This window comes from Roseivirga spongicola, assembly GCF_034376045.1.
GTDB lineage: Bacteria > Bacteroidota > Bacteroidia > Cytophagales > Cyclobacteriaceae > Roseivirga > Roseivirga spongicola.
This window is the reverse complement of record NZ_CP139724.1, coordinates 807,399-865,069: the sequence shown is the minus strand read 5'-3', so window position 1 is coordinate 865,069 and position 57,671 is coordinate 807,399. Positions and strand designations below refer to the sequence as shown.

Below are 57,671 nucleotides of genomic sequence, written 5' to 3'. Positions count from 1 at the left end.
CACCTTTGATATAGACCCAATCGCCCTTCTTAAGGTTCTGGGCTATGGCAAAAGCATCTTTAAGATTGCTTGAGACGATGATGTTGAAATAGTTGGCCATGTTCTGGACCTGGCCTTGTGAATCCAGAAATTCCTTGTTTGTGGCAATTCTGAATTTGGCAAATTTTCCATCACCGATCAGCTCGGCATCCTTCACAAGATGGCCTGATTTCATGCTGATATTGGTATCAGCAAAAAGGTTTTCAGTTGGTTGTGTTTCGTTGGTTTCAGTGTTTGACATATTTTATCTCCTTTATGTCGTTGGTAAAAAAATCCCTTTGGAAAAGGGTTATGGGGTCGCCATAACCCCTGCCATGTGGCGAACAGGGGGTGAGCAAGGGACAAGGCCTGGACAAACCGAGGGGGATCACCCGCTTTGCACAAACCCAAAGGGTGCGGAAAAGCGGGGATACGGTTTGAACAGCTCGTATTAGCCTTGCCCGCGCGAGGGGGAACGCCCTAAAGCATTCAATGGATAGTCTTCTTCAAGGAAATTTGACTTTGGGTCTTCTTTGGCTGCTCTACTTTCCTGAATGGATGAGGAGGCTAGAGCTATGAGATCGGCCATGCTGGGTGCTGTGCCGTTTAATAGAATGTCCCGCAATTTGTCGGAATAGATATCGAGTGCTTTGTGCCAGTCGATATAGTGCTCACCAGAGAGATCCTCGATTTTATCAAACACCTGGGCTGCATCGGCACAGATCGTCCAGAGGGTGTTTTTATCAGGCATTTCACCGCTCATTCTCAGCTTGTTTTCGAGCCTTGAGAGTGTGATCGGGTCATGGTGTATAAAACCTGAAATCCGGGCTACCATTTCTCCATAGTACAGTGTATTGTTCATCCTTTGTTCCTTTCTTGAATGTTATGGGATTAAATTCCTATTGCTAGGTCAGGAACAAGTCATTAGTAGACTGCCAAGAGGGAGTCAAGGAGAAAAAGGAATAAATTCCTACTATGGTGTGGGGAGGGCTAGAGCTTGTACAGGAAATTCATGCGACCATGAAGGACACGCACAACATATATGGTGTCTTCTTCTACGCGGTAAACCATCACATGCTCCCCGACATTCCAGGAAAGATAGGGTTCAGGTACGTCTCTGCGCTTATGGCCAGAGTAGGGGTTCTGAATAAGATGCTCGAAAGCACCGTTCAATAACCCCTCATATTTCTTCCATTGGGCTTCACCGAATTCCGAATAGGTATAGGCCTGAATGTCGATCAAATCGTCATAGGCCTCATAGGAGAGTTCCAGATTGAATTTAGCCTTTGACTTCACGCTTCACGGACTTTCCGGATAGGGCAGCTTCCTTGCCCTTTTTTGAGATTTCAGAAATAAGGCCGGGTGAATAGGAAAAAGTGCGGCCATTGGCAATGTCTTCCTCGCCTTTTGCCAAAGCGGCCTGAATGCCCGATAAACGAAGTTTTTCTTCTTCCTTCATCTGGTTCAGGATAGCATGTTCTACAGCGGCTGTGATAGACCTGAATAGCCCGGCATCAACCTGACTTTTTAGATAGCGCTCATAAGGATCGCTCAAATCAATACGTGCCATAAGTAACTCCTTTCTTCTTTCATTATACACAAATAGTGTACTAATAGTACAGTATTACTGTAGTAAAACTACAGATATTCTGTATAGGTTCAAATATTCTGTGCTTGATGCACACAGATTATGTGCCCTTAAAGAAGTCTTCGAGTGTGATTTTATGGACATCCAGGACACGAAGAAGTGTTTTGATTGTAAAGTTGGCTGTGCCTGCCTCCAACTTCCAATATTGTTTGGGTTGCATGTTTACATGATGGATTGCGAAACCGACATAACCGCCCTCAAAGCCGCCTGCTTCTCGCAATTGCTTCAGCCGGTCTCCTATGGCTTTTAATGTGGTTTCTATCGTTTCCTCTTCCTTCATACAATGGGTCAAAAGAGGTTAAAAGCGTCTTTAAAATCAGCGTCTTATAAAACGTAGTTCAGAATTTATATTTATATTGCGTCATATAAGTCGCAATCCATTGTTAAACATAAACGCAAAGCCGTGAAAAAAGTGAAATGTGTCATGTGTTCTGGTACGGGAAGCGTCATCAGCACAAACAGCCCAGGAATGAGGACTTGCACCGACTGCGGTGGCAAGGGCTATAACTACGTTTGAGCCAAGCCTGAAAAATTAGGGGGGCTGTAAAAACAGCCCTCCCGGCTCTCAATTGCACACACGCGAATTCTTAAAATCTTAAATAGTTAGCAGGAACTGATTGTAGTGAGGGTGCAAAAGGTGATATAAATGAAGTGTATTAATAGGATAAAAACCATGAATCCAACCAAAAAGATAGCAGCAGGGATCGCCACATTAGGCCTCATATTCAGCTTGAGCGCCAAGGCGCAGAGCAATGATAACGGCAATGTGATTGCCTTTAACAATGCTGTAAAAACGGAAAAACCTGCAGCTACTCCTGTGATCAAAGCAGGTGGTGCTGGAGATGCCAGTGGATATTCAGGTAAGAATTCTGCCCTTGTGATTTACATTTCAGGTGGGCAAAAAGATGATCGTTACACAGCCGAGCAATACGCCCGTATGCTTCAGGTGATGTTCAAGGACTCAAAGCGCACCGACTATCCAACAGACATTTCTGTTTTCTTTGATGAAGAAGGTGGAGACCGTAGTACTTTTGGTAAAATATATATTAATGGCCGCACCTACGATAAGAATGGCGGAAAATATGAGGATGGGGATGGTATCTTCCACCCGACTCAGATGGTGAAGCTGATCCCTGTCGTCACAAAGCTCTATGCTGAGAAAAACGGTCTTGTGGTGGTAAACCACATTCCAGATTCAGACAAATCCAATCAGGTTGTTGCTTCAAACAATCTAGAAAATAATCTTTAAAGCTTCATCCCTTTTGTCATGGACTGGCCGCTATATGTGGCGTCTTCCGACTGCTTTAATTCACCTGTGAGATCTACATCAGAAGTCATAGTGGTCATACCACCGGCCTGATTGAAAGATTGTGTAATGCTACCGGCAGAGGCGGCAAACTGATTTCCATCATCCAGCGTATCGGCAAAAGAAGATGAAGAGAATTCATCAAAAGCCGAAAAGTCTTCGAATTCAGCTTCAAACTCCTCACCTTCCGAGAGTGCCATTGAATCTGTTGCTTTACTAAGCACACTTGAATCCCAGCCCGTAACCTCTCTAGCATCAGCTTTGGCATTTTCTACATCCAGATGCCCCGCCTTAGCATCTATCCTTACAATCTCAGCCTGACTTGCGGTTTCATATTCCCTTTTCAGGCGCTCCTGATCCTCTTTTGAGAGCATTTGGAATGTGTCACTGTTCAACTTGTCCTGCAAGGCCTGATCAACCTTGATATATTCATTTTTCAACTGATCATATGTAAGCTTGTCTTCCTCAATGTGATTTTCGAGGGCTTCAGTCTTTTGATCGTCACTCATCCCATCAATCTTTTCCTGAGAGTAGTTGTGCTCACTCATCAGTTGGAAGGTAATGGCATCCATGCTGCCGCTCTCAAGGGCTGCTTTGCCCTTGTTAATACGGTTTCCGACCTTGTCCATTTCTTCGCGTATCTCTTTTAAACGATCGAGCATGTCGCCCACATCATTTTTGAAATCCTGAATGAGCTGAAGCAATTCCCAACTCATATCTTTCTTCTTCTCTTTTGAGTCCTGCTGATTATCCAAGTTGCCATCTGCGGCATTTACTTTGCGAACACCAGCGTTTTCAGCCTGACCGTTGACGGTGAGGTCAAACTGCTGCCGGCTCAAATGTTCGGCCTGTTTATGGACTTTATTTATCTCTACATCTGACACGGAATTTCCCCTTCATTTGCCCCATGACACGATAATTGTGACAGAAAAAGATGAATTCAGCGTAAATTATGTCAACCAGTTTTAGCTAAATTTTAAGGGTATTTATCTAAAATTTTATCTATCTGGCAAAATGGAAGTGTTAGCGAAGGAGTAGGGCTATCCATTGCTCAATTCATTTTGAACATTAGATAATAAATATTGCTTTCTTGCCCATTTTCGAATGTTTTCTGTTGAGAACATAATCTTCTTCGTAATGGGGTTTTGATATTTCGTACCAGCAAACCATGCAAAATCATTGTCGGTAAACCCCAAAAGTTGGGCAATTCGTTTGTGGCTGTCGTAATCGTCTAAAGGCGGATAATTCTCAACACCGACTTCATAATATCGTGCGAATAACTCCTTTCCTTCAGCTGTCTTGCTGCTCTGAGCATAGACCTGAACCAAGTCATGAGTTTGGAAATCACTAGCACCTAATTGACCACGCTTCACCGCTTGTTCCAACTCATCTTTCATGGGCATGCCTTCATCTATCCTTAAAGGCTCTAGCGATGGAATAGTGCCTTCAAGAACAGCTATCATGTTGGGACTTTTATATCGTTCATATAGTGCTGTTTTCATGACTGACATTCGGCTGTGTAATATTTGAGCCCAGTCCTTGGCAGTCTCATCAAGTTCTGAAAGCTTGTAGAATTTGACCAGCTTGTTTACATCCTCTGCGCCAGGCTCAATTTTTGAATTCATATAATCTTCAAGTATTCTTGAGATTTTTACGGCTTCCTCCTTTACAAGGGGTGTGTGATAAATTCTGTAAGTTTTCGTGAATTTCTCCTCACCGACTTTGACAATCATCCCTGAATCTATTTTTGTCTGTAATGTTGAATCAATGTCGTGAGGTGACATAATTGCTACTGGTTTTGCGCCTGCACACAGTAATTCGGCTTCATAAGGCGTATGCGGATTACCCAATCCGTGTTTTGATATGGCCTTAAAAATGGGTTTCAGGTATTTCCTTGCAAGCCGGTTCATTGTGATATTTTACCGTAATGATGATGTCGGGGTCTAGCTTAAAACTATATCCATATTTGCTAATTTTGGACATAGTTGATATATTGAAGTATAGACAAAGGAGTCGTTATGAATGTTAGCCTTACAGAGAAACAACAGGAATATATAGCCGCTCAGATCGGATCAGGAGATTATCAAAATGCCAGCGAATTGGTGCGTGATGCCCTTCGCTTGCATCAACTCTACCGCGATAAGGTCATCAGGGATTTGCGACTGGAGATTGAAAAGGGCTGGAACAGTCCTGACAGCAAAAGGGGCGTTCAGGATATTATTGCGGCAAAGAAATCGGAAGGGCAGTACTGATGGGGCAATTAAGGCACTATGTGCTTTCTCAACCGGCTGACCATGACCTTGAAGATATATTCGACTACACGGCACAAGAATTTGGAATGGATCAGGCTGTATCTTACCTGAACGGTCTTGATGAGCTTTTTCACATGCTTTTGGATAATCCGGAGTTAGGCCGGTTGCGGCCTGAACTTAAAGCGGATTTAAGAAGCATAGCCAAAGAAGCGCATGTCGTTTTCTACTCTGTCAACAATGATCATATACGTATTATCCGTGTTCTGCATGGCAGTCGAGATATGATCAACTTTCTGGGAGAGCATGAGTGAGGATCAAAAGAGGCTATGTCCTGATTACTTCTGATATTCGAGAGCAGATAAATGCTGAAAATGAGCGCACTGGAACAGGCCCACAAAGGGCTTTGAAGGGAAACAAAGAAGCTCGTCAAATTGGTTTAACATCGGGAATTATCTATCGGCTAACGGGTCAAAATGGCAAGTCAATTACAGCAAAGACTGAGCATGTAGAACTGGCTTTGAAACTGTGGAATGACCTTCCCGACAAAGACATCGAGCCTTCAAAACCAAAGCCCCATAACCCTGGGCCTATTATGATTTACAAGAATCCTCATTACGGCTATGAGCCGATTACACCCGAATTTTTAGAAAAGCTAGAGAGTGAAGAATTACGCACTGGAGTCAAAGCAGAAGACTTGGTCAAAGAAGCAGGAATTGATGTTAAACCGCATGTAATCAGGGCTTGGAAGAGCGGAAAAACCAAGAGTGGTGATCCTGACGTCATCGACTCGGTTTTGCAGGCTTTTAAGGGCCTTTTTAACATGAAAATCAGCATCTAGGATTGATAAAGACTACTCAACTCAAATAATTCACATCTCCCACTTTCTTTCCTTAGGCAGTCAATTGCTAAGCCCACGAAATAAGCTATGAGGAAACGGAATAAACATGCATAGCCTTTTTTGGCCCCTGATTTTATAAAGGAGTCTTGCTGTTAACTGACGGAGACTGCTTAATAATATGATTAAGCAAGGTTCGAACATTTTTTTGCAGGACAACCAAACATTTTCCGATAAAGGGATTGATTATCTATTGTCTATAGATCCCTTAAATACTTAATCGGATTGTTACCTGCTTGTCTGACCAACAAGGCTCCTACAATAACCAAAAACAAGACTGACACAATAATTACAGGAGCCACATAGACCCAAACATCAATTTCCGGTCGATAAGGGAAGTTCCGCAACCAAAACTCTATGGCCACAAAGCCTAACGAAGAAACCAACATGGCTCCAAAGAGCAAATATTTCCAGACAACTCCAGCGGTACTTCTTAAAACAAGAAGTGGGCTGGCTCCAAGGACCTTGCGTATACTGAATTCCCGTGCCTTGCTTTTTCTTAAAAGTGTTGCATGACCAATCAGTCCGATAACAGCAATAAACACGGCAACGCAGACCAAAATATTAATAGAATGTAAAACGCCCTTTTCATAGCTATAGAGCTTTAAATTGTCATCTTCCAGAAGACTGTATTCCATCGGATATTTTTCATACCTCTTTGACCAAACCTCGGCCAGGTTGTCGATTTTCTCCCTATTAAATCCGGTAGCGGAGCGTACCGACACATAACGGAGCGTAGGTAGAAAATTGTAGATGATGACCGGTTCAACCAAATTGTGCAAAGAATTAACCTGAAAATCTTCTACCACCCCCACAACTTCACCTGTTATTTTGCCACTCACCTGTTTGCCTATTGGTTCATCAAGCTCCAGAAAGTCGACTGCTGATTGGTTCAAAAGTATTCCCACATGTCCATCGCTTGATGAAAGGGAGTTTAAGCGTCCCCTGATCAGCTTAATATCATAGAGCTTACAAAAAGATTCATCTGCTATTACAGTTGTGAGGGCCACATCAGCCTTATTCGCACCAGAAATGGTGTAGGTATAGGTCAATGCATTACTGCTTCCCGGTGTGGAGGATGAGAATGAGGCACCGTCTATTCCTGAAACGGACTCAATCTCACTCAATATTGTCTTGTAGTCTGCATTATGAGTACGGTCTTTAATTGGTATCACCAAAATGGAAGCCCCGTTAAAGCCAAGAGAGGTCTCCTGTAGAAAGTTTAGCTGTTGGGTAACCGCCAGCATGGCCATAATGAGCAGAGAGGATATGCCCAATTGTGTGAAAATTAGCCAATGGGCACTTTTCGCCTTTGGTTTCAGTCCTTTATCAACCGCAAGGTTATTGTTTCGCAATAGCCTGAACGCTGGTGGAATACCCGAAAGCACCCCGGTACCCAGTGCTATTAAAATGGCAAGCAGCCAGAACCACGGCTCATAGAATTGAGTTAGGTTTTTACCCGTTAACTGGCCTATTTCTTCGATGGAAAGGCTAACTGTGGTCATCCCAATAACCAAAGCCAACATGCTCACCAAAACAGATTCGGCAACAAGGCTGATCAATAGTGCTGTCTTTTTAGACCCTAGAATCTGTCTAATTGCTATCTCCTTGATACGCGACATATATATGGCGTATGACAGGTTGATATAATTGAAAGAGGCGACAACCAAAATCAAAAGAGCGGCTGAAATAAAAACCAAATAATAGGTACTGTTGCTATTTGGTCTCAACTCACTTTGGCGGTTAGAGCCTAAATGGATGGATTCAATAGGTTGAAGTTTAAGTGTTATTTTCTCTGAGACCCATTCAGGTGCTTGTGAGCTTAAAAAGCCCGTCATTTTTGCTTCAACATCCATTTTTATGGAGCCATCAGCAATCTTGAGGTAGGTGTAATGATCGAATTGCCCCCAATGGTTTAGTCGTGAATCTGCAAAAATATCATCCAATAAATTGAACGAAACAAGCACATTGAATTGGATGTGAGATTGAGAAGGAGGGTTTTTCGCTATGCCAGTCACTTTAAGATCAAACCGATCATCGAAACGCACGATCTTTCCGATAGGATTTTCGTCACCAAAATACCTGCGGGAGATCTCTTGTGTTAAAACAATTCCGTTCTTTTCTGCCAATACATCATCAACATTACCCGCTATCAATTGAAATCCAAAGAGGTTAAAAAATTCTGGTTCAACCATCAGTAAATCTGGTTCATAGAAAGGAACCTTACCGATTGTAATCAGATCAGTACCGGGGTTCTTCCTTATTCTCACCCTTTCAGTAATTTCAGGAATTGCGCCATCTGCAACTCGGCCAACGGGAAAACTGGACCTCGCCCAGTTTCTTTGAACCCCATCGCCATCCCAGTCTACAACCAATCGGTATATTCTGTCGTGTGATGGATGGAACTTATCATAGGAAACTTCATCTATACTATATAGGGAGGCCACTAAAAAACTGGCAAGCCCCACGCTTAACCCTAAAATATGGATTGCGCTATACCCGAGTCTCTTACCAAAAATTTGCCTAATGGATGTGCGGATAAAATATCTTGCATTTGAAAGCATGATTTATTCTTAGAAGATATAAAAAATACTCCTTAAAACTTGAGATGATAATTTTTAGGCAGGTCAATTTAAGCAACTCTTTATTAACTGAAGCATCTACGTGTGACTTTTCAATTTCCCATTGATGTAATGAGTAATTTCACTCCCAGACGGAAAAACAGCTTAATCTGAAATGCAATATGATTCCAAAAGAAGATAGATCTAGAAAAAGTTTAGGTTAGAAATCAATGTCGAATCTAGACTTTGCAATGCCATTGCATTGTTTAGCCGCGTATATTTGCGTGAAATGAAAATAGGGTGCTTCATATTAAGTTTTTACTTTATGGCTCTCGCAGGGCTAGCATGTGCGGACACGCAACCCTTAGACACTAAAGAAGACACAGTTTCAATTTTTGAGGGCAATGATGGTGACCATAATAACCAGCAGAGTAGTTGGGATGGATGTTCTCCGATATGTGTATGTCACTGCTGCCACGCTCATTTTCTATCAATATCAGCATACAACTTCACGCTGCCTGTTAAATTACCTGTGACTTTCTCATCTTATTTTCAAGATTTCAGAAGTGTTGAAATCTCTGAATTCCTCAAGCCTCCAAGGTCATAATTTTCAGTGTTTAGGAGGAGAAGTATGTCTCATCGAAAAAGTCTTTAAACAAGATTTCAAGTCAGCAGTCATTCTGATAGCCTGTTAGCACTCCTTCAGATGTCTTTTCTCAAAGGCATCCTTTCATTCAATGTTCAATACTATTTGTACAGCTTGAAAAAACTGAATAGGAAAAAAAGAAAAAAGAGAAGGAATAAAATCACTGCCAAATGGGCAATCAAATGGTTTTTCATTGTGCTGTTCTGCCTCATCCTGCTCGCAGCGATGGTGGCTCGTGTCCATCACTTCTTTTCTGTCCATGTCAAATAATTAATAACTCGTATGATCAATAAAATCATTTCTTTTTCAATAAAGAATAAATTCATTGTGGGCTTGCTTACGCTGGCCCTCATCGGGGTAGGTATCTACTCCATGTCCACGGTCAACCTGGGCTCTGTTCCCGATATCACCAACAATCAAGTGCAAGTAATCACTGTCTCTCCTAACCTGGCCACCGAGGATATAGAGCAGTTTGTTACCTATCCTGTAGAGCTTGCAATGGGCAACCTACCGGGGGTAGATGAAATCCGGTCTATTTCCAGGTTTGGCCTATCGGTAGTGACCATTGTGTTTGAAGACGATATGGGTACCTATCTGCCTCGGCAACTGGTGCAGGAAAAACTGAACGAATTAAAAGAAACCATTCCAGAGAAATTCGGAAGCCCATCAATGGGTCCTATTTCTACTGGTTTAGGCCAAATCTACGAATACACCATTCAACCGCAAGAGGGTTTTGACTCACTGTATTCTCCTATGGAGTTACGGACCATTCAGGATTGGATTGTCAAGCGCCAATTGACATTGCTGGATGGAGTAGTTGAAGTCAATTCATTCGGGGGCTATATCAAGCAATATGAAGTGGCCATCAACCCGGAAAAACTCAATGCACAGAATGTGAGCATCTCTCAAGTGTATGAGGCACTGGCCAGAAACAATGTAAATACAGGTGGGGCTTACATTGAGAAGAACAGAATGTCCAATTTTATACGTGGAGAAGGCTTGGTGCGATCTCTGGATGATATCAGAAAAATCGTTATTAAAAATGAAAACGGTATTCCTGTAACCATAGGGGGCGTGGCTGAAAAAGTTCATTTTGGGAGTCAGGTACGTTACGGAGCTTTCACACAGGATGGAAAAGAAGCTGTCGGGGGCATTATTATGATGCTGAAAGGCTCTAATCCCAATGCGGTGATCCAAAATGTAAAAGAGCGAATGGTTGAGGTAGAAAAGTCACTTCCCGAAGGGCTAGCGATTAACTCAATCATAGACCGAAGTGACCTTATTTCCAGAACTACAGATACCGTAAAAACCAACCTATTGGAAGGCGCATTAATTGTGATTTTTGCTCTGGTAATACTTTTGGGTAGCGTCCGTGGTGGCATTATCACCGCCACCACTATTCCGCTTTCCTTGCTTTTTGCTTTTATCCTGATGAAACAGTTTAATGTCTGGGCCAACCTCATGAGCCTGGGGGCTATTGACTTTGGGATTATCATAGATGGGGCGGTGATCATTATTGAAGGTACGGTATACGAAATCCAGAAGCGCATCCGCTCCGGTAAAATCAAATTCAATCAGGGTGTGATGGATGAAGTGGCTTATGATGCAGGAAGTACCATGATGAGTTCGGCTTTCTTCGGCCAGATTATCATTCTTATTGTATTTGCCCCTATTTTATTCCTCACCGGTGTGGAGGGTAAAATGTTCCAGCCCATGGCCTACACCTTTGGGTTTGCCATGATTGGTGCCATTATCCTGTGCCTGACTTATGTGCCTATGATGTCGGCTTTATTCATGAAGCCCATTCAAAATAAAAAGAACTGGTTTGGCCGGTTTGAACGCTGGCTGGAAAGGGTAAGTGATAAAATCATTGGTGGTATTCAAAAAGCCTACCTGCCCCTGCTAAAAAGTGCCCTGCGTTTTAAAGCAATAGTGATTATCGTAGCTATAGTTCTGCTGGGAGTAGCCGGATTCATTTTTTCACGGATGGGAGGTGAGTTTGTTCCTCAGCTTGATGAGGGAGATATCGCCATGCAGGCACTCATCAGGCCCGGAAGTTCCCTTAGCGAATCAAAAGAAGTATCCATCAAGATTGAGAACCTGTTGCTGGAGAGTTTTCCCGAAATAAAAACAGTAACTGCCAGAATCGGAGTGGCGGATATTCCTACTGATCCCATGCCCATGGATATCGCGGATATGTACCTCATATTAGAAAAAGATAAAGACAAATGGGTTTCAGCAGAAAGCAAAGATGAACTGATTGAGGCCATCAAGAATAAGCTGGATGAGCAACTGACTGGTGTAAACCTGGTATTCACCCAGCCCGTAGAGCTGCGTTTTAACGAGTTGTTGGAAGGAGTACGGGAAGACATAGCTGTAAAACTCTATGGCGAAGACCTGGAAGTGCTTTCTGCAAAAGTGCAGGAAATGGCTGATATCATTTCTACCGTGCCCGGGGCTGGTGATGTGAACCCTGAACGGACATCAGGACTCCCCCAAATGACCGTTCGTTATAACCGAGATAAAATTGCACAATACGGCCTGGATATTCAAAAGCTCAATGAGTATGTAAGTTCTGCTTTTGCCGGTGGTGTTGCCGGAGTAATCTTTGAGGGAGAAAAAAGGTTTGATCTGGTCATCCGCTTTGATGAAAAACACCGGAAGAGCATTGACGACTTGCGTACACTTTATATTGATTTGCCGGATGGTACACAAGTTCCTATTAAAGAAGTTGCAGATATCAGCTATGTGCCGGGCCCCATGCAGATCTCCCGTGATAACACGTATAGACGAACCTATGTTGGAGTCAATACCAGAGGCCGTGATGTGGAATCAGTGGTCAATGATATACAGGACAAACTGGATGCACAACTAGACTTGCCTCCTGGCTATTACATCACTTATGGCGGTGAATTTGAAAACCTGGAGCGGGCGAAAAGCCGGTTGCAGATCGTAGTGCCTATTGCGCTCTTCCTGATTTTTGTGCTGCTGTACTTCGCCTTACAATCCTTTTCACAATCTATCATGATTTACATCGCCATTCCACTGGCAGCCATCGGTGGTGTATTTGCCTTATGGATTAGAGATATGCCATTTAGCATTTCAGCGGGTGTGGGCTTTATCGTTCTTTTCGGAGTAGCGGTGTTGAATGGTTTGGTCTTGATTAACCGATTCAATTCCCTGAAAGAAGAAGGGGTCACTAGCATCAGAGACCGCATTCTTACCGGTACCAAAGAAAGGATCAGGCCGATCATGCTTACAGCTACTACAGATATATTCGGCTTCTTACCGATGGCATTTTCAGGTTCTGCCGGAGCTGAGGTACAAAGGCCGTTAGCCACAGTGGTAATTGGCGGAATGCTTACAGCTACACTGCTCACATTGGTGGTGCTTCCGGTGCTTTACACTTTTGTGGAAAGCAGAAGTGACAAAAGAAAAAGCCTGAAAGGGCCAAATGCCAACGTGATTATTGTACTGCTGGTTTGTGGAGGTCTATTCGGGCTGCCTGCCTTGGCCAATGCCCAAAACCAACAACAACCACAAGACAGTTTGCCAACGATCACGCTGGATCAGGCCAGAAAACGAGCGGTAGAAAGCTATCCGAAAATCCAATCGGCAAGACTAGAGATAGAAAACCAGGAAGTGCTTAAGAAAACAGCCTGGGACTTTGGGAATACGCAGGTATTTACCGGAAAGGAAGAAGTGGGCAATGGCTCTGATGGAGTTTACACACAATTTGGAATTCAACAACAACAGATAGATGTGTTTGGAATAGCCCCAAAGCTGAAATTGCAAAAAGAACGGGTAGCACTTGCCGAGAAGGCACTTGACCTATCCGTCATTGAACTGGAGCGGGAAGTAAGCCAAGCCTGGGCTAGGGTTTATGCTACCAAAAACAACTACCAGGTTTATGAACAGTTGGATTCGGTATTTTCAGATATTGAAAGAGCGGCCAGGATTCGCTTGGAAACGGAAGCCACATCTAAACTGGAATATCTGGCTACTTCCAACCAGGCCAATCAGGTACAGATACAAAAAGAGCAGGCATATCGGGATTATCTGAGTGCCTTACAGCGCCTGAACCTTTGGTTTGCCAATGACACGCTGTATACCGTACCGGATGTCCCAACCAGTCAATTGGACGAACCGCTCAATTATGTAGCTGATTCATTGATGAACCATCCTTTGCTGAATGTATCAAAGCAACAGGTAGATGTAGCGGATGCCACCATAAAAGAGAGGCGTTCGCAGTTCTTGCCTCAATTACAGGGGCAGTATGGGCGACAGCAGATTGCCGGGCAATCTGGATTTTATCAGTACCAGGTAGGTGTCAGAATCCCTTTGTTTTTCGGACCTGAGCTGGGCAGGACACAGTCGGCCAAAATCCAACGGGATATTGCCGGTCAAAACCTGCGCCAAAACCAGTTGGAACTGAATGCCGCCTATCAGAACATGAGAGAACAATACCTGAAGTGGCTGAATTCATGGAACTACTACCGGGATGAAGCACTCCCGCTGGCTCAGGAGCAACGGGACGGAGCTATTTTGGCTTACCGGGAAGGGGCTATTGATTATGTGACCTTCCTGCAAAATATCCGGGATGCCATTCGCATAGAAGTTGATTCCTGGAATGCCTTTGGTAGTTACCTAGATAGCCGCTACCAATTGGAATACTACTTAAGAACATCAAACTAAAAGTAAACTGATCATCAGATATAAAAATAGAAGCACAATGAAAAAGCAAATCATATATATAGTGGCACTGGCACTTATGGTATCGGTATTTACGGGCTGCGGCAGCAAGTCGGCTGACACTGAGGATAAACAAGAAAGCCATACCGAAGAGGAAGGAGGTCATGGTGAAGAAGAAATGGGAGTGGTTCATTTGTCGGCTCTCAAGTTTAACAGCCTCAGGATGAAAGTGGACAGCTTGCCTACCCGGGCGCTGACCGGCACAGTAGAAGCCAACGGGCAACTGGAAGTCCCCCCTCAGTATGAGGCCACGGTAACGGCCATACTTGGTGCAAACGTGACTTCAATTAAAGTAATCGAAGGAGATAAGGTTAAAAGAGGGCAGGTATTGGCCTACATTTCTCATCCTAATATTACCCAGTTGCAAACCAATTATGTTAAAGCTTATAGTCGACTGCAATACCTTGAGAAGGAAATGCAGCGGCAAAAAAGGCTATATGAAGAAGAAGTAGGTTCGGGAAAAGCCTATCAGGAAACCCTGGCCGATTATCAGTCTATACAGGGTGAGGTAAAAGGACTAGAGGCTCAGTTAAAACAATTGAGTATCAATGTTAAAACAGTGAGAGAAGGTGACATTTACCAAAATGTGCCGGTAGTCAGCCCCATTGATGGCAACATTGAAAAAGTGCTGATACAGATAGGGCAGTTTGTAGAACCCCAAACCAAAATGTTCATGATTGTTAATACAGATCATGTGCATGCCGACCTTATGGTATTTGAGAAAGATGTATATAAAGTGAAAGAAGGACAGAAAATTTCCTTTACCATAGAATCTGTGCCGGACTCTCAGCTTTCGGCAGAAATTTATTCGGTAGGTAAAAAATTTGAGCAAAATCCCAAGGCGGTGCATGTGCATGCCGAAATAAAAAGCAAAGAAGATTTTCTAATACCGGGTATGTACATCAATGGAAAAATCCATACTGAAAGTAAAACAGTTAAGGCGCTACCGGAAGAAGCCATTATTGAAGAGGAAGGTAAGCCCTACATCTTTCTGGCTGAAGCACGAAAAGAAGAAGAAACAGAATGGGAATTTAGGGCGATAGAAATAAGAACTGGTGTTAGCAACGATGGTTGGGTAGAGATCAACCTGTTGGAACCTTTGCCGCAGGGAGCGAGGGTAGCCTGGAACAATGCTTATTATCTAATTGCAGAAATGAAAAAAGGCTCAACTGAGCATGGCCATTAATATAGAAAAATCATGATCAGAGCATTAGAAGAAAATTTAAAATCACACAGTATCAAGCCAACAGCCATGCGCCTGCTGGTTTTGGAATACTTGCTTGAAAGAGAAGCTGCCGTGAGCCTTACAGATATCTATGAGGCATTTGAGAAATCTGACCGGACAACCCTCTATAGAACATTGAAGGTGTTTGAAGAAAATGGGATGGTACATAGTATTGATGATGGTACCGGTGTGCCCAAGTATGCTTTGTGCGAAGATGGTTGTAAATGTGAAATAGAAAGGGATTTGCATTTGCATTTTCACTGTAGAATATGCGGACAAACCAAATGCCTGACCAGCTACAAAATACCCAATATAGAATTGCCTGAACGATATCAACCGGAGGAAGCCAACCTGGTAGTGAAAGGAGTTTGTGATGTCTGTTCAACCATTCCAAAAAACAACTAACATGAAAAAACTACAGATAAAAATACCACTCATCCTGCCCGAAGTGCCTGATGAAAAAGACCAATGCGTAGATAAACTGATCCGCCAGCTTCAGGACAAAGATGGGCTTGAAAAAGTACATGTGGCTGATGAAACCGACAATGGTGTGCCACAACTCTGCTTCCATTATGATCCTCAGGTAATATCCATTGACCGGATCCAAAAACTGGCGGAGCAAACCGGGGCTGAGATCACCGGGAAGTTTGGTCATAAACTCATAGAAGTAGAGGGAATAAGGCATACACGCCATGCCCGTAACATAGAGCGAAACCTTAGAAACAAAGCGGGCATTCTGGAAGCTTCCGTCTCGGGTTCCGGCATGGTGCGTTTGGAATTTGATACCACCGTAATAGTTGAAGCGGAGATACTTAAATCGTTAAGGAAAGAAGGTCTTGACATACCCGATACGCAGGTAAGTGCTGAGCGATTTCTTCAGCAAGCCAAGAAACCTGAACAAAAGGAAACCCAAGAAAAAGAGGATGAGCATTCACATGAGGAAGGTGAAGATCACGACCACTCACACGGTGGTATTTTTGGCAAAAATACCGAGCTGATCTTTTCCATCATCTGCGGGGCATTGCTCGGCATTGGTTTTGGGCTGTCCTTTGTTGAAGCTATACCTTCATGGGTAAGCTTGGCGCTCTACATCGCAGCGTATTTCTTTGGAGGCTTTTTTACGGCTAAAGAAGCCATTCAAACAGTTGCCAAAGGCGGTTTTGAGATAGATTTCCTAATGCTGGTAGCAGCCATCGGTGCGGCTATTCTGGGTGAATGGGCAGAAGGTGCCCTGTTACTGTTCCTCTTTAGCATGGGTCATGCTCTGGAGCATCATGCCATGAACAAGGCCCGTAAATCTATTGCTGCTTTGGCAGAACTGGCCCCTAAAACCGCCTTGCTCAAGAGAAATGGAAAAACAGAAGAAGTAGGTATAGAAGAACTGAGCATTGGAGACATCATCGTAGTGAAGCCTAATAGCAAAATTTCAGCCGATGGTGTGGTAGTAGATGGTCGGAGTAGCGTAAATCAAGCACCTATTACCGGGGAAAGTGTGCCCGTAGATAAAGAACCTGTGGATGATCCCAATAAAGACTGGTCACAGGAAAAAGACATCAAAGACGAGAACCGTGCCTTTTCCGGTACGATCAATGGCAATAATACACTGGAAATTAAAGTGATGAAAGTAGCGAAGGACTCTACGCTCTCCCGCCTTGTGAAACTGGTGAATGAAGCCCAGACCCAGAAATCGCCTACCCAACAGCTTACCGATAAGTTTGAGAAATATTTTGTGCCTGCTGTATTGGTTCTGGTGGTGTTGCTCAATTTCGCATTTCTAGTCCTTGACGAAACTTTTAGTGAAAGTTTCTACCGCGCCATGGCCGTGCTGGTAGCAGCCAGCCCATGTGCATTAGCCATTGCAACTCCAAGTGCTGTGCTCAGTGGAGTAGCCCGGGCAGCCAAAAGTGGGGTGCTTATCAAAGGTGGCCGTCCATTGGAAGATTTAGGCGTACTTACTGCCCTGGCTTTTGATAAGACCGGCACACTAACAGAAGGGAAGCCTAAGTTAACCGAAGTGGTAGTCCTGGGTGATGTGAAAGAAGAAGAATTACTGAAAATAGCAGTGGCAGTAGAGGGTCTTAGTGATCACCCACTGGCAAAGGCCGTAGTGCGTGACGGAAAAGAGCGACTGAAGGGTGCTGACATACCTGAGGCGAAAGACCTGGAGGCAGTGCTTGGGAAAGGGATCAAAGCCACATTGGGAAGTGACAAAGTCTACATTGGCAACCTGGATCTGTTTGAGTCACTGGACGACAAAAAGCCATCCAATGAAATAGAAGAAAAAGTAAAGTCACTTGAGTCAGATGGCAATACTACCATGCTGATCCGTCAAAATGACGATTACATAGGCATCATCGCCTTGATGGATACGCCAAGAGAAGAAGCGAAAAATACCTTAGCGCAACTGAAAAAGATTGGTATCAAACGCATGATCATGCTCACCGGTGATAACCAGAAAGTGGCCGATGCAGTGGCCAAAGAAATTGGCCTTACAGATGCCTGGGGCAGTTTGCTGCCGGAAGAAAAAGTAGAGGCCATTAAGGAGCTTAGAGAAAAGGAAGACAAAGTGGCGATGGTGGGTGATGGCGTAAATGATGCCCCGGCAATGGCCAACAGTACCGTAGGAATTGCTATGGGAGCGGCAGGAAGCGATGTAGCCCTGGAAACAGCCGACATTGCCCTGATGGCCGATAAGCTGGAAACCTTACCTTTTGCAATCGGTTTAAGTAGAAAGGCCAAAGGCATTATCAAGCAAAATCTCTGGGTGAGTTTGGGAATAGTGGCTTTGCTCATTCCTTCAACCATTTTTGGTTTGGCCAATATCGGTATTGCAGTGCTTATTCATGAAGGTTCAACCTTGGTTGTAGTCTTTAATGCGCTGAGATTGTTAGCTTATAAAGAATAAGAAAATTGAATAAAAGTACTTTCATAATAACCAAAATGGACTGCCCCTCTGAGGAGCAAATGATCCGCATGAAGCTGGAACCTCTCAGCCAGGTAAAACACCTGGAGTTTGACATTCCCGCACGTAAGCTGGAAGTCTTCCATCAGGATGAAGTACTGCCTATACAAAATGCCATCAGTGAATTAAACCTCAGTGATCAACTCCAAGGTACTTCTGAGGCAGAAATGCCCATTGCCGAAGACGAGACCAAACACAAGAAAATACTCTGGTGGGTGCTGGGCATCAATTTTGGATTTTTTGTAGCCGAAATGACCACCGGCTGGATATCCAGCTCCATGGGCCTGATAGCCGACTCGTTGGATATGCTGGCTGATTCTATTGTTTATGCTCTGAGTCTATTTGCGGTGGGGGCAGCTATTTCCCGTAAGAAAAAAGTAGCAAAGATCAGTGGTTATTTTCAGATGGGGCTGGCACTGCTTGGCTTTTCGGAAGTATTACGCAGATTTTTCACCCAAAGCGAAACGCCTCTATTCCAGTGGATGATCATTGTATCGCTGCTCGCTTTAGCAGGTAACCTTGTCTCGCTATGGCTGATCAACAAGGCAAAAAGTAAAGAGGCCCACATGCAGGCCAGTGCAATTTTCACTTCTAATGACATCATCGTCAACGGAGGGGTGATACTGGCCGGGGTACTAGTTTACTGGCTGGAAAGCAAATGGCCTGACTTGTTCGTAGGCGGGGTCGTTTTTGGTTTCGTGATGCGCGGAGCTATCAGAATATTAAAGTTAGCAAAGTGATGCTTATACTCTAAATAAGTGAATGGATGGTTATGGGTGGGAGGCTGCTCACTTTGAGATGGAAATTTAAAAATGGACTTATCCCATGCTGACGACTATGAAAAGATAGCCGCCTCGGCATCATTGCCCTGATGGCCGACAAACTTGAAACTTTGCTCTTTGCTATTGGGCTGGGCAAAAATCAAAAAGTAGAATCAGGCAAAATCTATGGACGAGTTTTGGTATTGTGGCCTTATCAATTCCTGCTACAGTTTTCAGGTTTGCCAACATCGGCACCGCGGTCTTAATCCATGAAGGCTCTACACTGGTGCTAGTCTTTAATGCTTTGAGCTTGCTGTAATAGACATAATCATAGAGTAAAACATGAGCATGGCAGAAGATATACCTCATGGCGATGGAATTCTACCAATGAGAAAAATTCTTCAGAAACTATATCTAAACTGTCGAAATTGTAAGATTGTAGGCATCCTTCTTTTAAAAGCCAGTTTTGCTCAATATATTTAACTGGATGATTAACCTGAATAGCAAATCGAAGACTGGAATATCCGCATTTCTGACCTTAACGGTGTCAGCAGTTTTTCTTTTGAATATTCTATGTGGTTTTGAGGTTGGCCTAACCCATCAGCACGAAGGTTCTCATCCTGCAAATAATCAAGAGGCACATAGCCATGAACATTCCGATCACTCAGATGGCCACAACCATGGTTCTGAGGATGATGACGACTGCTGTGAAGATGTAACCAAACAGTTCTTTGCTCAACTGTTCAAAGAGCAGGGCAAAACCTACACCTTTCTTCATATAGCAAAGGTGTTTTATACTGGGTTCCCTCCTTCAACTAAGGTAGTGGCCCCGGTAGAGCAAGGTAGGAACTTAGAACATTACTTTAATTTACCTCCACCATTTCAGGATCGAAGCAAACAAGTCCTGTTTCAAACTTTCATAATATAGAATCCCCTCCAAGAGTTTTTGGGTGAATAATATTATATCCACCATTTAAAAACCATTTTTTCCTGCATTTGCTCAATGCAATTAAATCTGCAGGACACAATCATCTATTCATCATTTGCTACAAGGATTTTGCATAGCGGCAATTCCTTGAAGCAGTTAGTCTGGGCGAGTGCTTTAACAAAGCGGTTATTCGACCTGGCCTATGAACCGTTAATTACAAAAACATGAAAACGAAAATATTGATACTAATAGCCTTATTTACATTAGGGGCCAGCATGCTCAATGCTCAAATTAGCAATGAAGTCAAAGCTGTAGAACAAGTATTGAAAGACTACAAAAAGGGGCTGGAAAGCCTAAAAATTACTGGCCTTTCTGACCTTTTTACCACCGACTCACAAATATTTGAATCGGGAGGTGTGGAAGGTACATTTGTCCACTACCTGGAGCATCATTTGGGGCCGGAACTTGGTCAATTCAAATCTTTCAAGTTCTCGGATTATAAAGTAGAGACAAAGCTGGATCTACCTTATGCTTTTACTACCGAAACCTACATCTACACCATAGTATTACCCGAAGGCGATAGAACAATAAAGAAATCAGGTGTGGCCACTTCTATTCTAAAGAAGGAAAATGGGGAATGGAAAATAATGATGACCCATACCTCTTCAAGAAATGCCAAATAATTAACCCAGATCGACATGGATTTTATACCAGATTGGGCTCCGAACTTGCATCCAATGATCATCCACTTTCCAATAGCATTATGGATGTTGGCGGTCCTGTTCGATTTTTCTTTGGTTTTCAGAACTAAAGAATGGCTTAGAAGGGCTGCTATATGGATGTATGTTATAGGAGCCATTTCAGCTTTGGCAGCTTTTCTAAGTGGTAGCCAGGCCATTGACTTGGTTTCTGTACCCATGCAAGGGGAGGTAACAGCCAGCAAGCATTCTGACTGGGCACATTATACGCTGTATTACCTGGGTGGCTATGCCCTGCTGCGATTATTTATCTTTTGGCAGCGACTCGATAAGAAAAAATGGGTGCTGATCCTTCTGTTCATACTTGGTGCAACGGGCATGGTGCTGGTTGCCAAAACAGCCGATCTGGGAGGAAAGCTGGTCTATAAGTATGGAGTGGGTACAGCAAAATAATTTTAACGAAAATCTAATTACATCAACGATGAAAAAAGGAACAACAATAGTTTATACAGTACTGTTTTTAGCGGGCATTTTGAGTTTGAGCTCCTGTAACGGTAAAAAGAAGACCGATAGCTCATCTATGCCTGAACATGAGGAAGCTTCGGCTCACCATCAACCCGAGAATGAGACTGCCGAGCATGCACATGGTGAAGAAATGGGTGGACATGCACATGGCGAGGAAGCACCGGACAATGGAGGTTCCAGTATTTGGACTCCTAGCGGTGATGCTGTTGCCTTGCTGGCCTCAGACTTTCACTACATAACAGGAGCAACGCAGAACATTGCACCTAAAATGGTGCAAACCGAAGGTGTTAGTACACTGGAACTTACGGCAGATGGAACTCCAACAGCCTTTGTATTCCACAAAACCTACGGCAACATTGGTATGATTGCCGCTGTTGATCCCAGCAATTTTAATGGAACATTGAAACTGATACACCATGCCAAAAGCACTGAGAATTATGAGTTTGTATCAATAAATGGTAACCACCTGAAGTTGGGGAGAATTGTAAATGGAAAGGAAACCATTTTTGATGAGGGTGATTTTGAAAGCACATCCGGCTGGATAAACCTTCGTGCATCTGCCGCTGGGACACACTTTAAAGGTTACCTCAACGATAAGATGGTTACGCATGGTCATGGCGACAAAATGCCAAACGGATTTGTTGGGATCATGCTAGAGGGTACCGGAAAACTAATGTTGCGTTCAATTGAAATTGCGCAGTTAGAAGACGAATAACCCTTGAGTAAAGGTGAGGTTGCAAAGTGCAGCCTTGCCTCTCATAATCAATATCCATAGTTGAACAGTTACCAATTAAAGACATTGAAGAATGAAAACATTACAAATATACGCCAGCCATTTGAAAGCCATTCGCTATATCTGCTTCCTATATATCCTATCGCTTGGCTACGTTTCCATCGCCCACGCCCAAACAGATACTGTCACATATCATTTGACCATTCGGAAAGAAATGGTGGACAAAGCCGGTAAGCAGGTTATGGGGATGACTTTGAATGGTGGAATCCCTGGTCCAACGCTTACTTTTAAAGAAGGGGGCTACGCTGTGATCTATGTGAAGAATGAAATGGATGTGGAGACTTCAATACACTGGCACGGGCTCTTACTTCCTAATTTTTATGATGGTGTTCCTTATCTTACCACACCTCCCATAGAGCCCGGGCATACCCAAAAGTATGAGTTTCCCCTGAGGCAGTCTGGTACATATTGGTACCACTCCCATACCATGCTCCAGGAACAGAGCGGGGTATATGGTTCTATCGTTATTCAGCCTAAGGAAAAAAGCCTTCAATATGAAAAAGAACTTGTGGTCGTTCTGTCTGACTGGACAAATGAAAAACCTCATAACATTCTACGCTTTTTAAGGGGCGGGACCGAGTGGTACAACATAAAAAAAGGCACGGCAACCCCGCTCAATCAAGTAATAGCAAGAGGGGGGCTGAAAGCCCAATTGAATTTTTGGAAACAACGGATGGAAGGAGCTGACATTGCAGACATTTACTACCCTGCTTTTTTAACCAACGGAGCCACAACCCAAGAATACCCGGATTTTAAGCCGGGAGAAAAAGTCAGGCTCAGGGTGATTAATGGTGCTGCCTCAACGTCATTCTGGATGACATTTGGAGGAGAATCCCCAACCTTGGTCTCTGCGGATGGTCTTGATGTTGTGCCGGTAAAACATGATAAAACCTTTATAGGAGTAGCCGAAACCTACGATTTTATCGTCACCATACCTGAGCAAGGAAAAATTGAGTTCCGGGCTACCGCTCAAGACGGTTCCGGCCAAACCTCTGCATTCCTTGGACAGGGAAATGTAATTCTTGCGCCAGACGTACCCAGGCCTGATAAAATAGGAATGATGATGAAAATGGCCGAAATGGACATGAAAATGGGTGCGCCTGCACTCAAGTTTAATCCCAAAAAAGACGAACCCTACAAAATGATGGAAAAGTGGGGAATGCAAATGAAAGACGAAATGGGGGCCATGCAGGAAATGGATCATGGCATGCATGGTGCTCATTCAAAAAACCAGATGGGCAGCATGAATATGGCTAAAGATACAACCATGGCACATCATAACATGGATGAGATGGATATGGCAGATGAAGAAGGAAAAATGCAGAACATGGAAGGTATGTCTATGTTTTCAGAATATAATTACGATTATCTAAAAGCGCCTGAAAAGACCACTTACTCTCCCGATTTACCAGTAAAAGAGATTCTACTCAATCTAACAGGAAACATGCAAAGGTACATTTGGAGTTTGAACGGCATTCCTCTGTCCGAAACCGACAAAATAAAAATCAATGGTGGGGAAGTGACCAGAATTACCTTTAACAACCTCACCATGATGCATCACCCTATGCACTTGCATGGCCATTTCTTTAGGGTAATCAATGAAAATGGCGAATACTCACCGTTAAAACACACAGTAAATGTGCCCCCAATGCAAAAAATAACCATTGAGTTTTATGGTAGTGAAGAAACAGGGGACTGGTTCTTTCACTGTCATATCCTTTACCATATGATGTCGGGAATGGCGCGCATTGTCAGTTACGATACTCCAAGAGATCCAAGGATGGATGAGTATCCGGTGTCTAAGTTGATTGATGAAACCGATCAATACTATTCTTTCAATATGCTCGATATGGCCTCTCATATGACGGCAATCAATTTAAGCACTGCTAATATTCGAAATCAATTTAACCTCTCTGCAGAATATGGTTGGAACAACAATTTTGAAGCAGAGTTCACCTATGAGCGGTATTTATATGACTACCTTACTGTATTTGCTGGTATTAATGTTGAAAACACTGTTCCTGAAAGCTTGGACGACACCAATACCACGGCTGTAGCTGGTATACGCTACTTAACCCCCTACCTGTTCAGCCTGGACGCACGTCTGGACAATGAGCTCAGGCCTAGAATAAGTTTGGCCAGATCAGTCATGGTTTTTCCAAAGGTCTCCCTATTTGGCTATTATGAATATCAGGCCGATTTTGGTTTAGTGAACGACTTCGAGAATGGTGCCAACTATTCCGATGAAGTGGTTTGGAGCGCAGGGGCTGAGTATATGCTTTCCAAGAATGTTTCGCTTGTAGGTAGCTATGATAATCGCTTCGGTATGGGGGCTGGTCTATCAATAAGATTTTAAATCAGAGTAGAATGGATCAATACAACAAAAATAGCCTCTCGCTTACTGGGGCAGTTGCTTTGGGAACTGGCGTTATGATTGGGGCCGGTATATTCGCTTTGTTAGGTCAGGTGGCAGAACTATCGGGAACATTCTTCCCTGTCGCTTTTATATTTGGCTCGATCATTTCTGGTTTCAGTGCCTACTCCTACATCAAAGTATCCAATAAATATCCTTCGGCTGGAGGAATAGCAATGATCCTGAAAAAATCATATGGTAAAACCACCATAACAGCCGCTGCTTCTTTGCTCATGGCATTTTCAATGATCATCAACGAAAGCCTTGTCGCCAGAACTTTCGGTACATATGTACTACAATTGTTTGATGTGGACAATTCGGAACTCCTTGTACCGATTCTCGCAGTTGCTTTAATCGTAATTGCCTTTTTGGTCAATATTTCAGGCAATAACTTTATCGGGAAAAGTTCACTCGTAATGGCCATTCTAAAGATTGGCGGTATAGTAATTTTTGCTTTAGGAGGCCTTTGGGCAACCGGGTTTTCATTGGATGATGTGGTAGAGGCCCAAAAGTCAGAAAATTATTCCGCTGTTAGTTATCTTGGTGCTTTGGCACTTTCTATTCTTGCCTTCAAAGGATTTACGACAATTACCAATAGTGGGGGAGAAATAACCAAGCCGAACAAAAATGTTGGGCGGGCCATTATCATTTCATTGGCCATCTGCTTGGTCACCTACATGCTTGTTGCACTTGCAGTTTCAGCCAATTTAACTATCCCTGAAATAATAGAAGCAAAAGATTATGCGTTGGCCGAGGCAGCACGCCCGGCATTTGGTAAATACGGGGTATGGTTTACAGTCGGCATTGCAATTATTGCTACAGTTTCAGGCATTATAGCCAGTATTTTTGCAGTTTCAAGAATGACGGCAATGCTTACAGATATGGGTTTGATTCCTCATAGCCACTTTGGAATGCCTGGAGGAATTCAAAAACACATGTTGGTTTATATTGCTGTAATCGCGATTGTTCTTGCCATATTTTTTGACCTTAGCAGAATAGCCAGCCTTGGAGCTATTTTTTACCTAACCATGGACATTATTATTCATTGGGGAGTGTTGAGATACCTTCGCAAGGAAGTAAATGCTAAAGCTCCAATTGTCGTAACCGCAATAATACTGGATAGTGTAGTCCTTGGAGCATTTTTGTGGTTAAAGGCAACATCCGACCAACTTATCATTTATGTGGGGCTTATTTCAATGATCCTTATCTTCATAGGAGAAAAATGGTTTCTGAAAACCAAGAATATTTCCTTCTAATTATGAAAGCAAAAACATGAAACATACCTACCAAATTACCGGAATGACCTGCAGCGGTTGCAGAAATCATGTAGAGCAAACCCTCAAAGAAGTGCAGGGTATTTCTGATGTTTCTGTGGATTTGGAACAACAAGAAGCCACAGTTTACATGAAAGAGCATGTTTCGATTGAAACATTAAAAGAAGCACTCAAAAATGACGGTGGCCGCTATGGCATCCACCTTCCCGGAACTTACAAAAAAGAATCTAAACCTATGCCCGAAATCAAAAAACGGGATAGGGGTGAGAAGGGAAAGTATTATTGTCCTATGCTCTGTGAAGGAGATAAAAAATATGACAAGCCGGGTGACTGCCCTAAGTGCGGTATGGATTTGGAAAAGGAAAAATCAGTATCGGAAACGGTAGAATACACATGCCCTATGCACCCAGAGGTTGTTCAAAGTGGCCCGGGGAGCTGTCCTAAATGCGGTATGGATCTTGAGCCGAGAAAAACAACCGGCAATGATGAACAGGAAGAGTTTAGAGCCTATAAAGTCATGCTTAACAAGTTCTGGGTTTCCGTCATATTTACATTACCTGTACTATTTATTGCCATGAGTGAAATGGTTGGTATTTCACTATCAGGTATTGCCAGCCATAAAACCTGGGGCTGGGTTCAGTTTGTACTCAGTACTCCTGTCATTTTTTATGCCTGCCGAAGCTTCTTTATTAGAGGTTTTAAATCAATCATCCACCGTTCTCCAAACATGTGGACACTCATAACGCTGGGAGCTGGTTCGGCTTACATTTTCAGTATTGTCGCCTTACTCTTTCCTGAGATATTCCCCGACCAGTTTAAATCAGAAGGTGGTGCCGTTCATCTCTATTTTGAGGCAGCAGTGGTCATTCTTACCTTGATTTTATTGGGTCAACTAATGGAAGCAAAAGCGAGGAGCCAAACGAACTCGGCCATTAAAGAGTTACTCAATCTGGTACCACCTGAGGCTACAGTCATTCGCAATGGCGAAGAAGTTACCATCCCCCTCGAACACGTCAAGCTGAATGACATTATTAAAATCAAACCGGGGGAAAAGATCCCTGTTGATGGGGAAATTACACAGGGCAATAGCGCCATTGATGAGTCCATGCTCACGGGGGAGCCCGTTCCCGTAGAGAAGAAAGTTGGAGATGGTGTGATTGGAGGCACAATAAATGGCACTAGCGCTTTTCAAATGAAAGCCCTGAAAGTGGGAAGTGATACGCTGCTTTCGCAAATCATTGAGATGGTAAATAAGGCCAGCCGGACCAAAGCACCAATTCAAAATTTGGCCGATAGAGTGTCAGGCTACTTTGTGCCTATTGTGGTGGTAATTGCCCTCGTTTGCTTTACTGTTTGGGCCATTTGGGGACCAGATCCAAGATTTGTGTACGCCTTTACCAGTGCCGTCACAGTTTTAATAATTGCTTGCCCCTGTGCTCTAGGCCTTGCCACACCAATGTCTATTATGGTTGGAACAGGGAAGGGGGCCAAACAGGGCATATTGGTCAAAGATGCCAAAGCAATTGAGGAAATGCACAAGGTCACTACCTTGGTGGTTGACAAAACGGGCACCATTACACAGGGCAAGCCATCCTTGCAAAATGTGCAATCCATTTCGGAGAATTATGGCGAAGACGATATACTGAGAATAGCAGCTTCTTTAGAATCTAGCAGTGAGCATCCTTTGGCACATGCCATTGTTGTTGCCGCAGAGAAAAAAGGATTTAAACCTCAAAAAATAGACAATTTCAACTCCATTACCGGTAAGGGAATAATGGCAATTACAGAAGGAAAAGAGGTGGCCATAGGGAATAAAAAATTGCTGGAAGAATTTGACATTAAGCTGGAAACTGAACAAGACAAAGATGTAGAGAAAAGACAGCTAGAGGGCGAAACCGTGATGTTTGTGGTAATTGATAAGAAAATTACCGGGTTTATTGGTGTATCGGACCCAATCAAAGAAACATCTGCATCTGCCATTAAACATTTACAAGATCAGGGGCTTGAGGTGATCATGTTGACCGGTGACAATAAAAATACAGCCAAAGCAGTAGCCGATAAACTAGGGTTGGATGGATATGAAGCAGATTTGTTGCCAGAAAATAAATACGAAAAAGTCAAGGCATTGCAAGAAGCTGGAAAAATAGTGGCGATGGCTGGCGATGGGATCAATGATGCTCCAGCATTGGCACAAGCTAATGTGGGAATTGCCATGGGCACCGGAACAGATGTTGCCATTGAAAGTTCCAGCCTGACTTTAGTAAAAGGGGAACTCGATGGCATAGCAAGGGCTAGAAAGCTGAGCACAGACGTTATGCGAAACATCAAGCAGAATTTATTCTTCGCCTTTGTTTATAACGTGCTGGGAGTACCCATTGCCGCAGGTATTCTATTCCCTGTATTTGGCCTTCTGTTAAGCCCGATGCTTGCTGCTTTAGCAATGAGTCTAAGTTCTGTAAGTGTCATAGGTAATAGTTTGAGGCTTAGAGGAAAATAAATTAGATAAACTCTACTGATAGATTAAGCCAAGCTTTTTATCAAAAATAAAAGTTTATCGCAAAACTGTACTGGATCACTGACGCCCTAAGTATTTCACACCTCCCCATTTTCTTTCCTTAGGCCGTCAATTGCTAAGCCCAAGAAATAAGCCAAGAGGAAACGGAATAAACAGGCATGGCCTTTTTTGAGCGTTGGCTTTATGCCGTAGTCTCTTGGTGTTTACTTGGGTGGGGCTAACTTAGCCTATTCGGAAAGAAGGATGCTGGTTTGAAGAGATAGATTGAGTAGTGCCGTATGGAAAGGATTGAGCTTGTATAAATTGGACAATTAGTCCTTAAACTGCTATTTATAACTAATCTAAATTATCTTGTTAGATACCGGTGTCAACCTTTAAAACAGTATTGATGAGCTTAAAATTGAACCAAATTAGCCCAAAGTGGTCTTTTCGAAATAAGATTCAAGATAATTGTTGTTAAAAAGCTCTTATAGAAGAGGCTAAGGTCTTGTATATCTGTAGATTACTGCTTAATATCAGGCATTGGAGTTTAAAACACCCTATTATGTGGGTAACTTTGTGGATAAGTATGCCTTAAATGTGGATAATTTCAGGAAGAAGAATATCAGATTATGAATCCATTTCCTTACTTTTTCCGTATATTTCAATACATTCTCTATAGAAATACTGGGAATTGTAGGTTATATATAGAAAAATGTTAGGCGTTTCGGCTCAAATTTGTAATTTCGGCACAAATTTGAATTGAGGCACCTGACAATGGGGAATAAGAAAGAAAAAAAGATAACGTTTAACGTAACCAGTGATCTCTTAAAGCTTGTAGATAATATCATTAATGATAAGGCTACAAAGCCAAATTCAAAATCGCAATTCTGTACGGAAGCGATTATGGAATACGCTCAAAGGAGTCATAAAGAGCATTGGGAAGAATACGTTAATGGCTATGACAAAAAGAAATCGTAACACACATCATAAAATGAATTTGATAGAAGACATAAAGAGCATATTTCAGGTGGTTAGCGAAAGGCCAAAGGAAGTAATTATAGATGATGTTTATAAGATATTGCTTCTTAATTTGGCTAATAATCAGATAGATCAGCCCTTTGCCAATGGAAACGGAAAGCATGCAGAATTTGCGCTAACTCAGATTTTTGAAAAGGCAAAAGATGAGGTATACATTTTTGCTGATAGTTTACATAGTGAAACTGGAGAACGGTCGTATGCATATTTGAATTCAATCAAGCAGTTTTTAGTAAAAAACCCCATGTCCCGTTTGAGCATTGTGCTTGAAAATGATGTTGATATTTCCGAATCCCTGAATTTCATCAAGGCTCTGAAATCGAGATTTCAGGACAGAATTAGTATTTCTAAATTGCCTCTTAATTATAATAGCTTCAGTTTAACTACGGATAATCAAAAATTCCATTTCACCATTGCCGACGATAGAATGGTAAGATTTGAATATGACATACAGAAAAGAAAGGCTACGTTAAATTTTAACGATCCAGATTTTTATGCTTCTTTAAAGCAATGTTTTGATAAATATCAATATGATTCAGTGCCTATTGCTGAAGATTATGATCAATATGTTTTGAAGTCTATGGACAATCTGAGAAAAGAATTTTCAATCTAGTTCTTCCTTTCGTCACGCACATTTCATTAAATGGATTTTTCGTATGAAAAGTATAGTACTCTTTTCAGCATATTATGTGTTGTAAATGTAGGTTTAGCTATACCAAGATTATTAACAGACTTAATTAGAGCATCCTCAAAAAGGTTCTCTGATGAGGATCTCAAAACAATCGTTAAATCATTGAACCTTGGCGATGAGCTTGTTGAGGATTTAAATGATTATTTCAAGGCTGAATCAGATCGACATATTAAAAGCTTTTGCTACTGTGCAATCGGTGCCTTTGTTGCTCTTTTTTTACTTTTAAGTCAATTAGGTCAAATTCCATTTATGGCTATATCCTTGGCGACCATAAATTATTTGGTGGTCTCATCAATGTTATCAAAAAAGAAACTGGGAAGAAAAAAGGGTTTTCGGAGATTTTACTATTTGGTTCTTCTAATTCTAATAATAAGAGGCCTATTTCCTCCGCTCAGATTGGATAATTATCTAAATAATATCTTTGAGGGACTAGCCATAAATTTACATTACCTCGTACTTCTTTTTTGGGTTAGCTCACTACTCTATCCAACAATACGCTTATTGCTTAAGACCCAGCATATCACTATTCGCCTATCAAAGCATGAAAGGGAGCCCAAAATCAAAGAATATTATGACGTCGGTAAGTATGCTAGAAAGGAAGCTATTAAAGGAGATGGCTCAAAATAGAACCTTAATCGCGGTTTTCTTTACTGTTACATCTGGCCTTATCAAAATTGTGCTTGAATAGACTTGGTTCAGGCTGTTTGGATTCTTTAAAGTCTTTAGAAAGACTATTATTGGCATTGTAGTGAGCTTTCGCCTTTTCTATAATGTCATCCCTTAATTCCTGATCCTGGCTTTCATAACCAAGTTTGATTTGCTCATAAGGTGCTTGTTGTAGCCCTGCCTGAACACCCATCGAGTAGTTTAAGGATGCCTTTTCACGAACCTCTTCGCGTTTTCTAAGTTCCTCTATGTACTCCTTTTCAATCTTCTGTATGCCGAATGATTCTTCAGGTGTTCTGCTGTACTTATTTATCATATCCAGCCTGTTTCTTAATTCATGATCTGTTAAACCTGCCTTTTCAACTTTCTTGCTGTCATTCGCGGAGGGGATTTGAGTTGGTGCTAAATGGTCTTCCTTTTGATCTGGAGTCTTTTTCATGTTCAGTGGGTTAAAATGATTTAATGCATAAGATTTTCTCCTTCGAGTGTGATTTTTTCAATAAAAACGGATGACTCTCCATCATCCTTTCCGCAAGGGTGGGTTTTGATGTAGGTTAGAACCTCCTTGGATAGAGCATCCTCAATGGCAGATAATCCTCTACCGAAAATTGTGATTTGAACCTCATAGGCTTTAATGATCAGCTCCTGATTGCCCTTAAGGATAAAAATGGGAAGAAGAGAGTAGGGAATGCTATATCGTTCGCCACTTCTCATATGAATATGGAAACGCTTCACTGCCTCGTCAGAATGTGCCACTGCATAGGGCTGATAATCCTGCAATGAAACCGAATGCCCATTATTATTCATGTCCCTTTGGTTTTGGCTGGTTTGAAATACCTGGTGAAGCCCGTTGTGTTCTTCTTCTGGTCTGCTCATGTTCCCTTATCTTCTCATTGAGAGAACGATGGTGATTTCTTTGATTTCTCACCAAAGTTTGTTGCTGCTGTCGCTGTGCTATTTCATGCGCACTTATTCGTTGCTCACTTTTGGCTATTGCTTTTTTCAATTCTGCCTTTTCAGGAGTAAAGAGCTTTGCGGAATGCTTTCCTCTACTTACTGAAACATAGAGACCTTCTCTTGATAAATTTCCATTGGAAGGATCAACTGAAATAAGGACATGATCGGCATCTTTTCCTTGGCTTGCATGTGATGTATCACATGCGGAATAACGGATATGTCCTATGTCTTTGGATAATGTTTTTCCATTGGAAAGCTTAATATCACCTGCTTTGGTGAAGCCAGTTACAGAATAAGATGTGCCGTTTAAAGCTTTCGAGCCTTGCTGTGTTTTGGTGTTTATCGTGAGCCTGATCTGATCGCCTTTGGCTAAATGGATTTTTGATTGCTGGTAGACTTCAAATCTATCGGCATGTTCCAAAGGTAATTTCTTGACAGTGCCGGTCTTCTTATCCTTTACCTTTAGTTCATCGGGTTTCTTACCTGGTATGACTTCAAATTCAACACCGGCACGATAATCACCTTTGCTATTGGAAATAAACCTCAGAACCATACCTGGCTCGTAATTGGCCTTCAGTTTTTTCTCGTCTTCTGTGTAGGATAAAGTCTGTAATCTGTTGAATTCACGTTCTTTTCCTTTTATCATCCCTTCGTGCTTTTGCTTCTGACGAATTATGTTATTCACCTGATTGAGCTCTTTATGAGTTGGGCTAATTACAAGGCAGGATTTCTTGGATTTAATGGTGTCTAGATACATATCTGCCAGCTTATCCAGCCTTTTATCCTTATCAGGCTCTTCAATAATACCTCCTAATTTGTCCAGCTTTTTGAAGCCCTCGTATGTTCTATGCTTGGCCAGTGATTGGACAACTGAGCGATAGGGCTCGTTTTGCTGTCGAACTACTTTATTGACCGTAACGGTTTGGACCTGTGATTTCTCAATCAGATGCCTCAAAGAGTCGCCATATTGTGCTGGTGGAGCATGTTGAGAGGTGTCGCCCGACATAATTAACCGGGCATTCTTTTCTTTGGCAATTGTCAGAATTTGATTGGTAACCTTGGTACCGCACATCCCTGCTTCGTCAACCAGTATTACCTGTCCAAATACTTTCTCTTGAAGAGTTTTGTTCTGAAGAAATCCGGCAATGGTCTCTGCTTTGAAGCCTTTACTTCTAAGTACGGAAACGGCTTGAGAGGAGGGCGCAAGACTGAATAGTTGCTTGCCCGTTAGAGCTACTGCATCCCTTACCTCAGTTAACAATGATGTTTTTCCTACACCGGCACTCCCTTTCAAGACCGTTATAAAATCTCTTGAATTGAGTATTTGCTTAATCGCATTTTTCTGCTGATCGTTCAATAGGTGTTGCTTAGGCGAGTAGTTCTGAAAGATTGGAGCGAAAGCACCTTTTCCTTCATTGGCTCGCATGACAAGTTCAGACTCTTGCCTGATCATGTCCTTTGTTGTTAGAAAGGGGACTGTGTCAATTTCAGCTTTGATAATGTCATCTCTTCTGGTTAGAGCCGCTTTGACATCTTCGGGTAGTAAAGTGCCGTAGCCCAATTTGAGGGCGTATGCCAGGACATCACTTTGCTTAAATGCGGAGTTCCTTTCACAATGGTGTTGAATTGATTTTTCAATAGCTAAGTCAGCTGAAATACTATCTCTTTTATCAATCGTCTGATTCTTCAATTTGAATAGAGCTTCAAATTCCTTTTCGCTCAGTCGGCTCTTCCAGTGCTCGTATTGCTCTTCTTCTCCGACTACTTTGGCTTTCGCATTTCTGGTGAGAAGGGCGAGTTTGGACTTGCTGGACTTATTCGAGATACCTTTTTCCAAGGCAACCTGATCGATTGTCTTTGTTCTATTTGAAAAAAGCATGATTTGTTCGCGACTGATGCCAACAAGCTCGAAACGATCACGGGTTATCCTTGTCCTAAAGCCTAATTTTTCAAGATTCTTGGCTAAGTATGAGTGGTAGGCAGCTTCGAAATATTTGGCCTGTCGATGAACTGAATTGCCTAGCTCAAGGGCCTGAAACCGGTTATTGATATGGCTAAATGTTACGTTCGGGATTAGACAGTGTGTATGTATCTGAGGATCTGATACATATATAATTTCCCCATCCTTTTTGACCTCACACGGTCTGCTTAAAAAATGGTCAAAATTTGCAATTAGGAGTTCTCCACATGTCTCCCATCCTCTTTGAGTCGCTGAATTATGCTGACTCTGGGCGTTTGCCTCGATCTCCACTAAAACAGTTTTATATGCCTGAATATGACATTGATGGATGGCTTCATTCCTGGTCAATCCATAAAGCAATGATACGCTCTTGGGAACGGAGAAAGTGAAATCATAATAGCTTCTGGCGTTATCCACCTTTCTTACTTTGAACCTGATATCTGAATTTGGAACCTGTCCTCTACCAAAGCTGATAAAATCTGATCTTTTGACCTGGACACCGTCATAGCCAATCCGCTTACTGATTTTTCCAAACCAGGTCGCCTTGACCACATGCTCTAAATAATAAGCACTTTCATGGGAAAGGTTGATATAGTAATCGGATGCAGATTTCACATCCTTGAAAACATTAATTCCAAGCATCGTTCTTCTGTTTGTATGTGGGTGATTTGTACTGAGTCGCTGGATAGAGTCCGGCTGTTGATAGAAAGTTTGTATCTGTTTTTGACTTACACGTCAAGGTTGTAAAAAGACCTCATGATGCATTCAAATAAGCCTGTCGATTAAGTTGAGCTGTTTTGGATTTGATCTGGTTAAAGAATTCGGCAGATGACATCAAAAAGCAGAATAACCCAAAAGTATGGTCTTGTACTTCCGTCCAAAAGTAGTATCCAATGGATACCGTGATCCCACATTCAACAAAAGCGTTAACTACAAACTCGTTGGCTTTCAGCTTTAGACGTCCTTTTGTTAATCTTTTGATTTTTGAAAAAAGTTTGTTTAACCCTAAGAGGATCCAGCTTTCACCAGATTTGCTCATGTCATCCGGATTGCCTTTTCCGATGTAAATCATGGTTGTGTTCACTAGGCCAGTCAAAAGCATTATACCTGAGTACACAAGAAGTGGCAGACTGCGTATGTCAAGAAAGGCCCACGAATAGAGAGTATCCCAATCATAAAAAAATGGCAGAATTGGCAACATCAGTAGTGAAATGGAGCCTAAGGCCAGATATGAATGTTCCGAGTTTGCGATTAGAGCAAGTCCCACTGAACTGAATGTGAGAATTATACCTTGGTTCAATAATCCAAATTGATTGCGGTACACGGTGTTTTGGCAATTAGCAAGCGCGGCTGTAGTAAACTCTATCCATTGACCCAAAAGCCTTAAAAGAGCCAGGGATGGGTTGCTGAATAGAAGTTTGTAAACCTCAGTCTTCGTGGCTCCGAAAATGATTGAACTATCACCGAAACATTTCTTTCGGGGTTTGATGTCTTGATTTGATTTTTTGGTGATCATAGCTGTGAAGGTTTGATTTTGAGAAGACAAAGCGATCCAAGGCAAGGCCTTTACCAAGCCTTGGAAAGTACTTTGAATAGATAGTGAGGGGGGTTAGTAGCTAGGTCGTATCGAAACGATCAGGCCATGCTCCTCAAAGAAGCGTCTCCAGAATTTAGCGGCTTCATAGCTGACCAGATAGTATTCCGGGCATATTAAGATAATCTCAGTACCCTTGAATTCATCTGAAATAGGTTCTGATGCGACCAGTAAGCTTTTGAGTTTCTCATAGTCAGTTTGAAGTTTCTCGGGTTGCTTTAAATAGTCTCCCATTTCCAGAATTACTGAAGATTCTAAATAATCAGCCATTACTATCATTTTTCGATGCTGGGCAGAATGATCCATTTGGGATAAACCATTCAGCATTCCTCTATAGAGGTTACTTATTTGATCATTGGCATTACGGGATAGTAGATCATTGGTTTGCTGCTTGGATAGATTGTAAAAGGTATTAACCTCGTTAATTCTATCCTTTCTAGGGTTCAGCATCCATATCTTAGATTCTAACTCCGCTTTACTCACAATAGGTAGATATGACTTGCCCATGTAAGAGAAATAAATTCTGGCGCCAATATTGGTTGGTGAGTTCTCCTCAATTCCCATCTCTTTCATAAGTGCAGAATGTAAGATATCCCCGATCAAACTACTTTTTGAATCTTCGTATGATTTTGATACATCAATGAGCAGAACATACTCATAACTGTCTCCTATTAAAGGGTCTCTGTCCTGGCAAGAGGTTGCTATGATTGATATTAGTAGCATTGCCCCGATCAGGGACAATGCATTGAAAAGGTTTTCATTTGATAGTTTCATGGATATAAAGTTTTAAGGATTGAATAGTTAGGCTACTTCATCAAAGTCATAATAGCCTCTTTTAATTTCAGCAATTACCTCTCTTTCGAGATGTTCAACTGACTTTAACTCAGCCTCTTTCTCTTTTGACAATTTTTCAATTCTGTTTGAGGTGGAAGCAATGCTTTTGTTGAGTGATTCAACTTTGTTATTCATAATTACCTGGGCTTTAATGACCAATTGATCTTGCGCTCTGGTTAGGTCGTTTTTTAACTGGACTTTACTTCCTTTGAGGGTATTAATTTTATTAGTCAGAAAGGCTATGAGTCTGGGGATTCTGAATTTCTCTTCATCAATGGCATAACCATACGAGAAAAGAATGCCGACCATAAAAACGAGAAGAATGATCAGGCCGAAACCAAAGTCGACTTGTTTACTTACAAGGTATAGCACCATACCCAAGCCAACCATGAATGATACAATTGCTCTTTTCCATCTTTTGAGAGCCAAAGACTTCCCTATGAACTGTGCCAGCTTCATTTCTACAATGCTCATGCACAATGAAAGGATCAAACCGAAGAGGTAGATCCCTCCTGAAAATTCCTCGAATGTGGGGCGATTCAAGACAGTGCATAAAATGACATACACTATCACAACAAACCAGTATGACTTTCTGTACACACTGCTGTTTCCGGTGGTTTCTAATTCATTTATCATTATTGTATTCGTTTTGGAGTTCTAATAATCTTACTGTAGTATTTTGAAGGTCATCCTGAACCTTAGTCAGCTCCACCATTAATTTTGTGACATTTTGATGGTCTGCCTCTGGGAGGGTATTAATGATCATTTGGAGGTAAGCATTAGGGTCGGCATTGATTTTTTCTAACTCTTGTTCGTCTGCCTTTAAGGAGTTTTTGCTTTCAATTATTTGCTGGTCATAAATTGAAGAGGTAGTAATCTTCAATTCAGACATGGCAGTTTGGGCCTGGGAGATAACTTCTTTGTCTGCTATATTTTTTGAGGCACTATCAAAAGACTTTCTCCGCCATTCGGCAATCACTTTGGACTTGGATAGCCTCTGATACTTATCTCTTTTTTTGGACTCCTCTTCATTACCACCTTGCAGTATGAGAAGTAGCCACTGTTTCAATGTTAGTCTTAGTTTCATATCCTTTTTCAAGATTGGTTTTGACAAATATGGTTTGTTTGAATCAATAAAAACAATTCTAAATAACTGATTTACAGTCATTTAGAGTTTTTAAATGGATTTATCGAGTACTATTGGATTTTTAAAATCCAATCTGGATTTTTTGGATTTAATTGGATAGTTTTCGAAAAACTAAGTGCACACATATGAAAAATGAGCAGCTATTAGACTCTATCTTAGAATACAGTGAAATCGTAGGAAAACAGGAAGGTGGATGGTGGAAATATGAAGAATGGTATAGGAAATCTAATTTTAAGTCATGGTCACGGACCTATTGTTATTATCTCGTCCGGGCCGCACGCTCTCACAAGGGTGAAATATCATTTTCCAAATTAAATGCTCGAGAAAAAGGCTTCTATGAGAAGATATCCGTAGAGGGGCCGAAATTCATTGAAGTAGCAAAGACATTTATTGCAGAGAGTGGAAGGGATAATTTCGTTGATAAAAAATGGTTTTTTTATTTTCTATCTGTAGCGGAAAGAAAAAGTAAACACCTGAAAATAGCTAGGGCTTTATTGGAAACTTCAATTGGAAATGTAGCAGAGTTGGAAAACGTTGTTGATGGTTTCAGCAAAGACTATTCTGGGACTTATGAAATAATCAAAGGGAATAGGAAGGTTATATATTTTGATTTAAAAGATGATCCAGTTAACACTACACGTGAACTTCATATAAAGGCAGTATATATGAATCCTAATGATGAGATAATGTTAGGGACTTATACAACTTATGATGAACAGTTTGTTTACTCAGGTCTAATAGTACTTCACCAGATTACGAATGAAAAATTCAGTGAAGATGAGATGAAACCAATTCTTTGTTCCTATAGGTTAAACTCAAAGGCGTTTATAGCTATTCCTGAAGCGATCAAACAATATCTTTCATTAAAGAAAAGGAACTATAGAAGCGTTCCCAGAACCGTGCCTAGCCTTGATGAGTTACAAGTATACTTAGATGAGTATGTGCCTTTAAAGAATAAGAAAAATAGGTTTCTTGAGCTGGAAATACCTAGAGTATATTTGGCAACACCTCAAGGTTCATCTAAACAAAATGGTTCTTCAGAAAAGGTCGGCCAACCCCAAAATGTAGATAAACTGATTTTGGAAATTGAAGGTGCGTTGAAAAATGAAAAAGTGCAGCTTATTAGTAAGCAGACTGATTCCAATATGCCTGCCAGTGATTTAAAATCAATAGATAGCCTAAAATTGTTAAAGAGAACAAGGTTTTTTATTCTGGTAATTACTAATGTTAATAAGGCATCATATTCTCTAGTTCAACTAGGTTGGGCATTGGCACACTGCAAGTATATAATGCTTATATATAATGATTTATATGTCTCAGACAGGATCAAATCAATAAGTACTAATGTAATCAATAAGCATATCTATAAATCTTTGTCTTCCGAGAAAGAAAGAAGAGAAATTGCAAACGCAATTAGAACATTCGTTCACGACAATATGGAAAAATTTGTTGACAGCAATTTGGAAAAGGATTAGACTAAATTTGTACTAATTTTTGGAGCGACTTGATGTTACAGTTAACAGAGTTATTGAACTCTTTCAGAAATGCCTCGGATAAGAAGGAAGAAGATTTAGACCTAATTTCAATAGCCATTGAAACTTTAGAACAACATAATTGGGACCCTGATTTGTCAGCAATAAGTTTGATGATCTGTGCAGGTGGTACCGAGTTAACTGATGCTCAAAATCAAATGTTGCTGGAGCTAATTAAGGAAAAGGCACATTCTCAATCTCCAAGAGTGAAATTGAATGATGACCAAAAAATTGATGCACTTGTTAAGTGTTTAGAAAGGGGTAACCCTGATCAAATTGATCTGAAATACATTAGAGACTGGCAAATCAGGAATATTCAACAAGTGAGTGTGCTTGGATAATAGTCCTACTGTTTGAACTCCACTATGGCAAAATTGGAATCCTTATCATCCCAAAGCTTTCCAGGCTTGAATACCAGTGCTTGAACTTTGTGACCATTCTCTTTTCGACCCGTTTTTAGGGTAGTAAAATGATCTGGGGTAACCTTGTAGTGAAACTGCATTGATTTGGACTTGGTTAAATCACTGTCTTTGTTGTAGCTAGACGAATAAACATCAATCCAATGTTTTCCAATAAGATTGGAAGCCCACTCGTTTGTGGTGATATCAGCATTGTTAGCGAAGTATTTGAGGTTCAAATTCCCAAGAAGACTATATGCCCGGGCTTGAGGCTGGCTATCCCCCATTACAAAGAAGAGGTTGTTGATGTTCTGTGTAATGTACACGCATGCAACCCAGGAACTTCGCGCGGTAGCCTGGAAGAGACTGTCTGAAACAGGATTGCAAAAACTTTGGTATTCATCGATGAATAGCCCAATTGGTTTGGGGTCTGTCTCATCTGTTAAATTCCGTCTTTCGCATGCGTTTTGGAATGCAGTTTTATAAATAGTTGCGGCATAGATAGCACTCAAACCAAACTCTTTTACAGGGAAGTCAATGATGAGAATCTTCTTCCCCTTGATTATTGATTCAGGGGCTAACTCTTTACTTAAACCTTGTGAAAATTGATCTTTTAGAATGCCATTTCCGATAAAAGCTTCCACACACCCCATGTAGCTCTCAATTATTATTGAGGCTGTTTTATCCGAAATATTGGCAAATTCTTTTAACCAATAGTCAAGGATAACATCTGTTTCTTCAGAACCGTAATATGGGCCACTTATGATCATATCGATGACCTCGACAAAATAGTTAGATGACTTCCACTCGGTTAAATCCTGAAAGGCTTGGTCTTTTACCCGTTTATCTATTTGTTCATTACTAAAAGCGAGTTTCGTAAGATTGAAATAACGCTTGGCATCTTCGTCTCGAAAACAGTTAACAACGATTTTTCGCATGTTGTAGATGCTCACCTCTTCACCTGCAAGACGGAGTAAGGCAATTGTCCGGGAAATTAATCTCCTTAATGACTCATCCCAGAAGCGTTCATCTTTGTTACCAGAATTACCACTCTGGTATATGCGGCTTTGTTCATTGAGATTCATCAAAATGTTCAGGGCATTTAGGACATCACCTGAACCATCCCCGTCTCGGTCCAACTCATACTTAAGAAAGTTGAATTTTAATCCGCTTGCTTTGTTAAATACGATCTTATCTTCAGTGCGGCCGCAATCTTCTATATAAGCCTCCCATCTTTCTCTTTCTTCCTTCTTTGCACAGAAAATAACCATGCCAAATCCCTTGTTAAGCATGGCTTGCCCCACATATTTTCCAATTGCTGAAGTCTTACCACTGCCGGTGGCTCCGGTTATTAATGTTCCTTCAAGACTGTCAGCCCAAGAAATTGAGGTGTCCGTGGTTGGAACCCTGTATAATTCCTGATCGAGAATTTTTTCGAGGTTAGGTTGTTTACTGATTTTTCCAAAGAGACCCATAGAAGTACGATCAGCTAATTATTTCGATCATCTTTTCCGAGATCCTTGGGCTTTTCGGAGTTGTCCCTTTCAATTCCATATCGCTGGTTCATACGTTGGTATGGATTATCTTTCATTGCTTCCAGAACTTTTTTGTGTTCGTTTATTCGATCCTCGAATCCTTTGGTATACTCGCTTGGTTCTCCTTTTGGTCTTTCCAGTTTGTCGATGAGCTGAGGGAACTGGCTGATGACCAATTCGGCATCATTATATGCTCTTTTGTATAAGGCAGATAATTCAAGCTGTTCTTTATCGGCCTTGTTTTCCTTATCTCCCATGATCAAAAAGTTTTAGATTTTTTGCTCTCAATGAATTCTTCAATAGAGAACCTATTATAGAGTATTGTTCGATCGTTTATTTTGGAGAATTCGATTTCCCCATTGTCTCTCATTTTTTGGAGGGTACTTTTGGAATTTATGTGCAGGATTTCCATAACTTCTTTGCCATCAATCCATTTGTTCAATTCCTTTTCTGTTGGCTGGAGTCTTTCAACCAATTGATTAAGTAGTTCTTGAAAGGCTTTACTCTCTATAACTATAACCTCCATATCTCCTCCATTGGTACTGTGTTGAAATCCAATTCTAACATTTTTGATTATCAAATACGAATTTGGGACAGATAAATAAACACATTCTATTTTGTGGAGTGAAGTTCAATTTTAATGAGGCTGCAACTAGAGTTTTAAACTAGGTGTAATTTAATCCATTCTCTAGCTCGCTCTACATCAAAGTAATTCTGGCCATAGCCTATATTGAGCAAAGATTCGGGTAAAAAATCGTCATACTTTTCAATCCTTTTTTCTCTGACAGACAAGGCAAGATCTGAATTGGTGAGCTGCTTGTTTGAGCATGATTCAAACAGTGAATTTGAAACAGATTCCAAATTCGTTTTTTCAATTTCTATGATGCCTGAGAATATAGAGACCTTATAATTAAGCTTAATCAACATTGTGGCAATCGTATTTACAATTTTATCACCCATCCAGGGGACTATATATACGTAATCGTTATTTTGAAAAATTCTCCGCTCATGAAGTAATGCTTCCTGGAAGAATTCGAGTCCCTCGTTGAAAAGAGATTTGGCGGTTGAGTCTAAGTAATCTACCTCAGACGTGCCAACTGGAATTTTGTAGTTTCCACTTTTATAGATGTTAAACATTTCTTGTCTGACAATATCGTGAACTATCATTCCATGGCCATTGAATTGCGGAGGATCCCCTCCTTTAGAAGGAGATACAATTATGGTTTTATTATCAGTATTAATGTTTTCAACCCTCCATCGTTTGCCAGAAAAAATAATGTGTTGTCCTTCCAATATTAGGGTGTCAACAGGCAAAGTTCCCAATGTCTTATCTCCAGCAATTACTCGAAATTCTTGAGGGGTCTTAAAAACCGTATAGAAATTATAGCTATTTGTTAAATATTCACCTTTAAGCCCTAAAACCAGTTGTCCTCCAGATATTTGTGTAAGCAGGTCTTGTTGCCCCATATGGTGTAGGAGTTCTTTAAACTGCTCGACCGTTACATTATTGAAGCATCCCTCTTTACAGAGAGAGTTGTAAATTTGATCTGCCCTAATGCCACCCCATTGGGCAATTAGCGCCAAAATTTGATGCAGAAGTGTAGAAAAGTGAAAGCTTCCTAAATCAGCTGGTTCATACCATTTTTGAATAATAAGAAGCCGGGTCATCGCTATTGATTGAAGTAACTCTATTCTCAACTTGTCTCCGATGCTAGAATCTACGTTTATTTCCTTTTCAGAAATAAGCATTCGGAGCGTAGAGGGGGTGTTTCTTCGTCCAGAACGACCTAACCTTTGACGTAAACTGGCTACAGAATGAGGTGCAGTTACCTGTATAACAGAATCCACTTTTCCTATATCAATCCCAAGTTCCAGAGTCATTGTGCAAACTGCCGTAGTGGGGAGATTATCTTTTTGAAGTCTGGCTTCTAAAGCTTCTCTAAGGCTTTTATCAAGCGATCCATGATGTGGAAAAAACTCATTAGGAACAACTTCTTGTTCACACATATCACTTAATTGAGCGCTAATACTTTCAGTTCTTTTTCGGCTATTCGCAAATATCAAATGTGAACCTCCTCTACAGAGAGAAAAGAGATCAGTACATATTCGATGAAATGCTGGTATCTTCTGGTCGTTGTCTATAGGGTCAATATAGCCTTGAATGCCAAACCTAATCTGAGAGTTGGATTTACTCTCCTTAATTATGGAACAGGGCATTTGGGCGTTTTGTCTTAATACCCCAGGGATTTCATCTAAGTTGCCTAAGGTTGCACTTAAAGCTACCCTTGGAATAGGCTCTTCAATCTCTTGGAGTAGGGCTTCTAGTCTATTTAAAAGTGATAAGAGGTGTTGACCTCGTTCAGTACCGATGAAGGCATGAAATTCATCTATTACAATGTACTTTAAGGATGAAAAGGACCTTTGAACCCAGCCAGAATTCCTGATCAATAATGATTCTAACGACTCAGGTGTTATAAGTACAATGCCAGAAGGGTTGCGTTTTGATTTGGTCTTTAGGCTTTGTGCTACATCACCGTGCCAGGGAGTAACATTAATGTCGGTAATGATACTTAGACTTTCAAGCCTTCTATATTGATCATTGATGAGAGCTTTTAAGGGGCTAATGTAAAGTATTGAATAGCCATCCTTTTCATCTATTGTTGAAGAACAAGCTGGTAGAAAAAATGCCTCTGTTTTACCAGCTGCTGTAGAGGCGCTGATGATCACATCCTGATTTCCAGCCAGTATTGGAGGAATAGCGTCATTTTGAATTTGTCTCAAACCGGTCCAGCCCTGTTTGAAAATCCATTTTTGTATACGCCTATCTAAACTATGAAATGGCTCTGTCATAATTTGAAAGAAACCAACTCATCGTCAGAATTCAGTGGCCCATCATCAATATCACTTGGTGTTTCTATAGCAATTGTTGTGTCCTCAATTAAGTTCTGCCAATCAAGTTGTGGGTTTTGTTCTAAGACACTCAATAGGTCTATGAATGCCTTTATAGTGTTTCTAGGTGTAGTGAAATAGGCATTGCCTATGGTTTTGTTACAATGATCTAGGAATGATTTTAGAGCACTGTCGTCAACTAGGTATTTAGTAGAATCTCCACCGGCAAAAACATTTCTCAAATTCTTAAGCAAAATGAACAACTCTTCAGGAGTAAGGCTTGCGAGGTGAAGGGCAGGGGAGGAATAATCAATGACACCTGCTCTATTGGCAAAACTGTTTTCAGCCAATCTTGTCTGAAGAGCATCATAACTGTAAAGACCTTTCCTTGGATCAAGTAAGAATTCCGGTGTGCCACCCAATAGAAACCCAAGATTCTCAGCACTTCCCTGAAGACAATCATTCAAAATGCGAAGAATTTGCTCATAATTAGACGTTCTGGCTTGAGTGCTATGAAGTTTATACAGGTTAACCATTTCATCTAAATTGACCAGAAGCCCATTGTAGCCCGCTTGTTGCACAAACAAACTCATTAACTTTAAAGCGTCATAGAAATGATCATCTGAAATAATTGTCCTCACGCCCAGATCATTTTTTGCATCTGTTTTTGTAGTGTACTCAGCTCTAAGCCATCGAATAGCATTAGATTTAAGATGTTCATCACCCGCTTCATGCCCTTGCCAATATGCCTCAATGACTTTTGCAAAATCATACCCGCCCACCAATTCAGTTAGCGCCTGAAGTCTTGTTTGGATAGATTCCGTAACATCAATACCTTTTTGATCAGCCTCCTGACGGGCCAGTGTGATGAATTTTTCCACTATGGTTGTTAGTGCATTGCCATCTGGCTTGGTTCTGGTTGAAATATTCCTCATCAATTCAGAATATAAATTTCGAGCCTGCCCTCCTGAAGCATGAATTCTTCTATCAGGGGATAAGTCTGCATTTACAGTCACGAGCATTTTTTCTAGTGCGATTGATCTCACTACACTCAAGAAGAATGTTTTTCCAGAGCCGTAGTCTCCGATAATTAAGCGGAATGCTGAGCCACCATCACAAACCCTTTCAATATCCTTGTGTAGAGCTTGAAGCTCTTTACTTCGACCTACCTGAATATGCTGTATTCCAATTTTTGGAGTAACTCCAGACTTTAGTGACTGAATGATTGCATCCTTTTCCTTTGTTCTAATTTTGATTCCACTCATCATGTTTCCTCGTATTCTTTTAATTCTTCCGCAATTTCTCGATCGACAATTACATCAACATCCTCTTCAAGTACCGGTGCGTTTACTTTTTCAAAAGCCCATTCATTTATGCTATCAATAGCAGATTGAACAAAAAAGCCATATTCAGAACAAATTCTTTCGAATTCATCTTTTTCTATTCGGTCTCGATGAGAAATAATTTGATAGATAGACAATGCTTTATTTTCAAGTGTTTGTTCAGGAATGGCTTGGATCATTTCTTCTTCCTCATCTTCATTCTTGAAAATATTATTCAAAATGTCCTGAGCTTGTTTGGTTTCTGTTTCATGAAAACTTAAAACACTCTCGTCTAGAGAGAAGGATTTGTTTTGATTAGTTTTTGGAACGGCATCTTTTCTAGTAGAGACATGTTCGACTTTGCGTGAAGATAACGCGTGTATGTCTGCAGGTACTGCTGATTTATCAAATCCCAGACTGGTATATAGTTTTTCTATTTCTTTGACTTCATTAGGGTCAATTTTGCCATCAGAAAGAGCTACATGAATGATCATTTTCCTGACCAATTCTTTGTTGTGCTCACTGAGTTTTGACAAAGAATTTTTTAGACCTGAAAAATCAGAGGGTGAAATTAACAGCCATTTAAGATAGGCTTCTAATGACAATTTCTCTTCGGAAGACAGATTGTCATTGGTGTTGATAAGTTCCTGAAGATAGGTTTTTTCATTACTATGAATATGCAAATCAGCGTTCGCAATAATTGATCCTAACCGTAACTTTATAGCCACATCACGAAAGACTTTTTGTTTCTTGAATTCTATTGGTTCATGCCTATGGTAAATCACAATTGGGTCATCAATGTTGAGTTTACTACTGTGTAAGTTTAGATCTGGTGCAGCTGAGTAGCCAATTTTCTCAATGAGGTTGCAAGCTAATTCCTGCTCTTTTTTATTCAGTTTTGAAGGGAGGGGTAGTTTAGTTTGTCGCCAAAAATCTTTAAACTCACAGATGCCATCATTGGTAGTTATAATATTTTCGGCCCATAGCCTCAGGTCTTTGATCAATTGGAATTCATTAATCAACTCATTCGGTAAAAGGGCGACAGCTTCAATACTTTCTTTGTTTGAATTTTTTCTCCCGAGATATCTGCTATAAGCATCTAGGTCATCAACGCATTGATAGGCAATTTTAGCCAATTTATTGGTGGGGCCTGATAGCACTGTTACATCACTCAAGTCATGCGGACCGTATCTAAAATAGCTTAAACTTCTACTTGCGGGACGATAATGAAGGTTGAGCTTTGTTTTGTTCGGCTTTATGACAATGCCATCATTGTAGGTTTCTTTATACCTATATAAAAACAATGTTCTAAACTCTTCTGGGCAACGTCTCGCAGGTGTTCTGAAAGAGTGTTCTGGATGATTGGATATCCAGGAGAACGCAAGCTCTGGATTCAAAGGCTCACTATTTTGAGCAATTCGAGCAAGTTTTACTTTAAATACATTCGAATTTATCGAATTTTCTATTTGATCATCCTGAATGGAAAGAATATGGGGCAGGGTGATGGAAATGTATTCTAGAAGATTAGAGGAGTAGCTATTAAATGAATAATTATCTCTGAAAACTGATCTGAGACGAATTATTTCATTGCAAATCTGAAGACATTCTTCATCTCCTACCAGGCCATCTTTATAGTCCTTGATGATGCGCCTTTCCAGTCCATAAAAATATATGAATAGATATCCGATCGGGGTGTCAGACATATCACGATCACTGGCAAGCCAGTCAATATACGCACCTCTGCAACTGGGCGATAAATCAATGAAACTTGGCCAATATCCAAGGCTACTATCAGTGTAAGTATATTGGCTCTCCTTTATTTGAAGAGTCTCATCGACCAAAGAGCTTTCGGTTTCGTTATAATTTTCACCTTTTAGAACTCCGCCAAAATAAAATAGTCCTTTTGAGATGGTTTTGCTTTTTATTGAAACCTCCTCACCGGGCATGATCCATTTGCCTTTTGAGGTATTTTTAGATTTTTCTTTTTCAAAGTAAGAATAAGAGTGGATATAGTCAGTGTCACTCCTAAAATTCACTTCTGCACTCCTTGAAGGTACTTTCTTCTCTTTCTTACGAGTGAATGAATACAATACATAAATGATAAATATGAATATGATCCATCCCATGTGTCACCTTGATTAAATGCTAAAAGCGTGTATCTGTTTATTTAAAATTCTATGACCGAAATTGATTTTAAATTAAAGAAAATGATTGAATCAGAGTATTTGAAGCGCAATTAATTGTCCACAAGATGATTTAATCTATACTTTAAGCACCTTATTCAGTTTAGTCGTGTGAAGTTGACTAAAATGAAGGTCATAAGGCTTTAATCCTTAGGAGTTTAGCACTTTTTCTAATGCTTCATCCGCTTCCTTATGAATGAAGTTGGCCTGATAATTTATAGTGGTTTTTAGGTCGGTATGCCGGTAGAGTTTTTGTAGCATTAATGGGTGTATATTGTCTCCTGCAATATTTCCGAAACTATGGCGAGCGATATGATTGGATAAGTTTTTATCAATGTCGCACATATCAGCTATTCTCTTTAGGTATTTGTTTAGGAGTTTGGTTGCGTTACGAGTTTTCGTGAACAAGTCTACTTTACTTTTGGGGTCAGCTTTTTTTAAAAAGGGGAAAACGTAGTCCATTTGAGATTTTTTGCCTTTGGAATATAAGCTCAAGACCTGCGAAGCATTATTTGGAACTTTCAGACTTACGGGTTTTTCATTTTTGTTCATCTGATAATAAAGACGACCATCAACAAAATCAGACCACTTCATTTCAAGAACATCCGAAATTCTCACTCCCGCAAAATAATATGAGAATAACCAGACATTTCTGGTATGCCAAATAGAGCTTCCTTTTTCTAATTTTAGTTTCTCTATACGTTCGATCTCAGGTTTAGTAAGACCAATTTTGTTTCCAGACTTAATTCTAATTTTTTCATTTTCTCCAGCAAATGGGTAATACTTTCGATCAATGATTCCTTCATTTATTGCAAGGTTATACATTGTGCGAATGAAGATTAGCTGATTGGTTATTGTTCTGGGCTTCTGTTCTAGATAGGATGTACTGAAACTTTTAAAGTTATTAATGAAGCCCATGTCAATGTCAGAGAAACTAAGGGAGCTGTTTTTTGCAAATTCTTTAAGTTCATCATCGACACTATAAAGCCCTTTTCTAGCCTTTGAAATTCGCTCTAACCTTCGATTTTTTATCTCTTCAACCACTTTTTGTCTCGGTTTAGAATGGTTGAGGTTAATGAATTCCATTATGTTATAGAGAATTGAAATTTCAGGCTTAACAACCGAGAATTTGCCTTCATTATATTTTCTACCAATTCTTTCACTTGCCAATTGAAAGAATGAAACATTCTTTCCAGTTCGTTTTACCTTCTTTTGTATCTGCTTTGCCGACAATTCTTCTGTACTTGCTTCAGCTTCTAGTATGGCAGCGTGAGCCTCAGAAAGTTTCTTTTGGAGCAAGTTATTTAAGCGAACGGAGTTCACGTGTGACTTTTTGACTTTTGATTGCTTGAAGTCCCAGTCTTTTTCTTGTGCATATTCTCCAGTGAAAATATACCTTGTCTTACGGTCTTTTGTAATTCTGATGGCAATAGGTGAGGTGCCGTCTTTCTTCTTGTCGTGTTTCCAGAAAACCAGTTTAACAGATGCCATCTTGTTTGATTATGAACTCTGTAAAGATAATTATTGGGCAACATTATACCTAAAACATACCTAAAACAATTTGTAGTTTTGAGCAGTTCTCAACGGTTTCCAACGTACCATAAATGACCTATAATGAGTGATTAGGAGCTTTTATTGACTACACAAAACCAATAAAGACAAGGCTCATAACCCAAAGGTCGCAGGTTCGAGTCCTGCTCCCGCTACAGCGTAAAAGCCGATCATTTTGATCGGCTTTTTTTGTTTTATGACATACACAGTTTACGTTCTCTATTCTTCGAAATTCGATAAGATTTATATCGGCTACTCTAGCAATCTGGAGCAGCGAGTGCTTTCCCATAATAAACTAGCAACAAAAGGCTGGACAATAAAATTTCGTCCTTGGGAGGTTGTTTACACAGAGGATTATGTTGATAAGCCAAGTGCAATGAAAAGGGAAAAGGAGTTAAAATCTAGTAGGGGAAGAGATTTTATATGCTCAAAAATATTGAAGAAAGGCTAGTTGGGCTCATATCCGTCAGGTGACGGACGCAGGTTCGATCCCCGCTACAGCGTAAAAGCCGATCAAATTGATCGGCTTTTTTTGTTTCAATACTTTTCTCTGGTTCAACTTGCAGTGCGGATCATTCTTACTCCCATTCCAACTGAAATTAGCATAACATGTACTTTGAATGATATGTACCCGCCATAGGCAAGCTCCAGTTACTAGGGCAGACTAGTTAGCGTTAGTAGATTTAGCCGTTTTCAACGCTTCTTTTACCATTGTTTTACAAATCTTTTTACACTTTAGCAATTGACATAAACAGCTTAGCAGTTAAGTATTGTCATGGCTCATGTTGTGTCATTTTTTTGCGCAAAAATTAATCAACATGAGAAAAATCACAGCCCTAGCATTATTGCTTTCTATGTTTCTCTATCAATGCGATAGCGAAGACAAAGAACCGGTGCCAGTTCCTGAAATTACCATTACTGCACCAACACTTAGCATTGATGAAAACCCTGAACAAGGTGCCGTTATCGGTACTATTCCGGTAGATGTAGTAAACGGAACGGATGTAACTTTAGCCATTACTAGTCAAACTCCTGCAGACGCAGTATCACTAAACGCCAATAATGAATTAGTTGTGAACGATGCCAGCATTTTCGATTTTGAAGTGAACGAAAGTATTTCAGTAACACTTGAGGCTACTGTAGACGAAGTAACCGAAAGTGCTACACTTAATATTGCCATTAACAACTTGGCAGACTATGTGGGCTTTAACAGCGATTCTCACACTTATACCATCAAGGAAAATACACTTTCTGGGGAATTTGAAGAGACGCTAAGTGACTTACTCACTGCAGAGCAAGGCCTAAATTATAGCTTTGACTACGATGAGAACTTGAGTCCGCTGTTAAAAGGTGATGCTCGAGTATTCGATTTTAATAACCTAACAGGATTACTGGAATTCTGGAATTCTGGAAATTGGGATTTTGAAGAAATCACTGGTTTTACTTCAGAAGGAGATGGTCTTAAAACTTGGTCTGACACAATTTATATTCTTGATGTTGAAGGCGAGGTTCTAGATCAAATGACCTTAAATATTCAAATTGAAGATGTTGAGGGTGAAAATGAATTCGATGAGCGCGTAAACCATCAAGGTCAAACCATTAGCCAGATTAGAAATTTAATTGGCTCTGATATTTATGGACAAACCTATAAAGGTGGAAGAATTATTCGAGTTAATGCGGACTACAGTGTTGTACTAGTGGCTCCTGAAAAGATTGAGGCAGGTACGTACTCTGAACTTGTAGAGGCTGTGGAGAGCTATAGCAATGATGGCAATGACGAATGGTACATTCCGCCAACAGCTGAGTACCGCGGTGGCTTGACTTATAGAATAGCACCTCTTTTTATCTCAGTGGGGCAGCACGAAACAATTGTGACTTCTAAGGAAAATGGCGAGCACGAATTATTCTTAAGATACTATTTAGGAAAAAGTTCTTCTGGCGCAATTGTGATTTCTCATGCGCAGTTTGGCATAAGCGCTAACTTCCCTTTCATATCAAGACCGATTAGCTTGGTAGATAAGCCATAAAGAGTAATCATAGTTTTTGATTTGTAATAGCCCGGCATATTGTTGGGCTTTTTTATTTCCATTTACTTTTAAACTCATTCATTTTTGAGCGTGCAATTGGTATTGACTGCCCATTTACAAGCTTCAATTCTTGTCCTTTGGCTTCTTCTACCAGTTTCATGTTCACCAGATAACCGCGGTGAGAACGGAAGAAGGTTTCTGGTAGCATTTGTTCAAACTCCTTCACTGGCTTCGAAGCTACTACTTGGCGCTCTTGCAAATGGAAAACTGTATACATACCCGAAGCTTCTAGAAATAAAAGATCGCTGATAGGAACGTATTCTATACCGGTTCTTGAGGCAACGGCTACTTTTTCAACCTTGTGTAAATTAGATTTTAAGGCATCAAATTTTGGTTTAAAGTTATCCTCTAGTTTTTCATTTAAGCGTTTTATACAGTCGCTTAGCTCATCTAGGTCCACAGGTTTTAATATGTAATCGAAAGCAGAAAGTTTTATGGCTCGGATAGCGTAATGATCATGCGCTGTAACAAACACCACAAGCTTATTTTCTAAGTCAGGGTAAACCTCAAAAAGCTCGAAACTCAATTGACCATCGAGTTGAATATCTAGAAAGACAACATCTGGATTGTTCTTTTCAATGCTTTGAGCGGCATCCATTATAGTGGCTACCTCGTCAACCACTTCAACAGAGTCGCTAATGAACTGCAATAACCTGCGAAGCGATTCTCGCGCCTGTCCCTCGTCATCTACTATTATTGCTGTTATTTTATTGCTCATGCTCAAATGTTAATGTTACGGTTGTGCCTTCACTGGCCGAAGAAATAGTACTGCCTACTTTTAGCTTGCTAAGCTTATTCACTCTGCTAATTCTATTTTCAATGGCTTTTAAAGCAAAAGATCCTTTTTCTTCATTATACCAAGTGGTGGGGTCGCTGCCTAAGCCGTTGTCTTTGATTATTACTTGATACCCCTTAATTACCTTGCTGAAAGCAATAGATATGTGTTTTGCCCCTTTTCGCTTAGATACGCCATGTTCTATCGCGTTTTCTACAAAAGGTTGAGTAATAAGAGTAGGTATTTTTTCGAATGCAGTGTCTATTTCCTTCTCACAAGCAATTTCGTATTCGAATTCTTCGCCAAAGCGTTTTTTAGAGAGTTTGAGGTAGTTGTGTAAGAAGTCTATTTCCGCCTGAACCGAATGCACTTCCATAGAAGACTTATGTAATACATCGCGAAGCAGTTTGGAAAGACTCGAAAGCCCGTCTAATGAATCTTTCAAATCTTTTTTTAGAATGGCATTTTGAATGGTGGCCATGGCATTGAACAAAAAGTGCGGGTTCATTTGCGATCTGATGGCCTTTAACTCGGCAGCAGCCAATTGGTTGTTCAGTCTTACCTTTTCTAACTCTACCTTGTTTTTTCTCACAAGTCTCAATCTATTCAGGTAAAACGAAGTCCAAAAGATGCCGCCCAGTATTACTATATAGAGTAGTAACATGCTATTCTGACGCCACAATGGAGGTTTGATGGAGAAGGGGAGGAGGAAAGCCTCCGATGTTACCCCGTCTTCATTTTCTGCCATCAATTCCAACTCATATTGGCCATTGGCAAGGTTGAGTAGGTCTATATTGTAGCTACCATTGGTGGCGTACAGCGGCAACCAGTCTTGGCTGAGCCCTTTAATTCTATACATTACACTGGTTTTTCCTTGAGCGCTAATGTTAGGATATACCCCGAACGCGAACCTCAAATCGTTTGATGAGTAGTCTATCGATGTGAGTTTTTCTGGCAGTAGTTCTCTGTTGAGCAGTTTAATGGTTGGTTTAACTAGGTTGCGCTCTGGAAAACTAGAAAAAGCACTCATAAATTGTTGATGCAAGAACAGCAGTTGACCATCGAACTCTACAACAGCAACTAACTTGTTGGTGTCAATTCCTTTTGAGTTGAAGAAGGAGTTTCGCTTTTCAAAAGTCTTGAGATCGAAAACATCGGCTCTTTCAGAATTGATCACGAATAGGTAGTTGTCGGTCAGGAAAATGTCCGAGTAGTCTTCTCCTGACTGAATGATAGGTTCGAGCTTATTTTCCTTTAGTTCGGAAACACCTCCAGTGGTGGTAAGTATGAAAGTTCGGCTTCCGCTATAAACTACTTTTTCAATATTCTGATTATCGAGAATAAGCTTTAAGCTTTCATCTTCAGCTATTTCCCAGAGCTTATTTGCTGAGTAACAATATTGTTGACCTTTTTGCCGAAAAAGACCTCTTAACCTATGTTTTGGTAGAATCAATTCCGCTAACTTTCCTTCTAAGTGGTATACATAAAGTCCGCTAGAAGTAGCCATAAAGAGCTTTTCTCTACTGGGTAAGAAGCCTTTTATTGCACTTAGTTTAAATGATTCTAGCGTTACTAAGCTTTTGGCGTCTAGCAATTCGGCAAGGTTGCTGCCTAAGTATATCGTTTTGGTTGTGCTATCGGCCAAAAAACCTTCTATCCTATTGGGAGAAGGAACTTCTCTTTTGAAGGTTAAAGAGTAATCTCTATAGTCCAATTCATATAGTTTAGAGTCATTGGTGAGTAAAAGCGCATTGCTTGGGCCATTTTGTTGACTTTGTAAAATGAGACTTTCGTCTAGCTTATCTTCAAATTTGATAACCCTTCGGGTAAGGGAAGGAATCATAAACACACCATGAAGCAAGCTAGAGCACCAGAGGTTTCCTTCTACATCAAACATGGTGTCAGAAATTTGAATATCGGATAAGTAGTGTTCAGCTTTTTCCGAAGCCAGATTGAAAACCCACAGGCCGTTGAGGGTAGAGAAATACAGCGTGTTTTCATGGATGTAAAGGTTGTTCACCTTTTCAGGAGAAAAGGGTAAGGATTGAATAAGTTGCCCACTTACATTAGTAATGCCCCCTACCGATGGCCTGTAGAAAAGAATGCCTTCATTGTAAGTAAAAGGGATATCTTCTTTAGTCATGGAAAATCCTAAGCTTATGGTGCTTAATCTATCATTGGTTTCTAGTTTATAGAGAGTGTTTTCTTGAGTGTCACCAGCAGTAAACCAAGTTGTGTTGCCATGCTGTACTAAGTGGTACAAGAAATCGAAAGAATTTTTGAAGTGAATGGTGTCTTGTTGATCAGGAGAAATAAGGCCGGTTTTTACATAAAGTAGTTTCCGATCCCCAAGTGGGATTACCCTAGGAAAGTCTAGGCCAGACTTGTTTATGGCCAGAACCTGGGTTGTGTCTTTTTTAAAAAAGACATACTCCCAATCGAAGTTAGTACCAATATAGGCCCCTTCTCCTATTTGGTATACATCGTTTAGCGCATTGCTAGCACCAACATAAGTTCTGTTGTTAAACGTGAGACCATTGTAGATGCTTAACCCTCTATCCGTTCCGAAGATGATTTCACCGTTTTCGTTCAGGTTGATATCATAAACAGTGTTCGAAAGCAGCCCATCACTCTTTTCAAATTGATGATAAAACACCTCTTGTTGCTGAGGGGTAACTCCCAAAACAGCAAGGGATTGTATGATCAAAATGAAGAAAATAAATGCGCGCAACGCCATACCCACTTAGTCCTTTTGAATGGTGTCCAAGAGTCTGATTTCTCTAAAAAAATAAGCTTGTTGTGCATTGGAATGCACAGTCTAACAGATTTACGATTTAATGAAAAATCCAGATTGGTTCAATATGCCTTTAATTGAAGAGGGTTGCCATGGAATCTAAAGGGCTCTAAAAGAGCTAACTAATTCAGTGAAAAAAGTAGAATTTATTCTCAATCTATTTAACCATGGCGGGTCAGTAAGTTGAATTCCAATGGAGACATCCGTCCGAAAATTCTACCATGAGACTAGAGAATGCACCTGGCTGAAATAAAAAATAAGCGCCATTTGCGTGGCGCTTATCATATTGAAAACAGTGTTCATTTTGAGAAAATCCTTTTCATTAAAAGAATTTAGGAGAGGGTAATTGGTCTCTTAAATCAACTTCAAATACTTTTTTTAGGAGAATTGAGTGATAGAAAATATGGTAATAAAAGACAGTACACTTAGTGCTATGGCCACCATAAATATGTTGTATGAGATGGTTACTAACCTATACTTTCTATCCAATACTAAACCTAGGTAGTAGATGTCTACAGACATTTGGTCATATACTCTCTTCTTATCTTGTCTAAACAGGCTCATTTCTCTTATAAAGTCCTTTTTATCTAAGTTTATGTAGTTTCCGAAGAAGAGTAAACTAGAGTCGTTGCCTCTTATTTTTTGCTTGGTTAGGTTAATTCTGGTAACCTTTGGGCGAGCAGATAATACTGCGAATATTACTGCTGCTAGAGAGCCTAATAGAAGTACTAAAACGGGAGCTGTAAATCTAGAATACTTGTAAAAACCACCATCGAAGAAAGTGTATCCAGTACCCGCTAAAGTAACAATAATGGACATTATAATGGTATTTACGCGGATTATGAGGTTAGCTTTTGCATCTGCAATGGCGCTTAAATTCACGTGATTTTTATAAATAGAGCGATACATTGTTTCAATGCCTCTGCCTAGTTTATGCGATCTTCTAAGCTGCTTTTTTCTCTTTTTTTCTTCCTTTTCAATGGCAGATAAAACCTTTCTAGTATTGAGCGATTTTCGCTCAGAATACTCCTTTATAGCCCATTTGGTTCTGTATCTGAAAGCAGAAATTACTTCTATATATTCCTTAAGCGTTTCCTTCTTATGACTAGCATCTCCAAGGTGCTCAATGGCAAGCAATTCTAAGTTTCTGACCAATTTCTTTTTACCCAGAAAAGACCAGTAAATATCGTAGACAATAGCCTCAGAGGTAGTTTTTTTGGTATTATGATCGTTTATGGATAGTGATAGTTTAGTAATGGAATCCACATCTTTTTCACCTAGATATTCACTGAAATTTTCTTCCAGAAATGTCTTGGCAGACTCATCTTTATCTTCTCCTTTAAACCAGAATGTAGAATAGTAGGTAGCTATTGCTAACTCAATTTGATTTCTAGTGTTTTCGCTCTCAAAGAGCTCTTCAGCATCTTCTTTTAAGGTGACCAATATTTGGTTGAGCCTATTAAGATGGTGGAAGGTTATGTTTTCTTCTGTTCGATGCTCGTAAGCAGAGGCTACTCGCTTACGGATGATGCTTTGGTCGATGTTTTCTGTGGTTTCCATTGGCTTAAGTAGTTCAAATCCGATACCATGATTTTTTGGAAAGCGAAAATGAAGAAACCGAAACGCCTAGCGACCATAATTATTTTGTCACGGTTTTTGAAAGTTAGAATGGCATGTTCACTAAAATCATTTTTAAAACCCTCATCGCGACAGCACTTGTACTGTCATCTATGCCGCACACGCAGGCTCAACAGAATGTAAAAGATTCAACCGTAACCATTAGTGCCAACCCGAACTTTGAAAAAGGTAGAGTAGGCAGATTCTTTTTCGGGAATCACTATAGGGAAACCTGGACAACTCCAGTAAGCGCTCCTATTTTCGATTTAGATAAATACAAAGGTGGGTTGGAAATACTCAAGCTTGGCGGAGGTAACCAAACCAAAACACTTAGGCTTACTTCTGAAGACAACATTCAGTATAATCTAAGAACAATAGATAAGTTCCCGGCCAAGACCTTACCTAGCATGTTAAGAGGAACATGGGTAAATAACATTCTCAAAGATCAGATTAGTACAGCGCATCCATACAGTTTTCTGACAATCCCTCCAATGTCTGATGCCCTAGGTATCTATTACACCAATCCAAAATTGTTTTATGTGCCAGCCAATGACCAACTCGGTGAATATTCTCAAGAATATGGCGATAAGCTTTTTATGATTGAAATAAGACCCGATGAGGATCTGTCCGAATTCGACAGGTTCGGCAATACAGAAAACGCTGTGGGTACAGAGAAGCTTTATGAAGAGCTTCGAGAAGATAACGACAACAGCGTAGACCAGCTCTTTTTAGCCAAAGCCAGAATTTTTGATATGATTATTGGCGACTGGGATAGACATGAAGACCAGTGGAGATGGGCTGAGTTTGAAAAAGATGGTAAGGGTGTACTTTACAAAGCTATTCCAAGAGATAGAGACCAAGTGTTCGCAAAGATGGACGGATTCATTCCTTCCATTGGTACTTCTAGGTACTTTATGAGAAGAATCGGCCATTTCGATTACGATTTTAATGACATCAATGGATTTAACTGGTCGGCAAGAAATATAGATAGAAACCTGCTTAATGAACTTCAACTGAGCGATTGGCAAAGAATGGTGAAGGAAGTACAGACCCAGTTAACAGACAGCGTAATTGACTATGCCATAAAGCAGATACCAGAAGAAGTTTATGAGCTTTCTGGGCCTGAAATAGCTGCCAAGATTAAGTCTAGAAGAGACCTAATGGACGAAGAAATTGTGAAATACTATGAGTTCTTGAGCAGAGAAGTGAGAGTAGCTTTTAGTGATAAGCACGAACTTTTTGAGGTGTATAATCAGACCGATAACACCGTAAAGGTAGTTGTGCATAAGGTAGAAGAAGACGGAAAAGAGGAAGATTTACTATATGAAAGAACCTTCCACCCGGATACTACAAAACGAATTATCCTTCACGGATTGAGAGGAATCGATAGATTTAAAGTCTACGGAGAGCAGAAATTCCCAATAGAAGTTCAGATGTATGGTGGTGAAGGTAAAGACAGTATAATTAGTGCCAGAACTGAAGAAGGACGCTTTAGAGGAGTTAAGTTCTATGATAAAGATGAAGAGTTTACCGAAGTGTTTGGTGAAAAATACGCTTCAGTTCCTGTAAGAGATACGGAGTCATCGGCTGTCTACGATTTTGAGAGAAAGTATTTCAAATACGATATAGTTACGCCAAGAGCCTCTTTCGATTATACCCCAGATGACGGTTTGTTTTTAGGTGCTGGCTTGTACATTGAGCGTCAGCAGTATAAAGAAGACCCTAAAGCAACTCATCTAATCAAAGCCAATTGGGCTACAAGAACTAATGGTTTCAATGCTGCTTACAATGGGCGTTACAATTCATTCATTGCCAAGCATTGGGATGTTGAAATCGATACCTGGGGACACAACAGTAAATATGCTTTCAACTATTTCGGCCAAGGAGGTAACACTACTTTCGATCAGCCTATTGACTATTACAGAGTAGGTTTAGAGCGTTTCAATTTTT

Annotated in this window: 51 protein-coding genes (2 of these 51 cut by a window edge); 24 read left to right on the top strand and 27 right to left on the bottom strand. The window is 40.7% G+C overall.

Annotated elements, in window-relative coordinates; genetic code table 11:
• The 5 genes from T7867_RS03860 to T7867_RS03840 form a co-directional block, all read right to left on the bottom strand.
• A protein-coding gene (locus T7867_RS03860) for a single-stranded DNA-binding protein (protein WP_068215952.1) crosses the window boundary here: on the bottom strand, positions 1-280 show its 5' portion. The gene continues 149 nt to the left of window position 1, outside the view; only the first 280 of its 429 coding nucleotides appear in the window; its start codon is at positions 278-280; its stop codon lies beyond the left edge, outside the window.
• Between the two features lie 189 nt (positions 281-469).
• Positions 470-880, bottom strand: a complete 411-nt coding sequence (locus T7867_RS03855; RefSeq protein WP_068215950.1) for a hypothetical protein — start codon at positions 878-880, stop codon at positions 470-472.
• A gap of 128 nt (positions 881-1,008) precedes the next feature.
• A complete protein-coding gene (locus T7867_RS03850) occupies positions 1,009-1,314 on the bottom strand; it encodes a type II toxin-antitoxin system RelE/ParE family toxin (RefSeq protein ID WP_068215948.1) in 306 nt (101 codons plus the stop codon).
• Positions 1,298-1,588, bottom strand: a complete 291-nt coding sequence (locus T7867_RS03845; RefSeq protein WP_068215946.1) for a hypothetical protein — start codon at positions 1,586-1,588, stop codon at positions 1,298-1,300. Before T7867_RS03845 ends, T7867_RS03850 begins: the two co-directional genes overlap by 17 nt.
• Positions 1,589-1,706: 118 nt before the next feature.
• A complete protein-coding gene (locus tag T7867_RS03840) occupies positions 1,707-1,946 on the bottom strand; it encodes a helix-turn-helix domain-containing protein (RefSeq protein ID WP_068215944.1) in 240 nt (79 codons plus the stop codon).
• Between the two features lie 393 nt (positions 1,947-2,339).
• Here T7867_RS03840 and T7867_RS03835 point away from each other — a divergent pair, with 393 nt between their 5' ends.
• Positions 2,340-2,915, top strand: coding sequence for a hypothetical protein (locus T7867_RS03835; RefSeq protein ID WP_068215942.1), 576 nt, complete (start codon positions 2,340-2,342; stop codon positions 2,913-2,915).
• Here the strand turns inward: T7867_RS03835 and T7867_RS03830 are convergent.
• On the bottom strand, positions 2,912-3,856 hold the full coding sequence (locus tag T7867_RS03830; RefSeq protein WP_068215940.1) for a hypothetical protein: 945 nt from the start codon (positions 3,854-3,856) through the stop codon (positions 2,912-2,914). The two genes, T7867_RS03835 and T7867_RS03830, sit on opposite strands and share 4 nt — an antisense overlap.
• A gap of 156 nt (positions 3,857-4,012) precedes the next feature.
• Positions 4,013-4,882, bottom strand: coding sequence for a hypothetical protein (locus T7867_RS03825; protein WP_068215938.1), 870 nt, complete (start codon positions 4,880-4,882; stop codon positions 4,013-4,015).
• 108 nt (positions 4,883-4,990) lie between these two features.
• Here T7867_RS03825 and T7867_RS03820 point away from each other — a divergent pair, with 108 nt between their 5' ends.
• Genes T7867_RS03820 through T7867_RS03810 form a run of 3 tightly spaced genes read left to right on the top strand, consistent with a single transcriptional unit; the run spans position 4,991 to position 6,062 of the window.
• Entirely contained in the window at positions 4,991-5,224 is a 234-nt protein-coding gene (locus T7867_RS03820) for a type II toxin-antitoxin system ParD family antitoxin (protein WP_068215936.1), read from the top strand.
• The gene (locus T7867_RS03815; RefSeq protein WP_068215934.1) at positions 5,224-5,535 is read left to right on the top strand and encodes a type II toxin-antitoxin system RelE/ParE family toxin; all 312 of its coding nucleotides are present in this window, start codon (positions 5,224-5,226) and stop codon (positions 5,533-5,535) included. Before T7867_RS03820 ends, T7867_RS03815 begins: the two co-directional genes overlap by 1 nt.
• Positions 5,532-6,062 carry a hypothetical protein gene (locus tag T7867_RS03810; protein WP_068215932.1) on the top strand — a complete coding sequence of 177 codons (531 nt, stop codon included), beginning with the start codon at positions 5,532-5,534 and terminating at the stop codon, positions 6,060-6,062. Before T7867_RS03815 ends, T7867_RS03810 begins: the two co-directional genes overlap by 4 nt.
• A gap of 254 nt (positions 6,063-6,316) precedes the next feature.
• On the opposite strand, the gene T7867_RS03805 is transcribed toward T7867_RS03810, so the two are convergent.
• Complete coding sequence (locus T7867_RS03805; RefSeq protein ID WP_084375538.1) at positions 6,317-8,683, bottom strand: ABC transporter permease; 2,367 nt, start codon at positions 8,681-8,683, stop codon at positions 6,317-6,319.
• A gap of 286 nt (positions 8,684-8,969) precedes the next feature.
• Between T7867_RS03805 and T7867_RS03800 the strand changes: the two genes are divergently transcribed.
• Positions 8,970-9,287 carry a DUF6660 family protein gene (locus tag T7867_RS03800; protein ID WP_317038743.1) on the top strand — a complete coding sequence of 106 codons (318 nt, stop codon included), beginning with the start codon at positions 8,970-8,972 and terminating at the stop codon, positions 9,285-9,287.
• A 123-nt stretch (positions 9,288-9,410) separates the two neighbouring features.
• On the opposite strand, the gene T7867_RS03795 is transcribed toward T7867_RS03800, so the two are convergent.
• Positions 9,411-9,587, bottom strand: a complete 177-nt coding sequence (locus T7867_RS03795) for a hypothetical protein (protein WP_157717485.1) — start codon at positions 9,585-9,587, stop codon at positions 9,411-9,413.
• Between the two features lie 21 nt (positions 9,588-9,608).
• On the opposite strand from T7867_RS03795, the gene T7867_RS03790 reads away from it, so the two are divergent.
• Genes T7867_RS03790 through T7867_RS03770 form a run of 5 tightly spaced genes read left to right on the top strand, consistent with a single transcriptional unit; the run spans position 9,609 to position 19,005 of the window.
• Entirely contained in the window at positions 9,609-14,021 is a 4,413-nt protein-coding gene (locus T7867_RS03790) for a CusA/CzcA family heavy metal efflux RND transporter (protein WP_068215928.1), read from the top strand.
• A 37-nt stretch (positions 14,022-14,058) separates the two neighbouring features.
• On the top strand, positions 14,059-15,264 hold the full coding sequence (locus T7867_RS03785; RefSeq protein WP_068215925.1) for an efflux RND transporter periplasmic adaptor subunit: 1,206 nt from the start codon (positions 14,059-14,061) through the stop codon (positions 15,262-15,264).
• Between the two features lie 12 nt (positions 15,265-15,276).
• Positions 15,277-15,708 carry a Fur family transcriptional regulator gene (locus tag T7867_RS03780; RefSeq protein ID WP_068215923.1) on the top strand — a complete coding sequence of 144 codons (432 nt, stop codon included), beginning with the start codon at positions 15,277-15,279 and terminating at the stop codon, positions 15,706-15,708.
• A gap of 1 nt (position 15,709) precedes the next feature.
• On the top strand, positions 15,710-18,208 hold the full coding sequence (locus tag T7867_RS03775) for a heavy metal translocating P-type ATPase (protein ID WP_068215921.1): 2,499 nt from the start codon (positions 15,710-15,712) through the stop codon (positions 18,206-18,208).
• A 5-nt stretch (positions 18,209-18,213) separates the two neighbouring features.
• Entirely contained in the window at positions 18,214-19,005 is a 792-nt protein-coding gene (locus T7867_RS03770; protein WP_185101176.1) for a cation transporter, read from the top strand.
• Positions 19,006-19,167: 162 nt separating this feature from the next.
• On the opposite strand, the gene T7867_RS03765 is transcribed toward T7867_RS03770, so the two are convergent.
• Complete coding sequence (locus tag T7867_RS03765; RefSeq protein ID WP_157717484.1) at positions 19,168-19,395, bottom strand: hypothetical protein; 228 nt, start codon at positions 19,393-19,395, stop codon at positions 19,168-19,170.
• A 97-nt stretch (positions 19,396-19,492) separates the two neighbouring features.
• Between T7867_RS03765 and T7867_RS03760 the strand changes: the two genes are divergently transcribed.
• From T7867_RS03760 to T7867_RS03720, 9 genes are all read left to right on the top strand, one after another.
• Positions 19,493-19,954, top strand: coding sequence for a hypothetical protein (locus tag T7867_RS03760; RefSeq protein ID WP_157717483.1), 462 nt, complete (start codon positions 19,493-19,495; stop codon positions 19,952-19,954).
• 224 nt (positions 19,955-20,178) lie between these two features.
• Positions 20,179-20,637, top strand: a complete 459-nt coding sequence (locus T7867_RS03755) for a YybH family protein (RefSeq protein ID WP_068215916.1) — start codon at positions 20,179-20,181, stop codon at positions 20,635-20,637.
• A 15-nt stretch (positions 20,638-20,652) separates the two neighbouring features.
• Entirely contained in the window at positions 20,653-21,105 is a 453-nt protein-coding gene (locus T7867_RS03750) for a DUF2231 domain-containing protein (RefSeq protein WP_084375537.1), read from the top strand.
• Positions 21,106-21,133: 28 nt separating this feature from the next.
• Positions 21,134-21,892 carry a hypothetical protein gene (locus tag T7867_RS03745; protein ID WP_068215913.1) on the top strand — a complete coding sequence of 253 codons (759 nt, stop codon included), beginning with the start codon at positions 21,134-21,136 and terminating at the stop codon, positions 21,890-21,892.
• A gap of 91 nt (positions 21,893-21,983) precedes the next feature.
• Positions 21,984-24,326 (top strand): multicopper oxidase domain-containing protein, encoded by a 2,343-nt coding sequence (locus T7867_RS03740; protein WP_084375536.1) that lies wholly within the window; start codon positions 21,984-21,986, stop codon positions 24,324-24,326.
• Positions 24,327-24,337: 11 nt separating this feature from the next.
• A complete protein-coding gene (locus tag T7867_RS03735; RefSeq protein ID WP_068215909.1) occupies positions 24,338-25,639 on the top strand; it encodes an APC family permease in 1,302 nt (433 codons plus the stop codon).
• Between the two features lie 16 nt (positions 25,640-25,655).
• Positions 25,656-28,154: a heavy metal translocating P-type ATPase gene (locus T7867_RS03730; protein ID WP_068215908.1), complete on the top strand. Its 2,499-nt coding sequence runs from the start codon at positions 25,656-25,658 to the stop codon at positions 28,152-28,154.
• 958 nt (positions 28,155-29,112) lie between these two features.
• A complete protein-coding gene (locus T7867_RS03725) occupies positions 29,113-29,802 on the top strand; it encodes a hypothetical protein (protein WP_068215900.1) in 690 nt (229 codons plus the stop codon).
• A 30-nt stretch (positions 29,803-29,832) separates the two neighbouring features.
• Positions 29,833-30,507 carry a hypothetical protein gene (locus T7867_RS03720; protein ID WP_068215898.1) on the top strand — a complete coding sequence of 225 codons (675 nt, stop codon included), beginning with the start codon at positions 29,833-29,835 and terminating at the stop codon, positions 30,505-30,507.
• 4 nt (positions 30,508-30,511) lie between these two features.
• Here the strand turns inward: T7867_RS03720 and T7867_RS03715 are convergent, their stop codons facing one another.
• The 7 genes from T7867_RS03715 to T7867_RS03685 form a co-directional block, all read right to left on the bottom strand.
• The gene (locus T7867_RS03715; RefSeq protein WP_068215896.1) at positions 30,512-30,985 is read right to left on the bottom strand and encodes a hypothetical protein; all 474 of its coding nucleotides are present in this window, start codon (positions 30,983-30,985) and stop codon (positions 30,512-30,514) included.
• Between the two features lie 20 nt (positions 30,986-31,005).
• Positions 31,006-31,353 carry a hypothetical protein gene (locus T7867_RS03710; RefSeq protein ID WP_068215894.1) on the bottom strand — a complete coding sequence of 116 codons (348 nt, stop codon included), beginning with the start codon at positions 31,351-31,353 and terminating at the stop codon, positions 31,006-31,008.
• On the bottom strand, positions 31,346-34,105 hold the full coding sequence (gene mobF, locus T7867_RS03705; RefSeq protein WP_068215892.1) for a MobF family relaxase: 2,760 nt from the start codon (positions 34,103-34,105) through the stop codon (positions 31,346-31,348). The genes T7867_RS03710 and mobF overlap by 8 nt, the downstream gene beginning before the upstream one ends.
• 112 nt (positions 34,106-34,217) lie before the next feature.
• Positions 34,218-34,979 carry a hypothetical protein gene (locus tag T7867_RS03700; RefSeq protein WP_068215890.1) on the bottom strand — a complete coding sequence of 254 codons (762 nt, stop codon included), beginning with the start codon at positions 34,977-34,979 and terminating at the stop codon, positions 34,218-34,220.
• Positions 34,980-35,072: 93 nt separating this feature from the next.
• Entirely contained in the window at positions 35,073-35,831 is a 759-nt protein-coding gene (locus tag T7867_RS03695; RefSeq protein WP_068215888.1) for a hypothetical protein, read from the bottom strand.
• Positions 35,832-35,858: 27 nt separating this feature from the next.
• Entirely contained in the window at positions 35,859-36,527 is a 669-nt protein-coding gene (locus tag T7867_RS03690; RefSeq protein WP_157717482.1) for a hypothetical protein, read from the bottom strand.
• The gene (locus T7867_RS03685) at positions 36,517-36,978 is read right to left on the bottom strand and encodes a hypothetical protein (protein ID WP_157717481.1); all 462 of its coding nucleotides are present in this window, start codon (positions 36,976-36,978) and stop codon (positions 36,517-36,519) included. Before T7867_RS03685 ends, T7867_RS03690 begins: the two co-directional genes overlap by 11 nt.
• 185 nt (positions 36,979-37,163) lie before the next feature.
• Here T7867_RS03685 and T7867_RS03680 point away from each other — a divergent pair, with 185 nt between their 5' ends.
• Positions 37,164-38,513, top strand: coding sequence for a hypothetical protein (locus T7867_RS03680; RefSeq protein ID WP_068215882.1), 1,350 nt, complete (start codon positions 37,164-37,166; stop codon positions 38,511-38,513).
• A gap of 32 nt (positions 38,514-38,545) precedes the next feature.
• Complete coding sequence (locus tag T7867_RS03675; protein ID WP_068215880.1) at positions 38,546-38,911, top strand: hypothetical protein; 366 nt, start codon at positions 38,546-38,548, stop codon at positions 38,909-38,911.
• Between the two features lie 5 nt (positions 38,912-38,916).
• Here T7867_RS03675 and T7867_RS03670 read toward each other — a convergent pair whose 3' ends face one another.
• From T7867_RS03670 to T7867_RS03640, 7 genes are all read right to left on the bottom strand, one after another.
• Complete coding sequence (locus T7867_RS03670) at positions 38,917-40,443, bottom strand: type IV secretory system conjugative DNA transfer family protein (RefSeq protein WP_068215878.1); 1,527 nt, start codon at positions 40,441-40,443, stop codon at positions 38,917-38,919.
• Positions 40,444-40,457: 14 nt separating this feature from the next.
• Positions 40,458-40,760, bottom strand: coding sequence for a hypothetical protein (locus T7867_RS03665; protein WP_068215875.1), 303 nt, complete (start codon positions 40,758-40,760; stop codon positions 40,458-40,460).
• Between the two features lie 2 nt (positions 40,761-40,762).
• Entirely contained in the window at positions 40,763-41,029 is a 267-nt protein-coding gene (locus T7867_RS03660) for a helix-turn-helix domain-containing protein (protein ID WP_084375602.1), read from the bottom strand.
• A gap of 134 nt (positions 41,030-41,163) precedes the next feature.
• Complete coding sequence (locus tag T7867_RS03655) at positions 41,164-43,353, bottom strand: DEAD/DEAH box helicase (RefSeq protein WP_068215871.1); 2,190 nt, start codon at positions 43,351-43,353, stop codon at positions 41,164-41,166.
• A complete protein-coding gene (locus T7867_RS03650) occupies positions 43,350-44,660 on the bottom strand; it encodes an ATP-binding protein (RefSeq protein ID WP_221405960.1) in 1,311 nt (436 codons plus the stop codon). The genes T7867_RS03655 and T7867_RS03650 overlap by 4 nt, the downstream gene beginning before the upstream one ends.
• Positions 44,657-46,840: a tellurite resistance TerB family protein gene (locus T7867_RS03645; RefSeq protein WP_068215869.1), complete on the bottom strand. Its 2,184-nt coding sequence runs from the start codon at positions 46,838-46,840 to the stop codon at positions 44,657-44,659. Before T7867_RS03645 ends, T7867_RS03650 begins: the two co-directional genes overlap by 4 nt.
• A gap of 207 nt (positions 46,841-47,047) precedes the next feature.
• Positions 47,048-48,388, bottom strand: coding sequence for a site-specific integrase (locus tag T7867_RS03640; protein ID WP_068215867.1), 1,341 nt, complete (start codon positions 48,386-48,388; stop codon positions 47,048-47,050).
• A gap of 256 nt (positions 48,389-48,644) precedes the next feature.
• On the opposite strand from T7867_RS03640, the gene T7867_RS03635 reads away from it, so the two are divergent.
• Both T7867_RS03635 and T7867_RS03630 read left to right on the top strand, forming a co-directional pair.
• A complete protein-coding gene (locus tag T7867_RS03635) occupies positions 48,645-48,899 on the top strand; it encodes a GIY-YIG nuclease family protein (RefSeq protein WP_068215865.1) in 255 nt (84 codons plus the stop codon).
• Positions 48,900-49,266: 367 nt separating this feature from the next.
• On the top strand, positions 49,267-50,475 hold the full coding sequence (locus tag T7867_RS03630) for a hypothetical protein (protein WP_068215863.1): 1,209 nt from the start codon (positions 49,267-49,269) through the stop codon (positions 50,473-50,475).
• A gap of 52 nt (positions 50,476-50,527) precedes the next feature.
• On the opposite strand, the gene T7867_RS03625 is transcribed toward T7867_RS03630, so the two are convergent.
• From T7867_RS03625 to T7867_RS03615, 3 genes are all read right to left on the bottom strand, one after another.
• Positions 50,528-51,253: a LytR/AlgR family response regulator transcription factor gene (locus tag T7867_RS03625; RefSeq protein ID WP_068215861.1), complete on the bottom strand. Its 726-nt coding sequence runs from the start codon at positions 51,251-51,253 to the stop codon at positions 50,528-50,530.
• A complete protein-coding gene (locus T7867_RS03620) occupies positions 51,243-54,017 on the bottom strand; it encodes a sensor histidine kinase (protein ID WP_157717480.1) in 2,775 nt (924 codons plus the stop codon). Before T7867_RS03620 ends, T7867_RS03625 begins: the two co-directional genes overlap by 11 nt.
• A gap of 465 nt (positions 54,018-54,482) precedes the next feature.
• The gene (locus T7867_RS03615; protein ID WP_068215857.1) at positions 54,483-55,664 is read right to left on the bottom strand and encodes a Pycsar system effector family protein; all 1,182 of its coding nucleotides are present in this window, start codon (positions 55,662-55,664) and stop codon (positions 54,483-54,485) included.
• A gap of 170 nt (positions 55,665-55,834) precedes the next feature.
• Between T7867_RS03615 and T7867_RS03610 the strand changes: the two genes are divergently transcribed.
• On the top strand, positions 55,835-57,671 hold the 5' portion of the coding sequence (locus T7867_RS03610; protein ID WP_322299839.1) for a BamA/TamA family outer membrane protein. The gene runs 707 nt beyond the window's last position; 1,837 of the gene's 2,544 nt are visible here — the first part of the coding sequence; it begins with the start codon at positions 55,835-55,837; its stop codon lies beyond the right edge, outside the window.

Bases quoted from the DNA above. Each gene is read 5' to 3' on its own strand.
- T7867_RS03855 (WP_068215950.1), bottom strand. From the start codon at position 880: ATGAACAATACACTGTACTATGGAGAAATGGTAGCCCGGATTTCAGGT.
- T7867_RS03845 (WP_068215946.1), bottom strand. From the start codon at position 1,588: ATGGCACGTATTGATTTGAGCGATCCTTATGAGCGCTATCTAAAAAGT.
- T7867_RS03840 (WP_068215944.1), bottom strand. From the start codon at position 1,946: ATGAAGGAAGAGGAAACGATAGAAACCACATTAAAAGCCATAGGAGAC.
- T7867_RS03835 (WP_068215942.1), top strand. From the start codon at position 2,340: ATGAATCCAACCAAAAAGATAGCAGCAGGGATCGCCACATTAGGCCTC.
- T7867_RS03825 (WP_068215938.1), bottom strand. From the start codon at position 4,882: ATGAACCGGCTTGCAAGGAAATACCTGAAACCCATTTTTAAGGCCATA.
- T7867_RS03820 (WP_068215936.1), top strand. From the start codon at position 4,991: ATGAATGTTAGCCTTACAGAGAAACAACAGGAATATATAGCCGCTCAG.
- T7867_RS03815 (WP_068215934.1), top strand. From the start codon at position 5,224: ATGGGGCAATTAAGGCACTATGTGCTTTCTCAACCGGCTGACCATGAC.
- T7867_RS03805 (WP_084375538.1), bottom strand. From the start codon at position 8,683: ATGCTTTCAAATGCAAGATATTTTATCCGCACATCCATTAGGCAAATT.
- T7867_RS03800 (WP_317038743.1), top strand. From the start codon at position 8,970: ATGAAAATAGGGTGCTTCATATTAAGTTTTTACTTTATGGCTCTCGCA.
- T7867_RS03795 (WP_157717485.1), bottom strand. From the start codon at position 9,587: ATGGACAGAAAAGAAGTGATGGACACGAGCCACCATCGCTGCGAGCAG.
- T7867_RS03790 (WP_068215928.1), top strand. From the start codon at position 9,609: ATGATCAATAAAATCATTTCTTTTTCAATAAAGAATAAATTCATTGTG.
- T7867_RS03785 (WP_068215925.1), top strand. From the start codon at position 14,059: ATGAAAAAGCAAATCATATATATAGTGGCACTGGCACTTATGGTATCG.
- T7867_RS03780 (WP_068215923.1), top strand. From the start codon at position 15,277: ATGATCAGAGCATTAGAAGAAAATTTAAAATCACACAGTATCAAGCCA.
- T7867_RS03775 (WP_068215921.1), top strand. From the start codon at position 15,710: ATGAAAAAACTACAGATAAAAATACCACTCATCCTGCCCGAAGTGCCT.
- T7867_RS03765 (WP_157717484.1), bottom strand. From the start codon at position 19,395: ATGAGGTATATCTTCTGCCATGCTCATGTTTTACTCTATGATTATGTC.
- T7867_RS03755 (WP_068215916.1), top strand. From the start codon at position 20,179: ATGAAAACGAAAATATTGATACTAATAGCCTTATTTACATTAGGGGCC.
- T7867_RS03750 (WP_084375537.1), top strand. From the start codon at position 20,653: ATGGATTTTATACCAGATTGGGCTCCGAACTTGCATCCAATGATCATC.
- T7867_RS03745 (WP_068215913.1), top strand. From the start codon at position 21,134: ATGAAAAAAGGAACAACAATAGTTTATACAGTACTGTTTTTAGCGGGC.
- T7867_RS03740 (WP_084375536.1), top strand. From the start codon at position 21,984: ATGAAAACATTACAAATATACGCCAGCCATTTGAAAGCCATTCGCTAT.
- T7867_RS03735 (WP_068215909.1), top strand. From the start codon at position 24,338: ATGGATCAATACAACAAAAATAGCCTCTCGCTTACTGGGGCAGTTGCT.
- T7867_RS03730 (WP_068215908.1), top strand. From the start codon at position 25,656: ATGAAACATACCTACCAAATTACCGGAATGACCTGCAGCGGTTGCAGA.
- T7867_RS03725 (WP_068215900.1), top strand. From the start codon at position 29,113: ATGACAAAAAGAAATCGTAACACACATCATAAAATGAATTTGATAGAA.
- T7867_RS03720 (WP_068215898.1), top strand. From the start codon at position 29,833: ATGGATTTTTCGTATGAAAAGTATAGTACTCTTTTCAGCATATTATGT.
- T7867_RS03715 (WP_068215896.1), bottom strand. From the start codon at position 30,985: ATGAAAAAGACTCCAGATCAAAAGGAAGACCATTTAGCACCAACTCAA.
- T7867_RS03710 (WP_068215894.1), bottom strand. From the start codon at position 31,353: ATGAATAATAATGGGCATTCGGTTTCATTGCAGGATTATCAGCCCTAT.
- mobF (WP_068215892.1), bottom strand. From the start codon at position 34,105: ATGCTTGGAATTAATGTTTTCAAGGATGTGAAATCTGCATCCGATTAC.
- T7867_RS03700 (WP_068215890.1), bottom strand. From the start codon at position 34,979: ATGATCACCAAAAAATCAAATCAAGACATCAAACCCCGAAAGAAATGT.
- T7867_RS03695 (WP_068215888.1), bottom strand. From the start codon at position 35,831: ATGAAACTATCAAATGAAAACCTTTTCAATGCATTGTCCCTGATCGGG.
- T7867_RS03690 (WP_157717482.1), bottom strand. From the start codon at position 36,527: ATGATAAATGAATTAGAAACCACCGGAAACAGCAGTGTGTACAGAAAG.
- T7867_RS03685 (WP_157717481.1), bottom strand. From the start codon at position 36,978: ATGAAACTAAGACTAACATTGAAACAGTGGCTACTTCTCATACTGCAA.
- T7867_RS03680 (WP_068215882.1), top strand. From the start codon at position 37,164: ATGAAAAATGAGCAGCTATTAGACTCTATCTTAGAATACAGTGAAATC.
- T7867_RS03675 (WP_068215880.1), top strand. From the start codon at position 38,546: ATGTTACAGTTAACAGAGTTATTGAACTCTTTCAGAAATGCCTCGGAT.
- T7867_RS03670 (WP_068215878.1), bottom strand. From the start codon at position 40,443: ATGGGTCTCTTTGGAAAAATCAGTAAACAACCTAACCTCGAAAAAATT.
- T7867_RS03665 (WP_068215875.1), bottom strand. From the start codon at position 40,760: ATGGGAGATAAGGAAAACAAGGCCGATAAAGAACAGCTTGAATTATCT.
- T7867_RS03660 (WP_084375602.1), bottom strand. From the start codon at position 41,029: ATGGAGGTTATAGTTATAGAGAGTAAAGCCTTTCAAGAACTACTTAAT.
- T7867_RS03655 (WP_068215871.1), bottom strand. From the start codon at position 43,353: ATGACAGAGCCATTTCATAGTTTAGATAGGCGTATACAAAAATGGATT.
- T7867_RS03650 (WP_221405960.1), bottom strand. From the start codon at position 44,660: ATGATGAGTGGAATCAAAATTAGAACAAAGGAAAAGGATGCAATCATT.
- T7867_RS03645 (WP_068215869.1), bottom strand. From the start codon at position 46,840: ATGGGATGGATCATATTCATATTTATCATTTATGTATTGTATTCATTC.
- T7867_RS03640 (WP_068215867.1), bottom strand. From the start codon at position 48,388: ATGGCATCTGTTAAACTGGTTTTCTGGAAACACGACAAGAAGAAAGAC.
- T7867_RS03635 (WP_068215865.1), top strand. From the start codon at position 48,645: ATGACATACACAGTTTACGTTCTCTATTCTTCGAAATTCGATAAGATT.
- T7867_RS03630 (WP_068215863.1), top strand. From the start codon at position 49,267: ATGAGAAAAATCACAGCCCTAGCATTATTGCTTTCTATGTTTCTCTAT.
- T7867_RS03625 (WP_068215861.1), bottom strand. From the start codon at position 51,253: ATGAGCAATAAAATAACAGCAATAATAGTAGATGACGAGGGACAGGCG.
- T7867_RS03615 (WP_068215857.1), bottom strand. From the start codon at position 55,664: ATGGAAACCACAGAAAACATCGACCAAAGCATCATCCGTAAGCGAGTA.